Source organism: Stenotrophomonas koreensis, assembly GCF_001431525.1.
Classification (GTDB): domain Bacteria; phylum Pseudomonadota; class Gammaproteobacteria; order Xanthomonadales; family Xanthomonadaceae; genus Stenotrophomonas; species Stenotrophomonas koreensis.
Genome location: NZ_LDJH01000008.1, coordinates 112,972 through 160,169, shown reverse-complemented (window position 1 = coordinate 160,169; position 47,198 = coordinate 112,972). Strand labels below are relative to the sequence as shown.

General features: G+C 66.3%; 36 protein-coding genes, 2 pseudogenes and 1 riboswitch (1 of these 39 running past the window's edge). Of the genes and pseudogenes, 19 read left to right on the top strand and 19 right to left on the bottom strand.

The features are described from left to right. Positions 1 to 189: 189 nt before the first annotated feature. Positions 190 to 549, top strand: a pseudogene (locus ABB25_RS05820) (DnaJ C-terminal domain-containing protein); the annotation flags it as partial. A 71-nt stretch (positions 550 to 620) separates the two neighbouring features. Here the strand turns inward: ABB25_RS05820 and pilH are convergent. Beyond that, positions 621 to 986, bottom strand: a complete 366-nt coding sequence (gene pilH, locus ABB25_RS05815; protein ID WP_057664863.1) for a twitching motility response regulator PilH — start codon at positions 984 to 986, stop codon at positions 621 to 623. Between the two features lie 78 nt (positions 987 to 1,064). Continuing rightward, positions 1,065 to 2,060, bottom strand: coding sequence for an oxidoreductase (locus ABB25_RS05810; protein ID WP_057664890.1), 996 nt, complete (start codon positions 2,058 to 2,060; stop codon positions 1,065 to 1,067). A gap of 144 nt (positions 2,061 to 2,204) precedes the next feature. Between ABB25_RS05810 and hflK the strand changes: the two genes are divergently transcribed. From hflK to hdhA, 12 genes are all read left to right on the top strand, one after another. Next, a complete protein-coding gene (gene hflK, locus ABB25_RS05805) occupies positions 2,205 to 3,341 on the top strand; it encodes an FtsH protease activity modulator HflK (protein WP_057664862.1) in 1,137 nt (378 codons plus the stop codon). Further along, the gene (hflC, locus tag ABB25_RS05800) at positions 3,338 to 4,201 is read left to right on the top strand and encodes a protease modulator HflC (protein WP_057664860.1); all 864 of its coding nucleotides are present in this window, start codon (positions 3,338 to 3,340) and stop codon (positions 4,199 to 4,201) included. The genes hflK and hflC overlap by 4 nt, the downstream gene beginning before the upstream one ends. 59 nt (positions 4,202 to 4,260) lie before the next feature. Further along, positions 4,261 to 4,446 (top strand): DUF2065 domain-containing protein, encoded by a 186-nt coding sequence (locus ABB25_RS05795; protein WP_057664858.1) that lies wholly within the window; start codon positions 4,261 to 4,263, stop codon positions 4,444 to 4,446. A 218-nt stretch (positions 4,447 to 4,664) separates the two neighbouring features. Then, entirely contained in the window at positions 4,665 to 5,957 is a 1,293-nt protein-coding gene (locus ABB25_RS05790; protein WP_057664855.1) for an adenylosuccinate synthase, read from the top strand. Positions 5,958 to 6,286: 329 nt separating this feature from the next. Then, the gene (locus ABB25_RS05785) at positions 6,287 to 6,877 is read left to right on the top strand and encodes an HD-GYP domain-containing protein (protein ID WP_057664853.1); all 591 of its coding nucleotides are present in this window, start codon (positions 6,287 to 6,289) and stop codon (positions 6,875 to 6,877) included. A 438-nt stretch (positions 6,878 to 7,315) separates the two neighbouring features. Further along, on the top strand, positions 7,316 to 10,228 hold the full coding sequence (locus ABB25_RS05780) for a ligand-binding sensor domain-containing diguanylate cyclase (RefSeq protein ID WP_057664852.1): 2,913 nt from the start codon (positions 7,316 to 7,318) through the stop codon (positions 10,226 to 10,228). 140 nt (positions 10,229 to 10,368) lie between these two features. Then, positions 10,369 to 11,670: a ferredoxin reductase family protein gene (locus ABB25_RS05775; RefSeq protein WP_083488128.1), complete on the top strand. Its 1,302-nt coding sequence runs from the start codon at positions 10,369 to 10,371 to the stop codon at positions 11,668 to 11,670. 291 nt (positions 11,671 to 11,961) lie between these two features. Then, on the top strand, positions 11,962 to 14,088 hold the full coding sequence (locus ABB25_RS05770; RefSeq protein ID WP_083488127.1) for a M3 family metallopeptidase: 2,127 nt from the start codon (positions 11,962 to 11,964) through the stop codon (positions 14,086 to 14,088). Positions 14,089 to 14,220: 132 nt separating this feature from the next. Continuing rightward, positions 14,221 to 14,544, top strand: coding sequence for a thioredoxin family protein (locus tag ABB25_RS05765; protein ID WP_057664846.1), 324 nt, complete (start codon positions 14,221 to 14,223; stop codon positions 14,542 to 14,544). A 55-nt stretch (positions 14,545 to 14,599) separates the two neighbouring features. Next, positions 14,600 to 16,006 (top strand): MATE family efflux transporter, encoded by a 1,407-nt coding sequence (locus ABB25_RS05760; RefSeq protein WP_244477759.1) that lies wholly within the window; start codon positions 14,600 to 14,602, stop codon positions 16,004 to 16,006. Between the two features lie 128 nt (positions 16,007 to 16,134). Beyond that, positions 16,135 to 16,905 (top strand): AraC family transcriptional regulator, encoded by a 771-nt coding sequence (locus tag ABB25_RS05755; RefSeq protein ID WP_057664843.1) that lies wholly within the window; start codon positions 16,135 to 16,137, stop codon positions 16,903 to 16,905. 68 nt (positions 16,906 to 16,973) lie between these two features. Then, positions 16,974 to 17,780: a 7-alpha-hydroxysteroid dehydrogenase gene (hdhA, locus tag ABB25_RS05750; protein ID WP_338062031.1), complete on the top strand. Its 807-nt coding sequence runs from the start codon at positions 16,974 to 16,976 to the stop codon at positions 17,778 to 17,780. 111 nt (positions 17,781 to 17,891) lie between these two features. Here the strand turns inward: hdhA and ABB25_RS05745 are convergent. The 5 genes and pseudogenes from ABB25_RS05745 to ABB25_RS05720 all read right to left on the bottom strand — a co-directional run. Further along, positions 17,892 to 19,931 (bottom strand): annotated as a pseudogene (locus ABB25_RS05745) (catalase); the annotation flags it as partial. A gap of 521 nt (positions 19,932 to 20,452) precedes the next feature. After that, positions 20,453 to 21,217, bottom strand: a complete 765-nt coding sequence (locus ABB25_RS05740; RefSeq protein ID WP_057664841.1) for a hypothetical protein — start codon at positions 21,215 to 21,217, stop codon at positions 20,453 to 20,455. A 19-nt stretch (positions 21,218 to 21,236) separates the two neighbouring features. Then, positions 21,237 to 22,682, bottom strand: coding sequence for an XVIPCD domain-containing protein (locus ABB25_RS05735; protein ID WP_152981047.1), 1,446 nt, complete (start codon positions 22,680 to 22,682; stop codon positions 21,237 to 21,239). Between the two features lie 217 nt (positions 22,683 to 22,899). Next, the gene (gene gcvP / locus ABB25_RS05725) at positions 22,900 to 25,764 is read right to left on the bottom strand and encodes an aminomethyl-transferring glycine dehydrogenase (RefSeq protein WP_057664836.1); all 2,865 of its coding nucleotides are present in this window, start codon (positions 25,762 to 25,764) and stop codon (positions 22,900 to 22,902) included. 92 nt (positions 25,765 to 25,856) lie between these two features. Further along, a riboswitch (glycine riboswitch) is annotated at positions 25,857 to 25,954 on the bottom strand. Between the two features lie 244 nt (positions 25,955 to 26,198). After that, on the bottom strand, positions 26,199 to 27,602 hold the full coding sequence (locus tag ABB25_RS05720; protein WP_057664835.1) for a GntP family permease: 1,404 nt from the start codon (positions 27,600 to 27,602) through the stop codon (positions 26,199 to 26,201). Positions 27,603 to 27,768: 166 nt separating this feature from the next. Here ABB25_RS05720 and ABB25_RS05715 point away from each other — a divergent pair, with 166 nt between their 5' ends. Next, a complete protein-coding gene (locus tag ABB25_RS05715; protein WP_057664833.1) occupies positions 27,769 to 30,015 on the top strand; it encodes a TonB-dependent receptor in 2,247 nt (748 codons plus the stop codon). Positions 30,016 to 30,135: 120 nt separating this feature from the next. After that, entirely contained in the window at positions 30,136 to 33,495 is a 3,360-nt protein-coding gene (locus tag ABB25_RS05710; protein WP_057664831.1) for a hybrid sensor histidine kinase/response regulator, read from the top strand. 24 nt (positions 33,496 to 33,519) lie between these two features. On the opposite strand, the gene ABB25_RS05705 is transcribed toward ABB25_RS05710, so the two are convergent. The 3 genes from ABB25_RS05705 to ABB25_RS05695 all read right to left on the bottom strand — a co-directional run bounded on the left by ABB25_RS05705 (position 33,520) and on the right by ABB25_RS05695 (position 35,547). Then, positions 33,520 to 33,735: a hypothetical protein gene (locus ABB25_RS05705; protein WP_057664830.1), complete on the bottom strand. Its 216-nt coding sequence runs from the start codon at positions 33,733 to 33,735 to the stop codon at positions 33,520 to 33,522. A gap of 66 nt (positions 33,736 to 33,801) precedes the next feature. After that, positions 33,802 to 34,476, bottom strand: a complete 675-nt coding sequence (locus ABB25_RS05700) for a response regulator transcription factor (protein ID WP_057664828.1) — start codon at positions 34,474 to 34,476, stop codon at positions 33,802 to 33,804. A 270-nt stretch (positions 34,477 to 34,746) separates the two neighbouring features. Beyond that, positions 34,747 to 35,547, bottom strand: coding sequence for a 3-hydroxybutyrate dehydrogenase (locus ABB25_RS05695; protein WP_057664825.1), 801 nt, complete (start codon positions 35,545 to 35,547; stop codon positions 34,747 to 34,749). A 121-nt stretch (positions 35,548 to 35,668) separates the two neighbouring features. Between ABB25_RS05695 and ABB25_RS05690 the strand changes: the two genes are divergently transcribed. The 3 genes from ABB25_RS05690 to ABB25_RS05680 all read left to right on the top strand — a co-directional run bounded on the left by ABB25_RS05690 (position 35,669) and on the right by ABB25_RS05680 (position 39,057). After that, complete coding sequence (locus ABB25_RS05690) at positions 35,669 to 37,501, top strand: 3-hydroxybutyrate oligomer hydrolase family protein (RefSeq protein WP_083488133.1); 1,833 nt, start codon at positions 35,669 to 35,671, stop codon at positions 37,499 to 37,501. 411 nt (positions 37,502 to 37,912) lie between these two features. After that, positions 37,913 to 38,485, top strand: coding sequence for a cytochrome b (locus ABB25_RS05685; RefSeq protein WP_057664823.1), 573 nt, complete (start codon positions 37,913 to 37,915; stop codon positions 38,483 to 38,485). Then, complete coding sequence (locus ABB25_RS05680; protein ID WP_057664822.1) at positions 38,482 to 39,057, top strand: YceI family protein; 576 nt, start codon at positions 38,482 to 38,484, stop codon at positions 39,055 to 39,057. Before ABB25_RS05685 ends, ABB25_RS05680 begins: the two co-directional genes overlap by 4 nt. 145 nt (positions 39,058 to 39,202) lie before the next feature. Here ABB25_RS05680 and ABB25_RS05675 read toward each other — a convergent pair whose 3' ends face one another. After that, positions 39,203 to 39,613 carry a low affinity iron permease family protein gene (locus ABB25_RS05675; protein WP_057664818.1) on the bottom strand — a complete coding sequence of 137 codons (411 nt, stop codon included), beginning with the start codon at positions 39,611 to 39,613 and terminating at the stop codon, positions 39,203 to 39,205. A gap of 317 nt (positions 39,614 to 39,930) precedes the next feature. On the opposite strand from ABB25_RS05675, the gene ABB25_RS14515 reads away from it, so the two are divergent. Further along, positions 39,931 to 40,170: a hypothetical protein gene (locus tag ABB25_RS14515; RefSeq protein WP_152981045.1), complete on the top strand. Its 240-nt coding sequence runs from the start codon at positions 39,931 to 39,933 to the stop codon at positions 40,168 to 40,170. A 3-nt stretch (positions 40,171 to 40,173) separates the two neighbouring features. Here ABB25_RS14515 and ABB25_RS14510 read toward each other — a convergent pair whose 3' ends face one another. From ABB25_RS14510 to ABB25_RS05640, 8 genes are all read right to left on the bottom strand, one after another. Continuing rightward, a complete protein-coding gene (locus ABB25_RS14510; RefSeq protein WP_152981043.1) occupies positions 40,174 to 40,509 on the bottom strand; it encodes a hypothetical protein in 336 nt (111 codons plus the stop codon). Between the two features lie 800 nt (positions 40,510 to 41,309). Continuing rightward, complete coding sequence (locus ABB25_RS05670) at positions 41,310 to 41,927, bottom strand: 3'-5' exonuclease (protein WP_057664816.1); 618 nt, start codon at positions 41,925 to 41,927, stop codon at positions 41,310 to 41,312. A gap of 317 nt (positions 41,928 to 42,244) precedes the next feature. Beyond that, a complete protein-coding gene (locus ABB25_RS05665) occupies positions 42,245 to 43,837 on the bottom strand; it encodes a sulfite reductase subunit alpha (RefSeq protein WP_057664815.1) in 1,593 nt (530 codons plus the stop codon). Beyond that, a complete protein-coding gene (locus ABB25_RS05660; protein WP_057664813.1) occupies positions 43,834 to 44,817 on the bottom strand; it encodes an FAD:protein FMN transferase in 984 nt (327 codons plus the stop codon). The genes ABB25_RS05665 and ABB25_RS05660 overlap by 4 nt, the downstream gene beginning before the upstream one ends. A 64-nt stretch (positions 44,818 to 44,881) precedes the next feature. Continuing rightward, positions 44,882 to 45,691 (bottom strand): DUF4198 domain-containing protein, encoded by an 810-nt coding sequence (locus ABB25_RS05655; protein ID WP_057664811.1) that lies wholly within the window; start codon positions 45,689 to 45,691, stop codon positions 44,882 to 44,884. Between the two features lie 41 nt (positions 45,692 to 45,732). Beyond that, complete coding sequence (locus tag ABB25_RS05650) at positions 45,733 to 46,251, bottom strand: DUF2271 domain-containing protein (RefSeq protein ID WP_057664809.1); 519 nt, start codon at positions 46,249 to 46,251, stop codon at positions 45,733 to 45,735. Positions 46,252 to 46,269: 18 nt separating this feature from the next. Further along, positions 46,270 to 46,911: a PepSY-associated TM helix domain-containing protein gene (locus tag ABB25_RS05645; protein ID WP_057664807.1), complete on the bottom strand. Its 642-nt coding sequence runs from the start codon at positions 46,909 to 46,911 to the stop codon at positions 46,270 to 46,272. 166 nt (positions 46,912 to 47,077) lie between these two features. After that, on the bottom strand, positions 47,078 to 47,198 hold the final stretch of the coding sequence (locus ABB25_RS05640; RefSeq protein WP_057664806.1) for a TonB-dependent receptor domain-containing protein. 2,369 nt of this gene lie beyond the right edge of the window; 121 of the gene's 2,490 nt are visible here — the last part of the coding sequence; the start codon falls outside the window, past its right edge; it ends in the stop codon at positions 47,078 to 47,080.

The following is a 47,198-nucleotide window of genomic DNA, read 5'->3' as shown; positions in this document are numbered from 1 at the left end:
TTGGTGTTCTGTAGTATGTGTCTCATGTTGTTAGGGAGCAGACTGATTTGTGGGTGTTTTGTTTCTTTTTGGAAGCAGAATACGGGATACGAGATAGGAGTCCGTCTCTTGCGCTCGGAGAGGTGTAAAAGATACAGGCGGATGGTTGGCGTAATCCACTTCCAGCAGCAGGTTGCCGCCGCCCTGCCCCTGGCCGGCCAGGGGCAGGGCGGCGGCAACCTGCTGCTGGAAGTGGATTACGCCAACCATCCGCAGTTCGAGGTCGATGGCCGCAACGTGCTGCATACGCTGAGCGTGACCCCGTGGCAGGCCGCGCTGGGTGCCACCCTGACCGTGCCCACCCTGGGCGGCAGTGTCGAGCTGAAGATTCCGCCCGGCTCCGAGGCCGGGCGCCGGCTGCGCCTGCGTGGCCGTGGCCTGCCCCAGGCCGGTGGCGGGGCCAGTGGCGACCAGATCGTCGAGCTGGAAATCAGCGCGCCGGTACCGGTCAACGAGGCCCAGCGTCAGGCCTACCAGAAGCTGGCCGAGGCCTTTGCACAGACTTCCTAGGCCGTTGCCGGCCGGGAAAGGCAAAGGGCGGCCAGTGGCCGCCCTTTTTTGCCTTCCTGCGCCGGCCCGCCTCAGGCGCTGAAGACCCGCGCAATCACCTCTGACAGCTCGCTTTCGGAGAACGGCTTGGTGATGTAGGCCTTGGCCCCCTGGCGCATGCCCCACATGCGGTCGGTGTCCTGGTCCTTGGTGGTGACCAGGATCACCGGGATATGGCTGGTGCTGGCCTCGCGCTTGAGCGTGCGCGTGGCCTGGAAGCCATTGAGGTTGGGCATCACCACGTCCATCAGGACCAGGTCCGGCAGGGTGGCCATGGCCGCCTCCACCCCGGCGGCGCCATCGGTGGCGGTAAAGGTTTCGTGCCCCAGTTTTTCGACGATCCGCTGGATACCCATCAGCTGGGTCGGTGAATCGTCCACGATCAGAACGCGTGCCATGGTTTCTCCCCGTTTTGATGCCAAGTGTAGTAGCGCACCGGCATCAAAAAGAAGATCCCAGCGCACAGAAGCGGGCAATCAATCAATGCGCATCACGGTACGGCCGAAAGAACCACCGACGAGCATGCGCTCGAACACCGCCGGCAGCTCGTCCAGGCCGACCTCGGCCGTGCAGATGCGGTCCAGGTGGCGCGGCTTCCAGTCGGCGGCCAGCTTTTCCCAGACCCGGCCGCGGATGTCGCGCGCGGTGCCGGCGCTGGCGATGCCAAGCAGGCCGACGCCGCGCAGGATGAACGGCATCACCGTCATCTCCAGCGTCGGCGAGCCGGCCAGGCCGGCGCTGGCGACATTGCCATACGGCCGGGTCTGCGCCAGCAGGCTGGTCAGCATGCTGCCACCGACATTGTCCAGGCCGCCGCCGAAGCGCGCCGATTCCAGCGGTTTGCTGGTGGCCAGTACCTCGCGGCCCAGTACCTGGCTGGCGCCGATCGCCTTGAGGTAATCGGCCTGGTCGGCCTTGCCGCTGATCGCATGCACCTCGAAACCGGCCTGGCTGAAGATATCCACCGCCAGCGAGCCGACCCCGCCGGTGGCGCCGGTCACCGCCAGCGGGCCCATTTCCGGGCGCTGGCGGTTTTCGGTCAGCCGCAGCAGCGCCAGCGCGGCGGTGAAGCCGGCGGTGCCGATGATCATCGCCTCGCGCAGGCTCAGCCCGGCCGGCAGCGGGATCGCCCAGGCCGACTGCAGCCGCACGATCTGGCTGTAGCCGCCGTCGCGAACCTCGCTCATGCCGCAACCGGTGGCAATCACCGGGTCACCTTCCTTGAAGGCCGGGTCGCTGGAGGCAACCACCTCGCCGGCCACGTCGATGCCGCCGACCAACGGGAACTGGCGCAGGATCCTGCCCTTGCCGGTGCCGGCCAGCGCATCCTTGTAATTGACCGAGGACCAGCGGGCGCGGATCACCACCTCGCCGGGGCTGAGCTGGTCCAGCTGCAGGGGTTCAATGCCGCTGCGATAACCAGCGTCGTCGTTGTGGATGCGGAAGGCGGAAAAAGGGGCCGTGGGGGTCATCGGGCGGTCCTGCTGGGTGAACAAGGCGGTCAAGATAGCCGGTCAGCGCCGGGATGGGGGCAGCCATGCAGTAGAATCGGCCAACGATTGACGGCTGCGGGCACGGGAATGGCCTGGGCAGCAGCCACGACCGATGGAGCATGCATGGCCTGGAACATACCTGGCAGCGGGGGCGGCAAGCGTCCCGAAGACAATCCGCGTGGTGGTGGAAACTGGCCGCCGCGTGGCAACAACCGCGGTAATGGCGGTGGCACTGGCGGTGGATTCGGTGGCGGTCTGCCCGGTCCGATCAAGCAGCTGTTTGAGGGCGGCATCGGCCGCTGGGTCGCCCTGGCTGTGGGGCTGGGCGTGGTGCTGTCCAGCTTCCAGCTGGTCGGCGAACAGCAGCGTGGCGTGGTGCTGCGTTTTGGCCAGTTCTCGCGCGTGCTCGAGCCGGGCCCGAACTTCAAGCTGCCGTGGCCGATCGAATCGGTGACCAAGGTCAACGCCACCCAGATCAAGACCTTTTCTTCCACCGTGCCGGTGCTGACCCGCGACGAGAACATCGTTTCGGTGGCCATGAACGTGCAGTACCGGGTGCAGGATGCGCGCGAGTATCTGTTTGGCACTGTCGATGCCGACCAGGTGCTGGAGCAGATGGCGCAGTCGGCCGTGCGTGAGCAGGTCGGCCGCGCTGACCTGAACTCGGTGCTCAACAACCGCGGTCCGCTGGCCGTGGCCGCCGAGGAGCGCCTGCAGCAGCAGCTGGGCAGCTTCCGCACCGGCCTGATTGTGACCGGGCTGACCCTGCCCGATGCGCGCCCGCCGGAAGAGGTGAAGCCGGCCTTTGACGAGGTCAACGGTGCCCAGCAGGTCAAGGAACGCCTGATCAACGAAGCCCAGGCCTATGCGGCCAAGGTCGTTCCCGAAGCGCGTGGCCAGGCCACCCGCACCCGTACCGTGGCCGAAGGTTACAAGGAGTCGGTAGTCGCCCGCGCCGAGGGTGATGCCCAGCGCTTCAGCCTGCTGGCGGCCGAATATCGCAATGCGCCGGAAGTGACCCGCAAGCGCCTGTGGCTGGAAACCGTGCAGCAGGTGCTGGCCGGCAACCGCAAGGTCATCGGTGGTGACAGCCGCCAGCTGATCTACGTGCCGATGCCGGCCGATGGTGGTCGCGCTCCGGCCTCGCCGGTGGTGACCCCGGAGGTGTTGGCACCGGCCACCACGCAGACGCCGGCCGATGGCGTGCGTGATGCCGGACGCAGTGCGGTGCGTGGTGGTCGTGAGGAGGTGGTGCGATGAGAAATTCACTGGTGATCGGCATCCTGGTTGCCGTGCTGCTGGGCCTGCTCGGCTCGGTTTATGTGGTGCGTGAGGACCAGACCGCGATCGTGCTCAACCTGGGCAAGGTGGTGCGCGCCGACGTCAAGCCCGGGCTGCACTTCAAGGTGCCGCTGGTGGAAAGCGTGCGCGTGTTTGACCGGCGCTTCCAGGTGCTGGGGATGCCGCCGGCGCGCTACTTCACCGCCGAGCAGAAGGATGTCAGCGTTGACTTCTTCGCCATCGGTTACATCTCCGACACCCAGGCCTACTACCGTGCCACCGGTGGGGATGCCCGCAATGCCGATGCCCGCCTGGCGCCGATCATTACCGATTCGCTGCGCAACCAGATCAACTCGCGCACGTTGCAGCAGCTGGTTTCCGGCGACCGCAGCGAGCTGATCGCCGGCCAGCTCAAGGGCATCAATGACGCAGTCACCACCCTGGGGATGCAGATTGTCGACCTGCGCATCAAGCAGATCGACCTGCCCACTGACAGCCAGGTGATTACCGACGTGTACGAGCGCATGCGTGCCCAGCGCAAGCAGGAAGCAGCCAAGCTGCGCGCCGAAGGCGAGGAGCAGTCGCTGGCCATCCGTGCCCAGGCCGACCGTGAAAGCACGGTGCTGCTGGCACAGGCCGAGCGCGATGCGCAGCGTCTGCGCGGTGAGGGGGATGCCCTGGCGGCGGCCACCTACGGCAAGGCCGGTTCGGCTGATCCGGCGTTCTATGCCTTCTACCGTTCACTGGAGGCCTACCGCGGCTCGATGGCCGATGGCAACGGCGTGATCGTGCTGGACAAGAACGACCCGTTCCTGCAGTACATGCGCAGTGACCGCTGAGCATGTGATGTGAAGACAAGGCCGGCAGCAATGCCGGCCTTTGTTGTGGAGTACGTGCAATGAAAGACCTGTTGGCTGCCCTGTGTCTGGTGGCGGTGATTGAAGGACTGCTGTTGTTTGCCTGGCCGCTGGCGTGGCGGGCGATGGCCGCGCAGATGCTGCAGCTGCCGCCGGCCGCGCTGCGTCGCTTCGGCGGGCTGGTACTGGCGGCCGGCCTGGCTGGGCTGTGGTGGGCGCGGCACTGAACCGGGCCGTGCCAGCGCTGCTGCGCGGGACTGGTAGCGGCCGGACAAAACCCGGATAATCCAGAAAAGCCGGACGGGCAACCCTGTTCGGCTTTTTCCGTGTCTGCAGTGATGGCGGCGGCCAATCCCCCGATGGGCCTGGCAAATGACCGTCATCACCGTGCGCACGGTTCCCTTTCGTGGCCCCGATGGCCGCAAAAATTCAGGAGTCACCCGTCATGGGTCAGTCAGTTGTTGTGCTTGGTGCCCAGTGGGGCGATGAAGGCAAGGGCAAGATCGTCGATCTGCTCACCGAGGAAATCGGTGCGGTGGTGCGCTTCCAGGGCGGCCACAATGCCGGCCACACCCTGGTCATCAACGGCAAGAAGACCGTGCTGCACCTGATTCCGTCGGGCATCCTGCGCGATGGCGCGCTGTGCCTGATCGGCAATGGCGTGGTGATTTCGCCGGCCGCGCTGAAGAAGGAAATCGAGGAGCTGGAAAGCGCTGGGGTGGAAGTACGCTCGCGCCTGAAGATCTCCCCGGCCGCGCCGCTGATCATGCCTTACCACATTGCCCTGGACCAGGCGCGCGAGAAGGCCGCTGGTGGCAAGGCCATCGGCACCACCGGCCGCGGCATCGGCCCGGCCTATGAGGACAAGGTGGCCCGTCGCGGCATCCGCATCGCCGACCTGCATTACCCCGAGCAGCTGGCCGAAAAGCTCAAGGCTGCGCTGGACTACCACAACTTCGTGCTGACCCAGTACCTGGGCGTGGAGCCGGTGGACTTCGAGACCACCTACCAGGAAGCGCTGGCCTTCGGTGAGTATGTCGAGCCGATGAAGAGCGATGTGGCCGGCATCTGCCATGACCTGCGCAAGCAGGGCAAGCGCGTGTTGTTCGAAGGCGCACAGGGCGCGCTGCTGGACATCGACCACGGCACCTACCCGTACGTGACCAGCTCCAACACCACCGTTGGTGGCGCGCTGGCCGGCACCGGTGTCGGCGCCCAGGCCATCGACTACGTGCTCGGCATTGCCAAGGCCTATGCCACCCGCGTCGGCGGCGGTCCGTTCCCGACCGAGCTGGACAACGACATCGGCCAGGGCATCCGTGACCGCGGTGCCGAGTACGGCGCCTCCACCGGCCGGCCGCGCCGCTGCGGCTGGATGGACATCGTCGCGCTCAAGCGTGCGGTGGCCATCAACGGCATCTCCGGGCTGTGCATCACCAAGCTGGACGTGCTCGACGGCATGGAAAAGCTCAACGTCTGCATCGCCTACGAATACCGTGGCAAGCGCACCGAGTACGCCCCGCTCGATGCCCAGGGCTGGGAAGAGATCACCCCGGTCTACCTGGAATTTCCGGGCTGGAGCGAGAACACCCATGGCATCACCGAGTGGGACAAGCTGCCGCCGGCCGCACGTGCCTACCTGCGTGCGCTGGAGGAACTGGCCGGCTGCCCGGTGAGCATCGTCTCCACCGGCCCGGACCGTGACCACACCATGGTCCTGCGCGATCCCTGGGCCTGAGCCCGGGTAGTTGCGTGTCTGCAAGGGCCCCGCGCATGCGGGGCCTTTGTCATTGTGCCGTCGACGCGCTGGCATGGCAGCGGCAGCGCAGCCGCTGTGCTGACCGTGGTGCCGTGTCCCCCCATGCAGGGGCTCCCGGCCGGCCAGCCGGTGCGGGTGCCCGGCGCCGGACAGGCGGCGGTGCCGGCAACGTCGTCCAGGCCTTGAGCCCGGATCGGGAGCAAGGCTGTCGATGATGGCGCAACGGGAAAACCGCCGTGCTCCCGCCCGCTGGTCATTTGTGGTAATCAAGCCTTCCCGCATCAACGCCGTGCTGGCAAGGCAGCTGCATGATCCAGATCCGGATTACCCCGCGTGGGGCACTTACCACTGCGTTGTCGCTGCGCGATGCCTATACCCAGGACCACTGCGGACGGGTGGAGGCGATCTGCACGGCGCTGGGCCAACGGTGTGGCTTGGCCCCGGCCCAGTTGCCGGCGCTGCTGGATGCCGCGCGCCTGCATGACATCGGCAAGATCGGCATCCCCGACCACATCCTTTTCAAGCCCGGCCGGCTGGACCCTGATGAATGGAAAATCATGCAGTCCCATGCCGAGGCCGGTGCGCGGATCTGTGCCGAACTCGATCGCCCCGATGCCGCGCTGCTGGCCGAGATCGTGCGCCATCACCACGAGAATTTCGACGGCAGCGGCTACCCCGATGGGCTGGCCGGCGATGCCATCCCGCTGGCTTCGCGGATCATCCGGGTGGTGGACAGCTACGACGCCATGACCACCCGCCGCCCGTACCAGCCCAGCCGCAGCCACGCGCAGGCGATGGCGATCCTGCGCAGTGAGCGCGGCACCGCCAGCGATCCGCTCGTATTCGATCATTTCGCCGCCTTGCTCGAAGAAGACAGCCAGCTGCGCGCCAAGCCCTAGCAGCCAACATGCCGCCGGGTCCGGTGCCGGGTGTTGAAAACCGGCCAATGACCAGGCCCGCCCGGTGCTCTTCCGGTGCTCTTCCCGTGTCTGCCGGACGCTTGCCTGCCGGGCATGCCGCTGCGGTCTGCAGCGCGCAGCAGGTGGGGGCGTGCACGCTGGCCGGTTGTTGCAAACGGCCCGGGGCCGGTGCTGACGATGTGGCCGGTGGCAACGTCGGCGCCGTTCGCAGCGGCCCCGGCCAGTGGCAAGTGAACCTGCGCATGGCGGTGCGCGCGCTACCGGGTGATGACTGCCGGATGGATGCCGGCCTTCCCTCGGTTGCGCGGTCCGCTCGGCTGGCTGTCAATCACCGGGTGGCGCCGGCGCTGGAGCTGGAGCCCGCCGCATCGTCACCGTTGCCGGTTGCTGCTAGCATGCGCCGGGTTCGGGGGGAACATGAATATCGTGCAGCAGTTCGATGGCATCCGCCGCAGGGGTATTGCGCTGCTGTGTGGTCTGTTGGCGGGGGTGGTGGCGCTGCCGCTGCTGGCGCTGGAGCCGACGCGGCCAATCGCCCATTTCAGCTATGTCTGGTACGAAAACCAGCTGCCGCAGGGCACGGTGCTGTCCATCGCCCAGCAGGCCGATGGTGTCCTGTGGCTGGCCACCTATGGTGGTCTGGTCCGGCACAGCGGTGAAGGTTTCCAGACCATCGACCCGCGGATCGCGCCGACGCTGAAGAGCTCGGCAATCACCGCCGTGGCCGCTGACGGTGCGCACGGCCTGTGGGTCGGCACCCTCAACGGTGGCCTGTACCGCTACCGCGGCCGCGCGCTGGAGCCGGTGGCGCTGCCGGCAGGCATCGAGAGTGTTTTCGGCATCGTCAGCGACACCTCCGGGGCACTCTGGCTGACCACCAATGCCGGGGTGGTGCGGGTGGTCGATGGCCGGCCGCGTCTGCTCGGCGATGCCGATGGTTTCCCGCCGCGGGGTTTCTACCGTGCCATCGTGGCCGACCCGGCGGGCGGGGTCTGGATCGCTGCCGATGGCGTCGGCGTGCTGCGTTGGCGCAACCAGCAGGCACGGCTGTACGCGCAGCCCGATGGCCTGCCCAGCAATGCGGTCTACAGCCTGACCGTGGATGCGCAGGGGACGGCCTGGGCCGGCACCCAGGCCGGGCCGGCCTACTTCGACAACGGCCGTTTCCATCGCCAGCCGCTGGCAGCGGCGCTGGATGACAAGCGCATCTACACCCTGTACGCCGACCGTGCCGGCGCGGTCTGGTTTGCACCGCTGGGCATGGGCCTGTGCCGCCTGGCCCAGGGCCGTTTCAGCTGTGAGCAGGGCCTGCCGGGAATGCGCGGGGAAACCGTGCGCTCGATGCTGGAGGACCGCGAGGGCAACCTGTGGATCGGCACCACCTCGTCCGGCCTGCAGCGGCTGAGCCAGTCCAAGCTGGTCACCGTGGTCGGCAGCGGGGCGTCCAATGCGGTGCGTGCGGTGCACCAGCAGCCCGGTGGCCCGCTCTGGGTCGGCACCGATGGCGGCGGGCTTGCGCGTTATCGCGAGCCACGCCTGGTGCCGGCCGATGACTACAACCGCCAGCTGCCCAGCCAGCTGCTGCGCGCGATCACCTCCGATGCCCAGGGGCAGCTGTGGGTGGGAGGCACCGAGGGCGTTACCCGCTTCAGCCCTGCGGGCCGGGCGCGCAACTTCGGCCTGGCCGATGGCCTGCCGGGAACGATCGTGTTTGCGCTTGCGTCGGCCCGCGAGGGCGGGATGTGGACCGGTACCCTGCAGGGCCTGGCGCGGATCGACGGCGAACAGGTGCACATGCTGGAGCAGACCCGCGGCGATGACATCCGTGCGCTGTACCAGGGCGAGGATGGCCGGTTGTGGATCGGCCTGCGCAGTGGCCTGCGCTGCCTCAGTGGCGGTGTGCTGGACAGCTGCGGCACCGATGGCCTGGCCGGCACCAGTGTGTTCGCCTTCCATCCCGGTGCCAATGGCGAGATGTGGCTGGGCACCAGCGTGGGCATCATGCGCGTGCGTGATGGCAAGGTCAGCCGCTATCTGGCCAATGCCGGTTTCCACGGCGATGCGGTGTTTGCGCTGCTCGATGATGGTGGCGGCAATTTCTGGTTCTCTTCCAACCGTGGCATCGGCCAGATTGCCCGGGCCGACCTGCAGGCGCTGGACACCGGTGCGCTGGCCAGGGTCGAGCCGCGTTGGTATGGCACCGCCGACGGCATGCTCAATGCACAGGGCAACGGTGCCTCGCAGACCCCGGCCGGGCGGACGGAAGATGGCCGGCTGTGGTTCGGCACCGCCAAGGGGGTGGTGGTGGTGGATCCTGCGCGGATGCAGGGCAACCTGCAGCCACCTCCGGTGGCCATCGAACGCATGCTGGCCAATGGTGGCGAGGTCGACCTGCCTGAGGTGGCCGGTCTTGGCCCGGGCATCGAGCGGCTGGAGTTCCATTTTGCCGCGATGAGTTACCTGGCCCCGGCGGCGGTGCGCTACCGCTACCGGCTGGAGGGTTTTGACCGCCAGTGGCGCGAGGCCGGTGACAACCGGCGGGCCTATTACACCAACCTGCCGCCGGGCGATTACGTGTTCCGGGTGATGGCCAGCAACAACGACGGGGTCTGGAACGAAGAGGGGGCCAGCGTGGCCTTCAAGCTGCTGCCACTCTGGCACCAGACCTGGTGGGTGCGCCTGCTTGGCCTGCTGGCGGGCCTGGGCCTGCTCGGCGGTGCGGTGCGCTGGCGGCTGCGCGCCGCCGGCATACGCGAGCGCCAGCTCACCGATGAGGTCGCCCGCCGCACCGACGCCCTGCGCGAAGCCAACCAGCAGCTGGCGCTGATTGCCGCCCAGGATGCGCTGACCGGGATTGCCAACCGGCGCGAGTTCAACCGCTGCATGGTGCAGGCATGGCAGGCACACGCGCACAGTGGTGATCCGCTGTCGGTGCTGCTGGTGGATGTGGATGAATTCAAGGCCTACAACGACAACCACGGTCATCTGGCCGGGGACGCGGCGCTGGCGACGGTGGCTGCGATCCTGGCCGACCAGGTCAAGGGGGGGCAGAATCTGGCCGCGCGCTATGGCGGTGAGGAATTCGCCGCACTGCTGCCCGGTTACACCCTGGAGGCAGCCATGCAGCTGGCCAACAATGTGGTTGCCGCCATCCAGGCCCGGGGCATGCCGCACCATGCCTCGAGCGTGGCGCCGGTGGTGACGGTCAGTATCGGCGTGGCAATGGCATCGCCGACGCTGGAGGGCAGCCCGGAAGCACTGCTGCATGCGGCCGACCGTGCGCTTTATGTGGCCAAGGCCCAGGGACGCAACCGCGCCATTGCTGCCTGAGTGTCTGCGCCTGGCTGCCAATCCGGGCCGGACAAGCCGGCTGGCGCTGCTTCCCGTGGCCGGCTGCGGGCTGTTACCGTAATCACCAGTCTGTTGCCAGCCGGCCGCAGCACATCACCGGGCGATGCGGGGAAGGGGTGATGAAGAGCCATTGGTGGGCAATGCTGCTGCGTTCGCCGCGGCTGGGGCCAGGCCCGCTGGTGGGGCTGGTGGTCATCCTCAGCTTCTGTGCACTGTGGCTGAGCGTGCCGACGTCCAGCCGGCTGAGCCTGGGAACCCTCAGCCTTGGCTCGGGCATCGCTGCCGTTGCGCTGATGGCCACCGCCGCGTTGCTGGCCGCGCGCTGGCCCTGGGTGGAATCCTTCCTTGGCGGCCTGGACCGGGTGTATGCCGCGCACAAATGGCTGGGCATCTGGGCCCTGGTCCTGGCCTGTGTGCACTTTGCCTTCAAGAGCGGGCATCCGGACTGGCAGGTACTGTCGATCGTGGAGCTGCCTTCGGCAGCCACCCGGCTGCTGCGCCAGCTCAGCTTCCTTGCGCTGATGCTGATCGTGCTGCTGGCCCTGAACCGCAACATCCCGTACCGGGTCTGGCGCTGGTGGCACAAGCTGTCCGGTCCGTTGTTCCTGGTCGTGGTCGCGCACTGGCTCAGCTTCCGCTCACCGATCGTGCTGGCCAGCCCGGCCGGTGTCTGGCTGGCCGTGGTTTCCGCTCTGGGCGTGCTGGCCGCCGGCTACAAACTGCTGCTGTATCCGTTCCTGGCCCGGCATGCCGAATACCGCCTGGTGGAGGTCTCCTCCAATGGGTCGGCGGTTTACCTGCAGCTGGTGCCGGTGGCGCGGGCCATTCCCTTCGCCGCCGGCCAGTTCGCCTTTGTCTCGTTCAAACACGAGGGCCTGCGTGAGCCGCATCCGTACACGATTGCCAGTGCCGCCGGAGCGGATGGGGCGATCGCCTTCATGGTGCGCTCGCTGGGCGATTACACCGCCCGCCTGGTCCAGCAGGCCCAGCCTGGCCTGCTGGCCGAGGTGTATGCCCCGTTTGGCCGTTTCCAGCGTCAGGCCGATGGCCGGCAGGAGATCTGGATTGCCGGTGGCGTGGGGATCACTCCGTTCATTGCCTGGCTGCAGGATTGCGTCGAGCCGCCGGCCGCAGCGGTGACCCTGTTTCATTTCACTACGCCCGGACGCGAGCTGCCAGCAGGCATTGACCTGGCCGGGCTGTGCGCCCGCCGTGGCGTGAACCTGGTGGAAGTGACCAGTGGCCCGGCCACACCGGCGTTTCGCGAGCAGTTTGCGCAGTTGGTGGCGCAGGCGGGCGCCGACCGGGTGCAGATCAATTTCTGCGGGCCGCCCGGCCTGCTGGAGCAGGTGCGTGGGTTGATGCGTGCCAGTGGCGTTGGCGAGCACTGCCTGCGCCATGAGCTGTTCCAGTTCCGTTGATGAGGCAAGCGGCCGCTGCCGGCAATGGCCGCAAGGCGGCAGTGCGTTGCAGGCTGTCACGCGCGCGCGTCCAGCGCCGCGCGGCTGGGCACGCCGGCCCGGATCCGGCGCCGGCTGGCAGCGCGGGCGTCCAGGCGCGGCTGATAAGCCGACAGCCCGCCCGGTTCTGATGCTGCAAACGCACCTGGCCCCTGTCCAGGTGTGCTGCCCGGGCGAGTCCAAGACTTCTGGCACACGCAAAGATTGCCACTTGGCATACATTGAACGGTCAACTGTGTCAGGAAGCTGCTGATGATCCTCCGTACCTGTGTTCTTTCCGCCGCCATCGCGGCTACCCTGATGGGCTGCAGCCAGCCCAACGGCAACCAATCCACCCCGGTCAGCGCCGAGCAGTCGGCCAACCCGCTGATGGGTGCCTGGAATACCCCTGACGGCGTGCCGCCGTATGACCTGATCCGTGCCGAGCACTACGAGGCCGCCTTCGATCAGGCCATCGCCGCTGCCCGCGAGCAGAACCAGGCCATCGCCAACAACACCGACGAGCCGACCTTCGAGAACACCATCGAAGCGATGGAGCGTTCGGGTCGCGAACTGTCGCGCGTGGCCAGCACCTTCTTCACTGTGGCTTCGGCCGATGCCACCCCGGCCAACCAGGCCGTGCAGAAGGCCATTGCGCCGAAGCTGGCCCGCCTGTCCAACGAGACCATGCTGGACCAGGCGCTGTTCCAGCGCGTGGACACGCTTTTCAACAAGCGCGCCGAGCTGGGCCTGAACCCGGAACAGGCCCGCCTGTTGGAGCAGACCCACAAGCGTTTCGTGCGCGCCGGTGCCGCGCTGTCCGAAGAAGCCCGCACCCGCGTTGCCGCCATCAACGAAGAGATGGCCAACCTGGGCGTGCAGTTCGGGCAGAAGCTGCTGGCCGACCAGAAGGCCAACGATGTCTTCCTGACCGCTGCGGAAGTGGAAGGCCTGCCGGCAGACCAGGTCGGCGCTGCCGCTGCCGCTGCCGAAGCCGCAGGCAAAGCGGGCCAGTACCTGTTCCCGGCCACCCGTTCGGCCGCCGAACCGTTCCTGACCGCCGCGCCCAACCGCGACGCCCGCGAGAAGATCTGGCGTGCCTTCACCTTCCGTGGTGACAACGCCAACGAGAACAACACCAGCGCCGAAATCAAGCGTCTGGTCGAGCTGCGCATCGAGCGCGCCAAGCTGATGGGCGCGGCGACCCACGCCGATTTCGTCCTGTCCGACGCCATGGCCAAGACCCCGGCAGCGGCGATGGACCTGCTGATGGCCGTCTACACCCCGGCCCTGGAACGCGCCAAGGAAGAACTGGCCGACATCCAGGCGCTGGCCGCCAAGGACGGCATCACCGACGTCCAGCCGTGGGACTGGCGCTACTACGCCGAGCAGGTCCGTAGCGAGCGCTTTGCCCTGAACGAGGCCGAGGTCAAGCAGTACATGCCGATGGACGGCATGGTCGCTGCCATGTTCGAGACCACCCAGAAGCTGTTCGGCCTGACCGTGCATGAGCGCAAGGACATTCCGGTCTACGCCGACGGCGTGCGCGTGTTCGAGATCCGTGAGGCGGACGGCAGCAAGATCGGCCTGTTCTACGCCGACTGGTTCGCCCGTCCGACCAAGCGTCCGGGCGCCTGGATGAACAGCATCCGCGTGCCGAACGGCCTGCTGGGCGAAAGCCCGATCGTGGTCAACAACCAGAACATCACCCCGCCGGCTGCCGGCGAGCGTGCGCTGATCTCCCTGGACGAAGCCCAGACCCTGTTCCACGAATTCGGTCATGGCCTGCACGGCCTGCTGTCCAAGGCGCATTACCCGAGCCTGTCGGGCACCGCCGTGGCACGCGACTTCGTCGAGTTCCCGTCGCAGGTGTACGAACACTGGATCACCGAGCCGACCATCCTGCAGGCCCATGCCCGCAATGCCGCCGGCGAGCCGATGCCGACGGCCATGCTGGAGTCGCTGCTGAAGGCCCAGACCTTCAACCAGGGTTTCTCGACCATCCAGCAGCTGTCCTCGGCCATTCTGGACATGCGCCTGCACCAGCTGACCGAGCTGCCGGCCGACTTCGACGCCGGCAAGTGGGAGGCCGAGCAGCTGCGTGAGCTGGGCGTGCCCGAGCAGATCGGCATGCGCCACCGCCTGCCGCACTTCAGCCACATCTTCGATGGTGGCTATTCGGCCAGCTACTACGCCTACACCTGGGCCGAAGCGATGGACGCCGACGGCTTTGATGCGTTCAAGGAAGCCGGCAACGTGTTCGACCCGGAGCTTGCCGCCAAGCTGCGCCGCGAGGTGTACGAGGTTGGCAACACCCGCGACCCGGCCGAGAGCTACAAGGCCTTCCGCGGCCGCATGCCCAGCGCTGATGCCCTGCTGCGCAACCGCGGCCTGAAGTAATCCGGCCTGACGTGCAGTAACCCAGAAGGCGACCCGGGAAACCGGGTCGCTTTTTTTGGGGATCCGACTTTGGATTGGCCCGGTTTCCGTGCTCCACAGTTCCGCCTCTACCTGGTTTGTGGGTTCCCCTGTTTGCACGGACACTACCTGCAAACCGAACCCGCCCGCGCTGATGTTGATGCGAGCGGGCAAAGCCTGCTGCTGGAGTTCGGTGCGCCGTGGTGCGGCCACTGCCAGGCTGCGCAGCCGGCGATCCGCCCGCTGCTCGGTGACCAACCGCAGCTGGAACACCTGAAGATCGAGGACGGGCGGGGCGAGCCGCCCGGCCGCTCGTTCCGGATCACGTTGCGGCCCACACTGGTGCTGCTGCGGGGGGGGCAGCAACTGGCGCGCGTGGTGGGGCCACTGTCCGCTGCCGACCTGCTGCCGTTGCGGAAAGCACAGGCAGCCCTTTGAAGCCCACGCGTCGAGCTTGCGCTCATCTATCCCCGCAGCTTGTTTACGGCGGTGTATGACCGGGAAGCTTGCCATCGGTCATCATGACCGGATGGTTTCCCGCTCCACACCCGCCAATCCCTCGCCCTCATCGCTGCCCACGCGCACGACGCTCGCCCGCCAGGCGGTGCCGATCATCCTGGCCGGGGCGTCGGTGCCGTTGCTGGGGATGGTCGATACCGCGGTAATCGGCCACTACGGCAGTGCCGCAGAGCTGGGGGCGCTGGCGGTGGGGGCACTGCTGTTCAATTTCCTCTACTGGGCCTTTGGCTTCCTGCGCATGGCCACCACCGGGTTCGTCGCGCAGGCGGCCGGGGGCGGGCAGGCGGTGCGACTGCAGGCGGCGGTGCTGCGGCCGTTGTTGCTGGGGCTGGGGATTGGCCTGGCGCTGTGGTTGTTGCATGCCCCGCTGTCGCTGCTGTTCCATACCGCACTAGGCAGCACGCCGGCGCTGGAGGCCCGCAGCGATGACTACGTGGCCGCACGGATCTGGGGCGCGCCGGCGGCGCTGGCGCTGTATGCGCTGTGCGGCAGCCTGATCGGGCTGGGCCGTGGTGGCGCGCTGCTGGCGGTGCAGCTGCTGCTCAACGGGCTCAATGCATTGCTTGATATCTGGTTTGCCGGCTGGCTGGGGATGGGGCTGCGTGGCATTGGGCTGGGCACGGCGATTGCCGAGTGGACCAGCTGTGCACTGGCGCTGTGGCTGTTGCGGCAGGCACTGCGCGAGCACGGCGCGGGCCTGCGTCCGGCCGGCTGGCAGTGGTTGGGCGACCGCACGGCATGGCGGGCGCTGTGGTCGGCCAATGCCGACCTGCTGCTGCGCACGTTGTGCCTGCTGGCCGGGTTTGCCTGGTTCGCGCGCCAGGGTAGCCAGCTCGGCGAGGTGGTGCTGGCCGGCAACCACCTGCTGCTGCAGCTGGTGGCGTTCTGCGCGTTCTTCCTGGATGGCTTTGCCCATGTCACCGAGGCGCATGTCGGCCGTGCGATCGGCCGCGGCGACCGCAGCGGGCTGGGCCGGGTGGTGCGCCTGGGCGGCGAGCTGGCCGCAGCCACCGCGCTGGGCTTGGCGCTGCTGGTGCTGCTGTGCGGGGGCAGGATCATCGCCGTGCTTACCGACCTGGCGGCGGTGGTCGCGCATGCGCAGGCCCACCTGCCGTGGGTGGCGGCCTATGTGCTGCTGTCGGTGGCCGCGTTCCAGCTCGATGGCATGTTCATCGGCGCCACCGCCACTGCGCCGATGCGGCGCTCGGCGCTGTATGCATTGCTCGCGCTGGTGCTGTGCTCGTGGCCGGCGCAGCAGGGGTGGGGCAGCCATGGGCTGTGGCTGGCGATGCTGGTGTTTGCCGTGGTCCGGGCGCTGGTGCTGCTGCCGGCCTGGCGGCTGCTGGCCGCGCGGGTGGGGCAGGGCAGTGCTGCGATCTGAGTGGCCGGAACCGCGATGATCGTACCGGGCCTGCACCGCGGCGTGTGATCGTACACACTAGCGGGGTCACCATTGCCCGGGGGAGCTGCTGGCCCTGTGGGCGTACTGTTTCCCTGCAGGTCTGATCGATGCTTCCCAACCCAGCCTCCCCGTCGCATGCACCGTCCCTGGACCCTGCCGAGGTCGAGGCCTTGTTCGATGCCATTCCCAGCGTGCTGTTCTTTGCCAAGGATGCGCAGGGGCGTTATACCCACGTCAACCAGACCATGCTGCGCCGGCTCGGTGTGCGCTCGCGGGCCGAGGTGATCGGCAAGCGTGCCGATGAGGTGTATCCGGCCGGGATGAGCGCGACCTATGTCGAGCAGGATGCACGGGTGCTGGCCGGCGAGGTCATCGAGAACGTGATGGAGCTACACCTGTTTGCCAACCGGCAGCCGGGGTGGTGCCTGAGCTGCAAGCGGCCGATCATCCAGGACGGCCGGATTGTCGGCCTGATCGGCATTTCGCGCGATCTGGGCCAGCGCGGCGGGCTGGAGGCCGAATACGAACCGCTGCGGCTGGCGCTGGAATACCTCAACAGCCATTACAGCCACAGCGTGCGCATGCAGACGCTGCTGGACCTGACCGGCTTTTCGCTTTCCAAGCTCGAGCGCAGCTTCCGCAAGGTGTTCCAGATGACGCCGCAGCAGGTGCTGACCCGGTTGCGGATCCAGATGGCGATGCATCTGCTGCATGGCCCGGACAGCATTGCCAGCATCGGCCAGGCCTGCGGTTTTACCGATCAAAGTGCGTTTACCCGCAAATTCCGTGCCGAAACCGGGATGGCGCCGCGCCAGTACCGGCTGCAGGTCAATGCCCGGGGCGCCCGCCAGAGCGACCGCCAGCCGCCGCTGACCTGAGCCGGCGCCACCGGTCACTGTCCTGCGCAGGCAATCGATCTACACGCCGTGTCTGCGCACGGCGCAGCATTGGCGTTGTCCTGTCCTTTTCCTGCCCGGGAGGTTCTGAAGTACAAGCTGCCGATTTCCGCCTGGATGACCAGGTCGCGGTGGTAACCGGTGCCGCTGATGGCATAGGCCGGGCCATTGCCCAGACCTTTGCCGCCGCCGGTGCGGCAGTGGTGGTCAGTGACCTGAGCCTGGAGCGGGCCACGGGGGTGGTGGAGCAGATCCGGGCTGCCGGCGGTCGTGCGTGGCCGCTGCGCTGCGACGTCACCTGCGAGCAGGACCTGGAGCAGCTGGTGCAGGCGGCACTGGCGCAGTTTGGCAAGTTGAACATCGTTGTCGCCAATGCGGGCGGCGGTGGGCCCAAGCCGTTCGAGATGCCGATGGCGGATTTCCACCGCGCCTTCGAACTGAATGTGTTTTCGCTGTTCCGTCTGGCCCAGCTGGCGGCCCCGGCGATGGAACAGGCTGGTGGCGGCAGTCTGCTGGCGATCACCTCGATGGCTGCGGAAAGCCGCAACAGGCGCATGGCCTCTTACGGCGCCTCCAAGGCCGCCGCCAGCCACCTGTTGCGCAATATCGCCTTTGATCTGGGGCCGCGCGGGATCCGGGTCAACGGTATCGCCCCCGGCGCCACCCGCACCACCGCCTTGTCCGGGGTGCTGACCCCGGCAATCGAGCAGAGGATGCTGGCGCACACCCCGATCCAGCGCCTGGGCGAGCCACAGGACATGGCCAACGCCGCGCTGTTCCTGTGCGCGCCGGCAGCGTCCTGGATCAGTGGACAGGTCCTCACCGTCTCCGGTGGCGGGGTCCAGGAGCTGGACTGACCACCACGCCGGGCGATGAGGCCGGGACCCTGCCGCTGCAGGGCCACGGATTGCCGGGGCCGTCCGTGCAGGCGGTGGAAGCCATCGTGTCCGTTCTGCGGCCAGACCGCGTCAGGCCAGTGTGCGCAGCTTCGGCTCGCGTGCCCACTGCCGGGTGCGCGCGGCGGCGATGAAGTCCTTCACCGCAGCAGCCTCGACGACACCGGCATCCTTGCCGACGTTGGCCGCCTTGAGCAGCGGGGCGGCACCGGCATCGGCGGCGATCGCCTTCAGGTGGGCCCAGGCGAAGGCGGCAAAGTCCACCGCCGCCGATTCCTTGGCCAGCTGCTTGCCGGCGGCCGGGTCCAGCACGATGGCCACCGCGTCGAACAGCACCGAGGGCGTACCGGCAAGCTGGCCATCGGCGGGCAGGTGGCTGCCATCGGACAGCGTGGCGCCGCCGACCTTGGGTGCGACGATCCTGACCTGTGCACCGTCCTTCTCGGCGGCCTTGCGCACGGCCTTGATCGTGGCCGCGTCCGAGCCGTCGTCGATCAGGATGCCGATGCAGCGGCCCTGCAGCGTTTGCTGCATGCGCCCGATGATGCGTACCTCCGGGGCGGGCGGCATGTCCTGCGCTGGTACCACCACTTCCGGTGGCGGCGGCAACGCCGGCAGGCCAAGGCCGTCGGTCACGCGCCGGGCCAGTTCCTCGTGGACATGACGCAGGTTGCCGACCATGCGTTTGCGCACCGCCAGGGTTTCCACCTTGGACAGCTCGAACACCAGCGCCGAGGCCAGGTGTGCCTGCTCGGGAGCTTCGAGCGAGAGGAAGAACTGCCGCGCCTGGGTGTAGTGGTCGGCGAAGCTGGCCGGGCGCACGCGGCCCTTGCCGGCATCGTCGGCGCGCTCGGCAAAGCTCGGGAAGCCGGCGCGCTGGCTGGCGCGCGGAGTGCCGTCCTGCAGCGAGCTGGGCTCGTAATTCACCCGCCCACCGGGGTTGGCCATCTGCATGTGGCCGTCGCGCTGGTGGTTGGCAAACGGGCACCTGGGCGCATTGACCGGGATCTGGTGGAAGTTCGGCCCGCCCAGGCGGATCAACTGGGTGTCCAGGTAGGAGAACAACCGGCCCTGCAGCAGCGGGTCATTGGAGAAGTCGATGCCCGGCGGGATGTTGGCCGGGCAGAACGCGACCTGCTCGGTGTCCTGGAAGAAATTGTCCGGCCAGCGGTCCAGCACCATCCGGCCGATTTCCTGCAGCGGCACCAGGTCCTCGGGGATGATCTTGGTCGGGTCCAGGTGGTCGAACGGGAAGGACTCGGCTTCTTCCTCGGTGAACAGCTGCACGCATAGTTTCCAGGCCGGGAAGTCGCCGGCGGCGATCGCCTCGAACAGGTCACGACGGTGGAAGTCGTTGTCGGCGGCCTGCAGCTTCATCGCCTCGTCCCACACCGTGGACTGCACGCCCAGCTCCGGGCGCCAGTGGAACTTGACGAAGGTGCTGTTGCCGGCCTCATCGAGCAGGCGGTAGCTGTGCACGCCGAAGCCTTCAATCATGCGCAGCGAGCGCGGGAGGGTGCGGTCGCTCATCGCCCACATGATCATGTGGGTCGATTCGGGGGTCAGCGAGATGAAGTCTCAGAACGTGTCGTGTGCACTGGCGGCCTGCGGGAAGGCGCGGTCCGGCTCCATCTTCACCGCATGCACCAGGTCGGGGAACTTCATCGCATCCTGGATGAAGAACACCGGGATGTTGTTGCCGACCAGGTCCCAGTTGCCTTCTTCGGTGTAGAACTTGACGGCAAAGCCGCGCACATCACGCGGGGTGTCCACCGAGCCGGCGCCGCCGGCCACGGTGGAGAAGCGGGTGAATACCGGTGTCTTGACCCCGACCTCGGTCAGCACCCGCGCGCGGGTGTACCCGGCCAGCGAATGGGTCAGTTCGAAGTACCCATGGGCACCGCTGCCGCGGGCATGCACGATGCGCTCGGGAATGCGTTCATGGTCGAAGTGGGTGATCTTCTCGCGCAGGATGAAGTCTTCCAGCAGGGTCGGGCCGCGCGGGCCGGCCTTGAGCGAGTTCTGGTTGTCGGCAACCGGGATGCCCTGGTTGGTGGTCAGCTGCGGATGGCTACCACCGGCCTGCTGCTGCAGTTCATCGCCATTGCCGCGCAGGTCCTCGCTGGCCTGGGGCGATTTGGGGTTCGTCGGGACGTGCTTGGGTGCCATGTGGGAGGGCTCCTGTGGTGGGTGCAGGGCCGCCACCGTGGCCGGAAAGCGGTTAACACAACGTCGCCGGGGGCTGAATGCGCCGTATCGCCGGTCGTATGCAGGCAGCGCCCTCCCATTGCGTTCATCCCGGCAACAAGGAGCACCGACATGGCTGAATCCGGAGTCCGGCCGCGCTGCCGCTACCGGTTCCAGCGTCGCACCTCTTCAGGATGGCCGCCGCCTCCAGTGCTGCTGTTGGTGCGCTGATCACGCCCCTGGGTGCTTGCCCGCAGGCTCCTCACCAACGCTGCCCGCGCTGCAACTGGGCATGCAAGTGGTTGCCGTTGCAGCTGCAGGCCGGTCGCGGCCGGGGTATCGAGGCCGTCCCGATGTGTCCTTTGGGCGTGTGGTCGGGCAGGACGGAAAAAACAAGGCCCGGTATTGCTGCTGGGCCTGTTTTATCACCGCTTCCAGCATGCGGCTCAAGGTTGCCGGATACGGAACGCTGTACCGGTCCACACAAGGTTGCCGCCATGCACAAGGCCGGGGTACACGGGATGGGTGCCTGGCAGGTTTTCGGGCAATGGCCGTTCGGGATCTGCTTCCCGCCATACCGCCATCTCATCGCCGTCGGCCAGCATCGGGATATCGGCGAACGGCGGGCCGACACCGATGCTGTCCAGTGTGTGCTGCTGGGCTGCGGAGAGTCGCGGGAACAGCTGCCCTTGCACCTCGCCAGCTGGTAACAAGCGGCCGTCGCTTGCCAGTTTGAACAACAGCAGGCCGGTGTCGAAATCTGCATGCTCCCGTTGTGCGCAGCTGCTGGTGAGGGCGTCCAGATCCGTCCGGGACAACAGGTGTACCGGAGGCAGCCTGTTGCAGGAGCCGGCAACCTGCAAGGCAAGCCCAGCAGGCCCGCCATCCTTGCCCTCGAAACGGCGCATCCAGACGGTGACGTCGTCGCTTCGCGCGTAGAACTCCCGTTGCGCAGAGCGGGCATAGCGAAGTCGGGCCAGGGCCGTCAGCGCCGGTCGATCCAGCGGCGCAACGGATTCCGGAAGCTTGGTCAGAGCTGCTTGCAGCTCGGCGGGAAGTGTTCCCCAGGCGCCATGTTCAATGGGTGGATAGGCCCGGGTCTGCATTCCGGTCAAGGACACCGCGCCCTGTTCCGGAGAACTTGCGCGAATGGAAACGCAAGCTGCCAGCATCAGGCACGCGAAGGAAGGAACAAGGCCGAAGTCGCGCATTCTTTGAACTCCTGTGGCTTTAGCGAGCCAGGCTTTGGCTCTGGTGCTGCTCCAGCTCTCCATGCGGTTGTCCCACAGGTTCCCGCGCGTGGGCGGCGAGTTGGTCCAGGCTGCTCTCCACCGTGCTGGCCGAAAGGGTTGAGGCGAGGATGCCCAGTCTCTGGTCTGCGGGATCGTTACCGCTTTCCCTGACCAGAAAGATGGTTTCAGCTGCGGGAGCATTGGGTAATGGATGACTGGTGCGGATGCCGTCCACGGAAGTCCAGTTTTTCTCCTTGGCGGCATGCAGGATCGCCAGACTGACGGCATCACTGTTGTGTCGCAACAGCTCAACACCATCGACATGTTGCCGGATTTGCAAGTACAGCCCGTGGTCCGGATGGCCTGGTACTCTCGCATCCACTTGCCGACGGTCGATGTCGGCAATGGTGTTGCCGGTGATTTCATGCTGCCGGATCTGGGCGGGGCGGCTGCTGGTCAATACGTACTGCCATCGCTGTTGGCCCTCGGTGCCGCGCACGGCTTCCATGTAACGCTCATAAGCCTCTTCGCCAGTTGGGCTTTGGCGAGGAAGGGTCTGGCAGCCGGCCGAGTCGGTGTTGGTGCGGCTGCCCATGTGGTGTTTGAAGGTGTTGTTGAGTGGTTCAACCCCGCGGATATCGGCAGAGTCAAACCATCCGTCGCCATTGGTATCGCGCTGCACGCCTGAAGGGGTGCTTTCCACTGCCTCCGGGGATGGGCGCAGGGAGAAGTGGGTGGCGCCGCGACCGCTTGGCGTGAGATGGGTTGCTGCCTGCATCTGGATGGTGCCTTCGGCCAGGCGACCGAGGTCCGCGATCCCATCCTGGTTGCTGTCCATGCCCTCGGCTCTTCGAAATCCGGAACGTTCGAACGGACCGGGGCGAGGATTAAAGCCCGCCCGGGCATCGTATTGGGAGGTTGGTTCGGTTGTGGCCTGGAACTGGGCGAGTCCGGTTGTGGCGTCCGGATTTTTCCACAGCACCACGATGCGGTCATCGTAATCCCCACGTCCCTGGTTGACGGTGGTTCGGGTCTCGTTACGGATCCCCAGGATCACCCGATTTCCACGATCCAGGTCGTCGAGGGCCAATGCGGTGCCGCGGGTGGCCACAATGCTGGCGTAGACGTGGAATTGCTGGGTGGAATCAAGAGACTGCATTTCCGCCGACGCGGGTAATCGCGGTGGGCCGGCGCTTTGGAGCACGCGCTGCCGCGTTGCCTGCACGGAGGTTATGGCGGTATCGGTAGGGGCCTGCTCGTCTGTCTGCAGGTGTTGCTGGTTTTCCGCAGCGACATAACGATCCAGCGCTTCCTGGACAGCGAGGGGGTGTCCTTGTCGCAAATGGTCAAGTCGCTGCAGCGCCGTGGCCACGCCCGCTCCCGCAAGGAGTTGGCCGATTTCATCGGCCGATCCGCGGATATCCAATGCAATCCCTGTGTTCACTGTGACCTCCTGTCGATGTGAGTGACAAGGTGATCCTGCCCAATGTCACAGGCGTGATCCGTGTACAGGGTCACATCGCGGCGTATCCATCCACGTCCAGGCCGGCGACATGGCCTGAGCTGCATCGGCAGGCAGGACGATTGCGTGGCCGCTACCAAAACAAAGGCCCCGCGATGCGGGGCCTTTGTCATTCACATGCCGCGGGACGGGCGAGGGCTCAGCCCTGCTCGTCATCCTTGTAGGCATCGACCGGGATGCAGGCGCAGAACACGTTCTTGTCGCCGTGCACGTTGTCCACACGGGCCACCGGCGGCCAGTACTTCTGCAGCTTCAGGCTCTCAAGCGGGAAGGCCGCCAGTTCACGCGGATAGCCGTGGGTCCACTCGCTGGCCGAGACGTGGGCAGCGGTGTGCGGCGCGTTTTTCAGCGGGTTGTCCTCGCGGTCGAGCTTGCCGGCTTCGATGTCGGCGATTTCGGCACGGATCTGGATCATCGCGTCGATGAAGCGGTCCAGCTCGCCCTTCGGCTCGGACTCGGTCGGCTCGACCATCAGCGTGCCGGCCACCGGGAAGCTCAGGGTCGGGGCGTGGAAGCCGAAGTCGATCAGACGCTTGGCCACATCCTCGGCACCGATGCCGGTGGCCTTTTCCAGCGGGCGCAGGTCCAGGATGCACTCATGCGCGACCAGACCGTTGCGCCCGGTGTACAGGGTCGGGAAGTGGTCGGCCAGACGCCTGGCGACGTAGTTGGCGCTGAGCAGGGCCACCTGGGTGGCGCGCCGCAGCCCGTCACCGCCCATCATGGTGATGTACATCCAGCTGATCGGCAGGATCGAGGCGCTGCCATGGTTGGCCGCGCTGACCATGCCGACCGGGCCGTCCTGTCCCAGCTTGCCGGGCAGGAACGGGGCCAGGTGCGACTTGACCGCACACGGGCCCACGCCCGGGCCGCCGCCGCCGTGCGGGATGCAGAAGGTCTTGTGCAGGTTCAGGTGGGAAACGTCCGAGCCCCAGGCACCCGGTCCGGCCAGGCCGACCAGGGCATTCATGTTGGCGCCGTCGGTATATACCTGGCCGCCGTGGGCGTGGATGATTTCACAGATCTCCACCACGTCTTCTTCGAACACGCCGTGGGTGGAGGGGTAGGTCATCATGATCGCGGCCAGGTTGGCCGAGTGCTTTTCGGCCTGGGCACGGATGTCTTCCACATCGATGTTGCCGTTGGCATCGCACTTGGTCACCACCACCTTCATGCCGGCCATCTGCGCCGAGGCCGGGTTGGTTCCATGGGCCGATTCGGGGATCAGGCAGATGTTGCGGTGCGCCTCGCCACGGCTGGCGTGGTAGGCGGCAATGGCCAGCAGGCCGGCATATTCGCCCTGCGCGCCGGAGTTGGGCTGCAGGCTCACCGCGTCATAGCCGGTGCACTTGACCAGCATCTGCTCCAGGCCGTCGATCAGTTCCTGGTAACCGGTGGTCTGCTCGGCCGGGGCCAGCGGGTGGATGTTGGCAAATTCCGGCCAGGTGATCGGAATCATCTCGGCGGTGGCGTTGAGCTTCATCGTGCACGAGCCCAGCGGGATCATCGTGCGGTCCATCGCCAGGTCCTTGTCGGCCAGGCCGCGCAGGTAGCGCAGCAGCTCGTGCTCGGAATGGTGGCTGTTGAACACCGGGTGGTCCAGGTAGCTGCTGCTGCGCAGCAGGTCTGCCGGCAGAGCATTGCCGGTGATGGCATCCAGGGCGTCGATGTCGCACGGTGCACCGAACAGGCCGGCCAGGGTGACGACGTCGGCGCGGGTGGTGGTCTCGTCCAGGCTGATCGACAGCGAGGCGGCATCGATCCGGCGCAGGTTGATCCGTGCCGCTGCCGCCTTGGCATGGATCGCCTCGGCATCGACACCGGTGATGTGCAGGGTGTCGAAGAAGTCACCGCCGACGCTGATGCCGGCATTGCGCAGGGCAGCGGCCAGGATGGCGGCATAACGGTGGGTGCGCAGGGCGATGCGCTTGAGCCCCTGCGGGCCGTGGTAGACCGCATACATCGCGGCCATCACGGCCAGCAGCACCTGGGCGGTGCAGATGTTGGAGGTGGCCTTCTCGCGGCGGATGTGCTGCTCGCGGGTCTGCAGGGTCAGGCGGTAGGCCGGGTTGCCGTGGGCGTCGATGGAGACACCGATCAGGCGGCCGGGCATCGAGCGCTTGTAGGCATCACGGCAGGCCATGAAGCCGGCGTGCGGGCCGCCGAAGCCGAACGGTACGCCGAAACGCTGGCTGTTGCCGATGGCAATGTCCGCGCCCCATTCGCCCGGGGCGGTGAGCAGGGTCAGGGCCAGCAGGTCGGTAGCCACGGCCACCAGGCCGTTGCGCGCATGCACGGCCTCGACCAGGGCAGCATGGTCTTCGACCTTGCCGTAGGTATCCGGGTACTGGATCAGCACGCCGAAGCTGTCGTGCTCCAGCGCATCGGCCAGCGGGCCGACGTGCAGCTCGATCTCCAGCGGCCGGGCGCGGGTCTTGAGCAGTTCCAGGGTCTGCGGGTGCACCGCATCGTGGACGAAGAAGGTGTTGGACTTGTTGCGTGCCGAACGCTTGGCCAGGGTCATCGCCTCGGCCGCGGCGGTGGCTTCGTCCAGCAGCGAGGCGTTGGCGATTTCCATGCCGCACAGCTGGGCGACCATGGTCTGGAAGTTGATCAGCGCTTCCATCCGGCCCTGGGAGATTTCCGCCTGGTACGGGGTGTAGGCGGTGTACCAGGCCGGGTTTTCCAGGATGTTGCGCGCGATCACGTTCGGCGTGTGGGTGCCGTAATAGCCCTGGCCGATGAAGCTGCGGAACACCTGGTTCTTGCTGGCGATGGCGCGGATGCTGGCCAGTGCGTCGACTTCGGTCATCGCACCCGGCAGTTCCAGCGCATTGGCGGCCTTGATGCTGGCCGGCACGATGGCATCGGTGAGCGCTTCCAGCGAGGGCTGGCCGACAACGCCGAGCATCTGCTCGATTTCGCGTTCATCCGGGCCGATGTGGCGCTCGATGAAGGCGCCGGCGTGTTCAAGGGCGTGCAGCGAAGGGGTGTTCTGGGACATGGTCTGAGGGTCCAGGCAACAAGCAGGGCATGGGAACGCAAAGGCAGGCCCATCCACGCGCAGGCGCACGGACGGAAAGCCTGGCTTTCCGCAGTTGCCCCTCTGTCCTTTTGCCTGAGAGTTTGGACGCGCATGTGCGCGTGGTGCCCCTTCGGCGCCGGGTTGTACCGGTCTCTCCAGAGTTGTGCTGCAAGTGGTATCGGGCCTGAGCGATTACGGGCGTTGCGCCTTCGGCAGCGGATGGACCCCGCTTCTCCCACCGTGTTGCGGAGGCAATTATAGCCTGCCGTTGCCCTGGCCTGTGACAGCGCAGCTGGCTGAACGCAAACCGCCAGGCACAGGCCTGGCGGTAGGTGAATACGGGGCTCTCGCCCCGCCCATGCGGCAAACCCGGGCGGGGAGAGAGGCCGCCAGGGCTTGCCGCCAAAGGCGTTTCAGACCAGCCCGGTGGCGTAGTACACGCCGATGATGAAGAACACGGCCAGGGTCTTGATCACGGTGATGGCGAAGATGTCCTTGTAGGACTGGCGGTGGGTCAGGCCGGTGACGGCCAGCACGGTGATCACCGCGCCGTTGTGGGGCAGTGTGTCCATACCGCCGGAGGCCATCGCGGCGACACGGTGCAGCACGTCCATCGGGATGCCGGCGGCCTGGGCGTTGGCGATGAAGCTGTCGGCCATCGCCGCCAGCGCGATCGACATGCCGCCCGAGGCCGAGCCGGTGATGCCGGCCATTGCGGTGACCGAAATCGCCTCGTTGATCAGCGGGTTGGGGATCGAGCCCAGTGCATTGGCCACCACCAGGAAGCCAGGCAGCGCGGCAATTACTGCGCCGAAGCCGTACTCGGAAGCGGTATTCATCGAGGCCAGCATCGCCCCGCCGATCGCGCTCTTGGTGCCTTCGGCAAACGCGGCCACCACCGGTGCCCAGGCCAGCGCGATGACGGACAGGATGCCCACCAGCAGCGCGGCCTGCACCGCCCAGATCGCGCCGAGCTTGGACGTTTCCTGCACCACCGGGGCCGGGTTGCCGATCACCGCCGGGATGAATTCGGTAACCGTGCCGTACCAGCCGGGCATCCACACCGTGAACAGGTAGTTGGACACGCCCACCAATACCAGCGGCAGCAGCGCGATGGCCGGATGGGCCAGCTTTTCGCCACGGAAGGCTTCCGGCTCATTGAGCAGCGGATCGCTGCCGGCATAGCCCTCACCGGCCTTCAGCGCAGCGCGGCGGCGCCATTCCAGGTAGCTCAGGCCGAGGATCAGGATGAACACCGTACCGGCCACGCCCAGGGTCGGGGCGGCCCAGCTGGTGGTGCCGAAGAAGCTGGTCGGAATGATGTTCTGGATCTGCGGACTGCCCGGCAGCGCGTCCATGGTGAAGGTGAAGGCGCCCAGCGCAATGGTGCCGGGGATCAGCCGCTTGGGGATGTTGCTCTGGCGGAACAGCTCGGCGGCAAATGGATACACCGCAAACACCACCACGAACAGCGACACCCCGCCGTAGGTGAGCAGGCCGCAGACGATGACGATGGAGAGCATCGCGCGCTGCGCGCCGACCAGCTTGATGGTGGCGCTGACGATGGATTTGGAGAAGCCGGAGATCTCGATCAGCTTGCCAAAGATGGCGCCGAGCACGAACACCGGGAAGTACAGCTTCAAGAAGCCGACCATCTTGTCCATGAACAAGCCGGTGAACATCGGCTGCACCAGGGCCGGGTCGGTCAGTACCACCGCGGCCAGCGCCGCCACCGGCGCAAACAGGATCACGCTGTAGCCGCGATAGGCCACGAACATCAGGAAACACAGCGCGGCCAGTACGATCAGAAAGGACATTGCCGCCTCCGGGGCAAAACGAATGGCCGGCAGTATCAACAGTGCATCGGGGGCAGGGGCACTGTACCAACGGACAGTACGAATGTGACCGGCGTCTGGTTACCTTGCGCAGCATCGGCGGCATCTGTTTGCTGCCATGTCATACCCGGGAGGAGGGGAGACCTTTATGAAGCGCAAGATCCTTTGCACAGCCATCGGTGGTGTGTTGCTGGCTCCGGTCATGGCCATGGCACAGAGCACGCCGTCCAGCGAACAGGCACCAGGCAACCAGCAGGCTGTCACGCTGGACGAACTGACCGTTACCGCTCGTCGCCGTACCGAATCGATCATGGATGTGCCGGTGGCCGTCAGCGCCTTCGGCGAAGAACAGCTCAAGGACCTGCAGGCATCCAACGTGGAAGGCCTGCAGGGCGCCGTGCCCAACATGAACATCGCCCAGGGCCGTGGCTCGGCCAACTCGGTCAACGTGGCCATCCGCGGCATCGGCCAGCCCGATTCGCTGCAGACCTTCGACCCGGGCGTGGGCATGTATGTGGACGATGTCTACTACTCGCGCATCAATGGTGCGCTGTTCTCGCTGTTCGACATCGCCCAGCTGGAAGTGCTGCGTGGCCCGCAGGGCACCCTGTACGGCAAGAACTCCACTGGCGGCGCGATCAAGCTGACCACCAAGAACCCCTTCGACAACGAAGGCGGTGCGATCGAGCTGACTGCCGGCAACTACGGCCGCGCAGAAGGCCGCTTCTATGTCTCTGGCCGCTTGAGCGACACCGTGGCCGCCAGCATCGCCGGTGCCAAGATCACCAACGATGGCTATGTGCGCGACCCGGCCACGGGCCGCCGCTTCAACGACGATGACACCACCGCCGTGCGCGCCAAGCTGGCCTTCTCGCCCAGCGATGCCTTCCGCGCCACCCTGAGCATCGACCACACCGAGCAGGACGCTGCGCTGACCATGGGCCGCCCGATGGCGCCGCTGATTGCCACCAGCCTGGCACCGGCCGGCGTGGTGGTGCTGCAGCCGGGCCAGACGGGCAAGTGGAACCACACCGCGCAGACGTCCTTCGGCACCGACAAGGGCCAGGAACTGACCCATTCGGGCGCATCACTGTCGATGGAGTGGGATCTGAACGAGCACTTCCAGCTCAAGTCGATCACTTCCGTGCGCAAGTTGGAAACCGAGTCCTACATCGACATCGACGCCAGCGCCTACGAGCTGGGCGATGTGCTGGTGGCCATCGACCAGGACCAGAAGAGCCAGGAATTCCAGCTGCACTACGACAACGGCTCCAACGTGCATGCCACCTTCGGTGCGTACTACATGCAGGAGAACGTGCCGTCCTACCAGGAGGCCTACGCCGACGACCTGTTCCAGCTGCTCGGTGCCGGCCTGCCGTTCCTGCGCACCATCGAAGATGACCTGACCACCACCTCCAAGGCCGCCTTCGCCCACGTCAACTGGGAGTTCGCCCCGAGCTGGACCCTGGCCGCCGGCGTGCGCTGGACCGAAGACAGCAAGGAATACGACCGCTCCACCAGCACCTTCTGGGGCGCGCCGTACAACGTGATCAATGAAACCGTGGCATTCAGCGCGCAAGCGGACTGGAGTGCCACCACCCCGTCGATCAGCCTGCAGAAGGCCTTCAGCGACAACCTGATGGGCTACATCTCGGCCAACCGCGGCTTCAAGAGCGGTGGCTTCAACGGCCGCGCCAATACGGTTGCCGACACCCGCAATGCCAAGTTCGACCCGGAATTTGTCTGGACCTACGAGCTGGGCATCAAGGGCAGCAGCGCTGACCAGCGCTTCCGCGGCAGCGCCACGGCCTTCTACAGCAAGTACAGCGATTTCCAGGCCCGCGTGACCCAGGATGCTTCCACCTTCCCGGTGCTCAACGCCGCGGAGATGAGCATCAAGGGTCTTGAGCTGGAAGGCACCGCGCTGCTGGGCAGTGCCACCACCCTGAGCGGTCAGCTGTCGTGGATGGACGCCAGCTACGACAGTTTCGATGACTTCCGCCTGGATCCGTCCTACCCGAACTTCGATCCGACCCTGACCCACGACCATGTGCCGTTCTCGCCGGAAATCAGTGCCCGCATCGCCCTGCAGCACGTGTTCTCGCTGGGCAACGCCGGCAACCTGACCGTTGGCGGTGACATCAGCTACCGCGATGACACCTGGCTGAGCGTGGACAATCGCGATGTGCTGATGCAGAAGGCCTATACCCTGGGCGGCCTGTACGGCGTGTGGGACAGCGCGGCGATGGATTGGCAGGTGCGCGCTGGCGTGCGCAACATCACCGACAAGAGCTACATGACCGAAGGCCAGGAATTCACTTCGGTGGGCAACATCCAGACCGCCTACTACGGCCTGCCGCGCAACTACTACGTGTCGGTGCGCTACAACTTCTGATCGTCCTCGTTGTGGGGTGACGCATCAGGGACAGCGGCAGGCGCAAGCCTGCCGCTGTTTTTGTTTATCCTTGCCCCGCCCGCCGCTGCGGGGTCGTCTGCCGCCGGGGATTGATCTGCGATGCTGAGCCTGTACACCGTTGCCATCGCCGGGTTTGCCTGGTTGCTGTTGATGTTTGCCGCCGCCGTGTACGGCGAGCGGCGGCCCAATGCCCTGGCCAGCCACTGGCACCATGTGTATGCGTTGTCGCTGGCGGTGCACTGCACCTCCTGGACCTTCTACGGCACCGTGACCCAGGCGGCGCGGCATGGCTGGTGGATACCGCCCACGTTGCTGGGTGCCATCGCTTTCTATCTGCTGGCATCGCGCTTCATGGGACGGTTGGTGACCCTGGCGCGCGAATCCAATGCCACCTCGCTGGCTGACCTGATTGCCGCTCGGCTCGGGCGTGACGCCTGGCTGGCGGCCACCGTCACCGCGGTGGCGGCACTGGGCCTGATTCCCTACATCGCCCTGCAGCTCAAGGCCGTGGCGATGAGTTTTTCAATGATCACCACGCGCAGCGTCAGTGCCGAGCCGCCCCCGCTGCTGGGCGACAGTGCGCTTTACGTGGCCGGGCTGATGGCGCTGTTTGCGATCCTGTTTGGCGCACGCCGCGCCGATGTGTCCGAACAGAACCGCGGCCTGGTGCTGGCCATGGCAGTGGAATCGGTGTTCAAGCTGGTGGCCATGCTGGTGCTGGGCCTGTTTGTGCTGTGGTGGCTGCCGCGCGGTATGGATACGGCACTGCCGCTGCAACAGGCCAGCCAGGTATTGCCGGCCAGCGGCGGCTTCCTGCCGCTGTTGCTGCTGGGCGCACTGGCCATGTTCCTGCTGCCGCACCAGTTCCACATGGCGGTGGTGGAGTGCCGCGATGACCGCGGCCAGCGCACCGCGCGTTGGTTGTTCCCGCTGTACCTGCTGCTGATGTCGCTGCCGATCCTGCCGCTGGCACGTGCCGGCAGCGCGTTGCTGGGCAATGAGGTGCACAGCGACATGTACACCCTGGCGTTGCCGTTTGCCGCCGGTCAGCAGGGCGTGGCGCTGCTGGCCTTCCTGGGGGGATTGAGCGCGGCCACCGGCATGGTGGTGGTCAGTGTGCTCACCCTGAGCCTGATGATCGGCAACCACTGGTTTGCCCCCGGCTTGCTGCGCGGTGCCTGGTCACGCCGCGATGGCGGCGACCGCCGGCACGAGCTGCTGTGGCTGCGTCGCATCGTGATCTGCCTGACCATGTTGATGGCCTGGGGCTACAGCCGGGTGATCGGTCAATCCGATGTGCTGGCCGACATCGGTGCGGTGTCCTTCTCCGCGCTGGCCACCTTGCTGCCGGTGCTCGGTTTTGCCTTGTGGCGCCCGCAGACACCGCCGCGCGCGGCCGTGATCGGCGTGCTGGCCGGCTTTGCCACCTGGGCCTGGGTATTGCTGCTGCCCAACCTGCAGGCCGGCGGCATGGTTCCCGCAGCCTGGCTGCAGTCCGGGCCGTTCGGTCTGGCCTGGCTGTCGCCGTCGGGCCTGTTCGGCCTGACCGGCTGGACGCCGCTGGGCCGCGCGGTGGGCGCCAGCCTGTTTGTCGGCACCCTGGCCACCTTGCTGGCCTTGCTGTGGCGCCGCTCGGCACCATCGGGCGGCCGCCGCGGGATGGATGCGGAGGTGTTGCGTGATGCCGGCAGGCGCTTCCTGCGCATGCACCAGGTCGAACAGATCCTGGAAGGTGCGCCGCGTCAGGGCCCGGTGCCGCTGGCCATGGAAGTGGCGATGGAGCGTGAGCTGTCTGCCGTGCTGGGCAGTGCCTCGGCACGCCTGCTGCTGGATGCGGCGCGGCGCGAGCAGGGCGAGCTGGCCACGGTGGCGGCCATCGTCAGCGAGGCCAGCGCCGACCTGCGCTTCAACCAGCAGGTGCTTGAAGCGGCGCTCAACAACATGAGCCAGGGCATCAGCGTGATCGACCGCGAGCAGCGCCTGGTGGCCTGGAACCGGCGCTATGCCGACCTGTTCGGCTTCCCGCCGGCGCTGTTGCAGGTGGGCCGGCCGATTGCCGACATCACCGCCTGGGCGCTGGCGCGGATGCCAGCCCGTGGCGAAGGGCCACGCGCCACCGAGCGCCGCCTGGCCTTCATGCGCGCCGGCACCCCGCACCTGTCCGAGCGGGTGTTCCCGGATGGCAGCATTGTCGAAATCCGCGGCAATCCGATGCCCGGCGGTGGCTTCGTGGCCACCTTTACCGATGTCACCGCGTTCCGCCGCAGCGAAAGCGAGCTCAAGCGGAGTAACGAGCTCCTCGAACAGCGGGTCAGTGAGCGGACCGCCCTGCTGGAGGCGGCCAAGCGCGAGGCCGAGCGCGCCAGCGATGCCAAGAGCCGCTTCCTGGCCGCGGTCGGCCACGACCTGCTGCAGCCGCTGCATGCCGCGCACCTGTTCACCGATACCCTGGCCCAGCAGTCCACTACGCCGGAAAAGCTGGAGCTGATCGGGCAGATCAGCGGCGCACTGGATTCCACCACCGACCTGCTGACCGGGCTGTTTGACATGTCGCGGCTGGAAGCCGGCGGGCTGGTGCCGCAGCCCCGTCATTTCGCCCTGGCCGAGGTGCTCGATCCGCTGGCCGCCCAGTTTGCGGTGCTGGCCCGGGCCAACGGGCTGGCCTTCCACTACGTGCGCAGTGCCGCCTGGGTACACAGTGATCCACAACTGTTGCGCCGGGTGCTGCAGAACTTCCTGGCCAATGCGGTGCGCTATACCCGCAGCGGCGGCGTGCTGCTGGGGGTACGGCGCAGTGCTGGCCAGCTGCGCCTGGAGGTGCATGACACCGGCCCGGGAATTGCGCTTGAGCAGCAGCAGTCCATCTTCGAGGAGTTCCGCCGCGGCGAGGGCGCTGCCGGCCAGGGCCTGGGCCTGGGGCTGGCCATTGCCGAGCGCATCGCACGCCTGCTGGAGCTGCCGCTGGGCCTGCGCAGCAAGCCGGGGGTGGGGACCGTTTTCAGTGTCAGCGTGGCCGCGGCCGCACGCCCGGTGCTGCCAGCCCCGGTGCAGGGCACGCCCGGGCGTGGCACCGGCCTGGCCGGGGTGGCCGTGCTGGTGGTGGACAACGATCCGCAGGCCCTGGCCGCGCTGGCCGGGCTGCTGCGTGGCTGGGGCTGCGTGGTGCATGAGGCCAACGGCCAGGCACAGGCGCAGGCGGTGCTGGCCGACAACGAGGTGGCGCTGTGGCTGTTCGACTACAACCTGGATGATGGCGATACCGGCACCGCTTTGCGCCAGCGCCTGGCCGCCAGTGGCGAGCCACGGCCGACCCTGATCCTGAGTGCCGATGACAGCCTGGCCACCCGCCGCGAAGTGCTCGAGCAGGGCCTGACCCTGCTGCACAAGCCGGTGCGGCCGCTGGCGCTGAAATCGGTACTGGACCGGCTGCTGGCTGCGCGCCAGACCACGGTGTACTGAGCCGGCGGCCGCTGGCCGCGGCAGCTAGACCAGCATGGCCACGTCGATTGCCCCCAGCCGCTGTGCCATCCGCGCAATCCGGTTGGCGCAGTCCCTGGCGGCGAGCTCGCCTTGGTCATGTTCGCTGAGCAGGCGTTGGTAGGCATCCCAGAAAGCAGCAGTGTTGCCGTGCTGCTGCCAGGCCTGCTGCATCAGCGGCCAGGCAGAGCGGCAGCAGCTGGCCATGTCCAGATCATCCATGAGTGACTCCGGTGCGTGAGGCAAGGGTTGAACAGCCTCACCATTGAGAGCCAAACGCCAGTCGTGTCAATCCACCAAGGTGTCAATTTTGCGTGATGGATCGCTCAGTTCCAGCTCACGCAGCACCACGCTGGCCTGGGTGCGGTTGCGCACCCCCAGGCGTTCGAAGATCGCCGACAGGTGCGCCTTGACGGTGCGCTCCTGCACATCCAGGCGGTCGGCGATCTGCTTGTTGAGCAGACCCTCTGCCACCAGCACCAGTACCCGGAACTGCTGTGGCGACAGGCTGGCCAGCCGCGCGGCCAGTGCACTGTCATGCGGCGAGGACTGGGCGGTGTTGACCGCCGCCCGCAGCGAGGCCGGCAGCCACTGCTCGCAGGCCATCACCGCACGGATGGCATCACGCAGCTCATCCAGCCCCGAACTCTTGGGCAGGTAGCCGGCCGCACCATGGTCCAGCGCCCGGCGCACCACCCGCGGGTCGTCATTGGCCGAAACCACGATCACCGCCACCCCCGGGTGTTGCGCACGGATCGCCGCCAGCCCGGCCAGCCCATGGTTGCCCGGCATGTGCAGGTCCAGCAGGATCAGGTCGATATCCGGCTGTTCATCGAGCACGGCCAGCACCTGGTCCAGCGAAGCGGCCTCATGCACGGTCATGGCAGCCATCGCATCGCTGGCGGCCTGGCGCAGGGCGGCGCGGAACAGCGGGTGGTCATCGGCGATCAGCAGGGTCGGCATGGGCGGTGAGCGAGCAAAGAGTAGGAGGAAAGAGGAACGAGTGAGAGCGGCGAGGAATGAGTGCGGAGGAACGAGTAACGAGTGAGAGCGCAGAGGAGCTGGTGTGGAGTAAAGAGGAACGAGTGGCTGGAAGCGAGGAGCGAGTTCGGAGTAAAGAGGAACGAGGGCGCGCTTCTACTCGTTTCTCGCTTCTCGCTTCTCGCTCTTGCTACTCGTTACTGCATCACTGCACTCGTTCCTCTTTCCTCGCTCTTCTCACTCGTTACTCGCTCACTGCGCGGTCCAGCCACCGTCCACCGGCAGGCTGGCGCCGGTGACATTGTGCGCTTCGCGGCGGCAAAGCCAAACCACCAGCGCGGCAATGTCCTCGGGCAGGGACATGCGCAGGGAGGGCTGCTTCTCGGCCAGCAGCGCGGCTACACCGTCCTCGCGGCTGCCATCGCCGATGCGGGCCTGGATCTGCGGCTCGATCAGCGGGGTCTCCACCCAGCCCGGGCACACGCAGTTGACCGTCACCCCACCGCTGGTGCGGTTGCCCTGGGCGGCGTATTCCAGCGCGGCGACCTTGCTCAGGCCGATGATGCCGTGCTTGGAGGCCACATACGGTGCCTTGTCCTTGCTGGCCACCAGGCCGTGCACCGAGGCGATGTTGACCACCCGGCCGAAGCCGCGCGCGGCCATGCCCGGCAGCGCGGCATGCATGGTGTGGAAGGCCGAGGACAGGTTGATGGCGATGATGTCGTTCCACTTCTGCAGCGGCTGCTGCGCCAGCGGTGCGGCATGCTGGATGCCAGCGTTGTTGACCAGCACATCCAGCGGCGACCAGGCATCGATCTGCGCCATCATCTGCGCGATCTGTTCCGGCTCACGCAGGTCGGCGCCGAAATGGCGCGCCTGCTGCGCACCGGCGGCTTCGACCTGGGCGATGGCAGCGGCGATCTGCTCCTCGCTGCCCAGGCCGTTGATGGCAACGCGCGCACCGGCTGCGCCCAGCGCGCAGGCAATGGCCAGACCGATGCCGGAAGTGCTGCCGGTCACCAGGGCGGTGCGGCCGTGTAAGAACTGATCCATGGGGGAACTCCGCAAGCAGACAAAACGATGCAGGCACGCTAACAGTGATGGGCCAAATTGCCCGTGGTACGAAAGTACGATGAGCGGCAGCAGGCAGGTTTGTTAGCGTGCAGCCATGAACATGCCCAAGCTCCGCGCTGCGTGCGCCCTTTCGCTGGGTCTGGTGCTGGCCGGTTGTGCCAGCACCGACTCCAAACCCACGGTCACTGCGCCGGCCTCGCTGGCGGTGCTGCAGGAGACGGTGCACCGCCAGAATGACGACCTGCTCAGTGCTGGCCTGGGCCATGCCGGGTTGCTGACCGCCGCACCGCCGGCCTTTGCCGACCCGGCTGCGCCGACGGCTGCGGAAGTGCGCCGGCGTGCGCTGTGGAACAGCTGGCGTGGCATTGCCGACCTGATGCCCGGCGGTGGCTTCGGCCAGCTGTATGGCACCTTGCAGCCGGTGCCCGGCCGCGAATACGCCACCCTGGTCCGGCTGCCCGATGCCCGTCAGCCGCACCGGGTGGTGGTGCAGGTGCCGGACAATTTCGATGCGGACAAACGCTGCGTGGTGGTGGCACCGTCGTCGGGCTCGCGCGGGGTGTATGGCGCGGTAGCAGTGGCCGGGCCGTGGGCGCTGCCGCGCGGCTGCGCACTGGCCTACACCGACAAGGGGGCCGGCAGCGATTACTTCGACCTCGATGCCCAGGTCGGCGTCCGTGCCGATGGCAGCACCGCGGCGCTGCAGGCCGCCGATGATTTTGCCTTCCTGCCCGATGCGCCGGTCAATGCCAGTGGCGTGGCGGTCAAACACGCACATTCCCAGGACAACCCGGAAAGCGACTGGGGCCGGCATGTGCGCCAGGCCGCCGATATCGCGCTGCAGGCGCTGAACCAGGCATTGCCGGAAGCGCCTGCGTTCACCCATGCCAACACCCGGGTCATCGCGGTGGGTATCTCCAATGGCGGTGGCGCGGTGCTGCGCGCCGCCGAGCAGGGGCAGGGCTGGCTCGATGGCGTGGTGGCCGGCGAGCCCAACATCTACAGCAACGGCGCCGGCTCACGCGCGTTGTATGACTACACCACCGAGGCGGCCGAGCTGATGCCCTGCGCCCTGCTGGCCGTGGACGGCTTGCCCGGCAGCCCGCTGTCGGCCGCCGGCCGCGCCGGCGGTGCAGTGCGTTGCGCCACGCTGGCCACGCAGGGGGCCATCACCGGCACCGATACCGCGGCCCAGGCCGCCGATGCGCTGAGAAAAATGGCTGCAGCGGGTTGGACCCTGCCGGCATTGCGCGCCGGTGCCCTGAGCGTGGACTTTGACCTGTGGCGCGCGGTGGCAGTGACCTATGCCTCGGCCTATGGCCGCTATGGCGTGGGCGAGCATCCCTGCGGCTACCGCTTCTCGGCAACGAATGCGGATTTCAGCCCGCGTGCGGCCACCGCCAACGAGCGTGCGGCCTGGCTGTCCGATGGCAGCGGCGTGCCGCCGGGTGCCGGCGTCAATATCGTCGACACCAAGATGGCACTGCCCGACGCCTTCGCCCCGGGTCTGGCGTGCCTGCGCCAGCTGTGGACCGGCAACGATGCCGCGGCACAGCGCGTGCAGGCCGGAATTGCACAGACCCGCAGTGCGCCGCCGCCGCCGGGGCTGCCGGTGATGCTGGTGCACGGCAATGCCGATGGCCTGATTCCGTTTGCCTTCACCTCCGCACCGTATGCGGCTGCGGCCAGGGCCGCCGGTGCCGAGGTCAGCCTGTGGCAGGTCGACCATGTGCAGCACTTCGATGGCTTCCTCGCCTTGCCCGATTACGCCGCGCGTTACCTGCCACTGCTGCCGTATGTGTATCGCGCGCTGGATGCAATGGATGCGCGTCTGGACGGCAAGGCCGCCCTGCCAGCCGATGCGCATATTCGCAGCACGCCGCGTGGGCCGGGCCAGCCCTTGCAGGCCACCAACCTGGCGCTGCCGCAGTGAGGCCGCACAGCCACTGACCGGATCACCACAACGGGCCGCAAGGCCCGTTGTCGCAGGAGTGGGTACGCCTGAGCCATCAGCGTCCCCTCGCCAGGAAAGAGCGCACAGCAGTAAGTAACGAGTAAAAGCCCTGGCATGGCCTTATCCATCAGCGCCCCCTCTCGTTCCTCGTTGCTCGTTCCTCGTTCCCCTCACGGGGGATTGCCGGACTGCAAGGGTTGTCTTTATTTTGATGCGAATCTGCATTCTTTATTTTGATTGAGTGCATTTTTGCAACAATCCGGCGCGGCCATGGTAGTGGCAGGGGGCCGCGCCTGCAGGCAGACTGCCGTCCATCGCACCGGCCTTCGCTCTGCTGCCTCCCTCCAGGGTGACGGTGTCGATCCTGCCCTCTGTCCTGGAGTGACCTGCATGCCACTACGCAATACCGCACAGCGCTGGGGCCTGATCAGCCAGCTGCTGCACTGGCTGATCGTCGGCCTGATCGGCTGGATGGCCTGGCTGGGCCTGAGCATGGTCGACATGCCGCCGACCCCGGCCAAGATCAACACATATGCCCTGCACAAATCCCTCGGCCTGACCCTGCTGTTGCTGGTGGTGCTGCGCGTGCTCTGGCGTCTGGTGGCCGGGGCACCGCGGCCGGTGGCCGGTACCCCGGGCTGGCAGGCAGGCATTGCCAGCGTGACCCACGTGGCGCTGTATGTGCTGATGCTGGGCATTCCACTTAGCGGGTGGTTGTTCAACTCGGCCGCCGGCTATCCGTTGCAGTGGTTCAAGCAGTTCAACCTGCCGGCGCTGGCCGACAAGAGCGAATCGCTGGCCGAACTGGCGCGTGAGCTGCACGAATGGGGGTTCTGGGCACTGCTGGTACTGGTGCTGGCCCATGCCGGTGCCGCGCTGTACCACCACCTGTTCCTCGGCGATGCCACCCTGCGCCGGATGCTGCCCGGCTACCGCCCTTCATCCCCGGAGAAAACACGATGAAACTGTCTGCATTACCGTTGCGCACGCTCGGCCTTGGCACGCTGCTTGCCGCCGCCGTACTGGGCGTTCCCGTGGCATCGGCTGCCGATTATGTGCAGGCCCGTGGTGGACTGAGTTTTGTCGGTAAATACCAGGGCGAAACCTTCATCGGTACGTTCCCCGGCTTCTCCACCCGGCTGCAGTTTGACCCGACCGCGCCGCAGGCTGCACGGCTGGAGGTGGACATACCGCTGGCCGCTGCTGACACCCGCAACAGCGAGCGCGACAGCACCTTGAAAGGGGCGGATTTCTTCAACGTTGCCCGCTTTGCCACCGCCCGTTACAGCGCACAGGGCTTCACCGCGCTGGGCGATGACCGTTACCGCGCCGAGGGCACGCTGGAGCTGCGCGGCATCCGCAAGCCGGTCACGCTGACCTTCACCCTGAGTGGGGGCGACAACCCGGTGCTGGTCGGCCAGGCCGTGGTCAAGCGGCTGGACTTTGGCGTGGGTGCTGGCGATTGGGCCGATGTGTCGATCATCCCCAACGAAATCGCCGTTGCCACCCGGGTAACCTTCAAGCGCGCTCCCTGAAACAGCGTGTGCTGGCCCTTGCCGCACGTTCGGATGCGGCAGGGCAGGTAGCGCTGATGGCTCCGGTTGCGCTGGCTGTCACTGGTCAGGATGCCGGTAGGCCGGGATGGGGCAATGCCGTTGTGCTGCCAGCGGCGCTGCCCGTTCAAGGCTCGGGAGTGCCGGTGTCCTGCTCGCCCGCACTCAGGCTGGCACGGGCACCGGCAGCCAGCATCTGGTAGCGCTGCTTGAAGGCATCCAGCGATTCTTCTTCCAGCTCTTCCAGGTCCAGCAGCGCGTTGTGTGCCCCCTGCGTGGCGCGGATCAGCTCATCCAGCTTCACCTGGATGGCTTCGGTATCCCGGTTCTGGGTGTTCTGGATCAGGAACACCATCAGGAAGGTGATGATGGTGGTCCCGGTATTTATCACCAGCTGCCAGGTGTTGCTGAAATCAAACAGCGGGCCAGTGACCAGCCAGAGCAGCACCACCGCCATGGCCAGGACAAAAGTGCGCGGGCGGCCACAAAAACGTGCCGCCCCTTTGGCAAACCGCGAATATGCCACAGAATTCTGCATCTCGACTCCTTGGTTGTAGGCCTGGCTTTGACGATGACCAGCTCGGCCATGGCAGCACCGGTTTTCACCGAGTAAAGCAGACCTGCACCCCCTGTGCCCAGCGCGCGATATGCCCCTGTGCCAGGGCGAGAGCCTGGCTGACCAGCAGACACCGGCGCAGGCAATGACTGATCCTCTTCTGGCATGGGCGCTACCCGTGAACGGGTGCGGCCTTCGGGTGTGGATCACCTAGGTCTGTTTTGAAACTCCCAAACCCACTTAGCCGTTTATGGCCGGCGCTGGTCCCGTGGGGTGGTTCGCAGTCTGGCAAGGCTTGAATGAGCGAGGCCTTCGGGCGCGGTTTTTACCCTGGTCCGGTTTGGAAGCATCAAACCCACAAGACCGATTATGACCAGAGGAAATCCCCGTGGGACGGAATTGCAGTCTGGCAATGCTTGAAACCCGTCGATTCGATTGAATCAACTGCAGAAAAAACCCGGCAGATGCAAAGCCTGAAAGCGAAAGGCAAGGTCAGCGTGCTGCCGGAGTTGACGGGAAGCTCCTTGCGGAATTGTTAGCTGTCAATTGTTGCTAATCAAAGCGGCAAATTTAGGATCGGCCACGAGTTGCTTGATTAGGTCTTGTACAGCGGGTCCAAGTGCTTGGGCGGTTTGGTTGCATGCGGTAATTGCGTCGAATCCGCTTTTGAAATTGTATGTAACTTCTGTGGATGCGGATTGGCCAGAGGTTCCTTTGAGTGTTAGCGCGATGTTCCACCACCCATTCGTTAGTCCAGCTGTAGAAGAGAAGGCGATTTTTGTTATTTCCCCGTACAGTGGATTGTTCTGCTCTGAGTAGAGGCCTGCCATTTTTAGTTCGTCATTTATTGCTTTCTGAACAAATTGAGGGATGGTCATTCCATCAGATGCTTGAATTGGTCCTGCCATCCGGCAACTTGCGCTGTAGTCAGCACTCGACGAAATCTGCACGACGTGTGCAGACCCGTTGGAAATTGACCGTAGCGCAACCTGGTTGTCTGCTGATGGCGAGTACCTGGCGGGTGTCATGGTGGAGCATGCGGACAGAGACGCTATGGCCGCAACCGCAATAACAAAATTTCTCATTTCCTATCTCCCCGAGTGATACATGGTTGGTTGACAGCTAACACCTGAGTTAAGCCGCGCCGCGAAACGGCGTCGGCTTGGACGAGTAAAAAAGAGACTTCCCGCTCTGGCGGCCGGGCCGTCCGGCATCAAAGTGCCATGATTGAGTTGGGCACACAATCAGATTGAGGAGAAGTCTCCAATGACTGATTCAACCACAAAAACGGTCGGCGTGGATCTGGCAAATCAGGTCTTTGCCATCTGCGAAACCAACCACGGCGGGCAGGCCGCCTCGAAGAGAGCCTGACTAACAAGTTGGCGCCATGACATGCGAAGGCTGATCCCCCTTGCATGGGCGAAACCGTTGGATGAGCGAGGCCTGGGCGTCATTTTTACCCTGGTCCGGTTTGGATGCATCAAACCCACAAGACCGATTATGACCAGAGGAAATCCCCGTGGGACGGGGTGCAGTCTGGCAATGCTTGAAGCCCGTCGCATCAATTGAATCAACTGAATTAAAAGCCCGGCAGACGCAAAGCCAGAAAGCGAAAGGCAAGGTCAGCGTGCTGCCGGAGTTGACGGGAAACTCCTTGCGGAATTGTTAGGTCTGCGCTTTAAACAGCCCTAAGCTTTGATGCGGCCGCAATGTAAACGTGGAGAGCCCGCTCACAGTCTCCCAAAGCACGATGCTGATTTGACATGGAGAGCTTGCCATCCCTGGCGAGATCTATAAGCCGGAAGCTGCCGCGCTTTGGCCAGGCGCGTCTCGCCATTTTGAGCGCACAGGATGTTGGATTCCGAAACTCAATGCCGTGTTGGGCGGCTGCGCTGTGGAGAAAAGCGAGGTCAAAGTCTGCATTGAACGAGATGAGGCGAAGTTCTCCGACAAAAGTAGAGAATTCTTTGAGCGCTTCATCTAGAGCGACGCCGTCTGATTTCAGCAGGTCATCAGTGATGCCGGTGAGCTCGACGATCTTTTTTGGAAGCTTGCGCTTGGCCTTGATCAAGTTTTGGTACGTGTCATGCCGGTCTGAACTACGGTTTACGCGGATCGCTCCAATCTCAATGATCTGGTGTTTGGAGGGGTCTAGCCCTGTTGTTTCTAGATCGAAGACTACGAACTGCTCTGGCAGATGAGAAATGTTTATTTCCGGGGCACCGGACGTCCGGGATCGCCTGTAGAGCCAATACGTAATGGCACCCAGAACAAGCAGGATGAGCAAAGTTGTCATGGCAGACCTAACACCTATTCGACCGCCTGATTGCGGCCTGTTTGCCGAGTGTGGCGGAAAGTCGGGTCAATGTGTACAGGCTGCATGCCTTGTGGATCAAGCACTTCTTTTCGCCTGACTCCGTCTGATCAGCCAGGACGGTTGTGGTATCAGGCCGCAAAACAGCGGTGTGGGTGGATTACACCCGGCAAACTGCGGTGTAACGGCGGCCAGGTGGCCAGATACAACCACGCCCGCGCAAGGCGGGCGTGATTGATCACAGTGACGTACTCAGGCGATCTCGCAGTACAGCGGTGCGCTGGCAGGCTGGCGCACTGTCAGTAGACATCGCGCCGGTAACGGCCTTCGGCCAGCAGGCGGTCGTGGCCGTCCTGGCCAAGCAGCTGCACGATCACCGCATCCACATCCGGGGCCATGCCCTTGAGCGAGCCGCAGACCATGACCACCGCGCCTGCGTCGAGCCAGCGCTTGAGTTCGTCGGCCTGGGCGGCGAGGGCATGCTGGACGTGGCGGTGTTGTCCGCCATCGCGGCTGAAGGTGGTGTCCAGCTTCTGCAGCAGGCCCTGGGCATGCCAGGCATCCAGCTCGTCGCCAAAGTGGTAATCGCAGGCGCGGCTGCGCTCGCCAAACAGCAGCCAGTTGCGGTTGGCGCCGGCGTCGATGCGTGCGCGCAGCTGGCAGCGCAGGCCGGCAATGCCGGTGCCGTTGCCGATCAGCACCAGTGGGGTGTCGTTGCCGGGCGGGTGGAAGCCGGGGTTGGCGCGGATACGCAGCTGGGTTGTCTGCTGCGGGGCCAGGGTGTCGCACAGCCAGCCGCTGCCCAGGCCGGGGTTGCCGTCCGGGCCGGTGAGGCGGCGCAGCAGCACGGACAGGTGGCCGTCGCTGGGCATGGAGGCAATGGAATACTCGCGCGGCTTCAGCGGCGGCAGCTGCAGTGCCCAGTCGGCCGGATTGCCGGCCGGCAAGGCCGGGGGCAGTTCGACGGTGGCCAGGTGCTCGGCCAGGCGGCGGCCATCGGCCAAGGGTTGTTCGCCGTCCAGGCCGAAGATCGCCATCCATTGCGCCAGCCGTTGCGGGCTGTGCTGCGGGGTGATCAGGGCGATATCCCCGGCCTGCCACTGCGGCAGGCTGCCGTGGGCCGGAACCAGCTGCAGGTGATAGACCGGCCCGCCCTGGCTGCCGGGGTTGAGCTGGCGGCGTTGTTGCAGCCGCCAGGGCGTTGCGGCCACCGGTTGCGGCGCCGGTGCCGGCGCGGCCTGGCCAAGTTCAACCGATACGGCTTGTTGCCACTGGGATAGAGCGATGGAATCAGCGTTGTTCATGTCAATCCGCGGCCACAGGGCAGTGGCCTGGTTGGCCTGCAGCCAACGATCAAGCTGGCGGCCGAAGGCGCAAAAGTGGGTGTAGCTGCGATCACCCAGGGCGAGCACGGCACTACGCAAGTGTGACAGATCCGGTGAGTTGGCCATCGGCCCGCGCAGGAAACGGTGCGCATGATCCGGGGCATCCCCCTCGCCGGTGGTGGAGACGATAAACAGTGCCTGCTGAGCCTGCGCCAACACGCGGGCATCCACCTGTTCCAACGGGCGCAGCAGCACGGCCTGGCCGGCGCTGCGCAGCTGCGTGGCGGTGAGTTCGGCCAGCTCGCGCGCATAACCGGTCTGGCTGGCCCAGGCCACCAGCCAGGCTGCCTCGCCCTCGCGCAGCGGGCCGGAACGGGCGGGGCGGCGCCGCCACCACAGGCCCAGGCAGGCAGCGGCATAGGCCAGCACCACCAGCCCGGCCCACGTCCAGCGGCGTGACAGCGGCGGCGCCTGCCACCAGTCACCGCTGTGCCACAGCCCCAGGCCGATCGCGCCGAGCAGCAGCAGCGCAATCACCGCGGCGTTGCCGAAAGCCGCGCGGCTCATGCCGGGTTCTCCGTTGCGCTGTCTTCCAGCAGGGCGGCGAAGGCCGTGCTCAGGTGTTCGTGCGGGCCGTCGTGGTGGCGGCTGACAAAGCGCGCGGCCAGGCCGTGGGCATTGGCCAGGGCCAGCCCCTGCTGCGGACCGAGCACGGTCAGGGCGGTAGCCCAGGCGTCGGCGAGCATCGCGCTGGCGGCGGCCACGCTGACCGCGGCGGTGGTCATGGCGACCGGCTGGCCGCTGCGCGGATCCAGGCTGTGGCTGACCAGCCCCTGCGCGTCGGCATAGTGGTGGAAGTGGTCGCCGGAGGTGGCGATGGCCAGGTTGTCCAGGCGCAGCACGCGGGCCGGCCAGCTGCCGGCGGCATCTTCTTCCGGGCCGGTTTCCACCAGAACCCGCCACGACGAGCCATCGGGCTTGAGCCCATAGCCGTGCAGTTCGCCGCCCACTTCAACCAGAGCCGCGGTGATACCGCAGTGGCGCAGCCAGGCGCTGAGGTGGTCCACCGCATAGCCTTTGGCGATTGCCGAAAAATCCAGTGCCAGCCCGCCGGGCTGGAGCAGCGGCTGGCCGGGTTGCCACTGCAGCCGTTGCCAGCCGCAACGGGCGCGGGTGGCCTGCAGCTGGTCGGCATTGGGGCGCTGCTGCCGGCCGGCATCGGCACCGAAGCCCCAAAGCGCGACCAGCGGGCCGATGGTCGGATCAAAGGCTCCGTCGCTGCTGGCAGCCACCTGCAGGGCACAGGCCAGTACATCGGCAAACTCTGCTGGCAGTGCGAACGCGGCACCGGCATCGGCGCGGTTGAAACGGCTGATCAGCGAATCGGCCTGCCAGGTGCTCATCTGCACGATGATTTCGTTCAACCGGGCGTGGATGCCGTCATGCAGGGCGCGCAGGTCGCGGCCTGGTGCCACGCGCAAGCGCACGCTCCACGTCGTGCCCATGCTGTGCCCCCCGAGGGTGGCAATGGTCTGCGCCTGATCCATCTATCTATCCAGAACACCGGCTAAAAACGCCGGCAGCAACCGCTGCCGGCGTGCGCACAACCGCTTACTGCGGCAGCACTTCCAGGGTGGCGACATAGCTCAGGCGGCGCTGGGCGGCCTGCGGCACCGAGGTCCTGGCATCGCTGCTGGTGGTTTCCAGCCAGTACATGCCGGCGCTGGGCCAGGTCACGTTGATCTGGCCATTGGCATCGGAGGTAGCGGTGATCTCTTCCTGCGCGTTGCGGTAACGGGTATCGCCGCGGATGATTTCAAACGTCAGGCCGGCGGCCGGGGTGCCGTCGATGAACACCTGGAAGGTGCTGGTTTCGCCGGCAAACAGGTCATTGAAGTGACCGCCCACCGCCTGCAGCTCGATGCCCTTGCCGGTCAGGGCCAGCGCGGTGTCATTCGGGTTGCCGTTGGTGATGAAGGTTTCCACCCGTCCCACGGTTTCGGACACGCGCAGGTCGGCCTTGTGGGTGTCCACTTCCTTGGCAAAGGTCTCGGCATTGCCGCGCCAGCGCCGGGGCTTGCCGTCTTCGGTCCAGGTGGCCATCAACCCGGCGTTGACCGAGGCCACGCGCCAGGTGCCCGGCTTGTTCAGTTCAATGTCGAAGACGCTGCGCAGCTTGCCGGTATGGGCATTGGCAATGGTCACGTTGCTGCCGTCCGGCGCGGTGACCACGATGTTGTCGGTACGCATGGCGACGTGGTCGAAATAGAACAGGTTGTTGGACACCGCGGCATCGACGCTGATCCACGGGGCAGCACCGGCAACCACGGTGGCCGAGGGTTGCAGCCACTGCTTGTGGGCGTTGGCGCTGAGCGGGAGCAGGGCGGCCAGCAGGGTGGCCAGGGCAAGGGTACGCTTCATTGGATTCACTCTCGGACGGGGTGAAAAACGGAAAAGGGCAATCAGCGGCGGACGTTCAGGCGCACTTCGCCCAGCTCGACATCGCCCTTGGCGCTGCCGCTGGTGGTGCCGGCGGTTTTCCAGCTGAAGGGGATGCGCAGCAGTTCGCGCCCGCCCACCTCGCGCACGGCCTCGGCCACCAGCACGTACTGGCCGGCGGCCAGGTTGCGCAGGGCCGGCTGGGCGTCGCTGAAGGACAGTGCGTGCTTGCCGGCCGGCCGGGTCGGGCCGGTGATGCCATCCACCGGCACGGTGAGGGTGCGCCCGCTCTTGCGCCACCACTGGCGCAGGTCCGGCAGCCACTTGGTGCCATGGCCCTCGGCGTTGCTGGTCTGCTGGTACCACACCGACAGGTTGGCCTGGTGCTTGCCGCTGGCGTCTTCGACCCACAGCGCCACATACGGACGGTGGTACTCGGCCACGTTCAGGCGTGGGATCTCGACATTGACTTCCAGGCTGGCGGCAACTGCCGGTGCGCTGGCGGCAAGGCCGGCCAGGGCGAGGGTAAAGGTCGTGCGCATGGGGGGCTCCAAAGGGGTTCAGTGGATCAGCAACAGGGCAATCAGCAGCGGGATGACCAGGCCCAGGCCCACCAGCGGCCAGGTCATCGCACGCTGGCGTGCATGCAGGTGCAGCAACAACAGGCCGGTGAGGCAGAACACCACGCAGGCAACGGCAAACACATCCAGGAACCAGCCCCAGGCCGGGCCGGTGTTGCGTCCTTTGTGCAGGTCGTTGAGGTAGGCGATCGCGCCGCGGCGGGTCTGCTCGAATTCCACCTGCCCATCGTCGGTGTTGATCGCGATCCAGGCATCGCTGCCGGGGCCGGGCAGCGAGAGGTAGACCTCGCCAGCGGAGAACTCGGCCTCGCGGCGGCCAATTGATACCCCCAGTTCGCGCCCCAGCCAGGCGGCGGTGGCGGCCGGCAGCGGCGCCTTGTCGGCATCAATGCCGGCCAGGCGCTGCAACTGGTCATCGGGCAGCTGCAGTTGCCGCTGGGTGAGCCGGGCGTTGCCCTCGATCTGGCTGGCATGGTTCAAGGTGATGCCGGTAAAGGCGAACAACAACATGCCCACCAGGCACACCGCCGAGCTGATCCAGTGCCACTGGTGCAGGGTGCGCAACCAGAAGCCGCGGTTGGCTGCATTGAGGTTGCTGGAAGGGGAAGAAGTGGCAGGCACGCAGCAATGATCGGTTGGGTTGGCAGAAGTGCCTAGTTAACCATGAATGAGAATGATTCGCAATTTGTATCTGCATCATTCCCGCCACCTCCGGCCGCTCCCGGCAGGCAGGGATCCACCGACAGACCCGCCACCGGCGGGCTGTCGGCAGGGCCGGATGGCCGGGTCAGAAGCGCGCGTTGACGCTGACCCACAGGCTGCGTGCCTTGTCCTTGTTGTTGTAGTGGTCGCGGTAGATGACCTCGTCGCTGCCGTCCTCGTAGACGCCGTCGCCATTGAGGTCGGTG

Bases quoted from the DNA above. Each gene is read 5' to 3' on its own strand.
- pilH (WP_057664863.1), bottom strand. From the start codon at position 986: ATGGCACGCGTTCTGATCGTGGACGATTCACCGACCCAGCTGATGGGT.
- ABB25_RS05810 (WP_057664890.1), bottom strand. From the start codon at position 2,060: ATGACCCCCACGGCCCCTTTTTCCGCCTTCCGCATCCACAACGACGAC.
- hflK (WP_057664862.1), top strand. From the start codon at position 2,205: ATGGCCTGGAACATACCTGGCAGCGGGGGCGGCAAGCGTCCCGAAGAC.
- hflC (WP_057664860.1), top strand. From the start codon at position 3,338: ATGAGAAATTCACTGGTGATCGGCATCCTGGTTGCCGTGCTGCTGGGC.
- ABB25_RS05795 (WP_057664858.1), top strand. From the start codon at position 4,261: ATGAAAGACCTGTTGGCTGCCCTGTGTCTGGTGGCGGTGATTGAAGGA.
- ABB25_RS05790 (WP_057664855.1), top strand. From the start codon at position 4,665: ATGGGTCAGTCAGTTGTTGTGCTTGGTGCCCAGTGGGGCGATGAAGGC.
- ABB25_RS05785 (WP_057664853.1), top strand. From the start codon at position 6,287: ATGATCCAGATCCGGATTACCCCGCGTGGGGCACTTACCACTGCGTTG.
- ABB25_RS05780 (WP_057664852.1), top strand. From the start codon at position 7,316: ATGAATATCGTGCAGCAGTTCGATGGCATCCGCCGCAGGGGTATTGCG.
- ABB25_RS05775 (WP_083488128.1), top strand. From the start codon at position 10,369: ATGAAGAGCCATTGGTGGGCAATGCTGCTGCGTTCGCCGCGGCTGGGG.
- ABB25_RS05770 (WP_083488127.1), top strand. From the start codon at position 11,962: ATGATCCTCCGTACCTGTGTTCTTTCCGCCGCCATCGCGGCTACCCTG.
- ABB25_RS05760 (WP_244477759.1), top strand. From the start codon at position 14,600: ATGACCGGGAAGCTTGCCATCGGTCATCATGACCGGATGGTTTCCCGC.
- ABB25_RS05755 (WP_057664843.1), top strand. From the start codon at position 16,135: ATGCTTCCCAACCCAGCCTCCCCGTCGCATGCACCGTCCCTGGACCCT.
- ABB25_RS05740 (WP_057664841.1), bottom strand. From the start codon at position 21,217: ATGCGCGACTTCGGCCTTGTTCCTTCCTTCGCGTGCCTGATGCTGGCA.
- gcvP (WP_057664836.1), bottom strand. From the start codon at position 25,764: ATGTCCCAGAACACCCCTTCGCTGCACGCCCTTGAACACGCCGGCGCC.
- ABB25_RS05720 (WP_057664835.1), bottom strand. From the start codon at position 27,602: ATGTCCTTTCTGATCGTACTGGCCGCGCTGTGTTTCCTGATGTTCGTG.
- ABB25_RS05715 (WP_057664833.1), top strand. From the start codon at position 27,769: ATGAAGCGCAAGATCCTTTGCACAGCCATCGGTGGTGTGTTGCTGGCT.
- ABB25_RS05710 (WP_057664831.1), top strand. From the start codon at position 30,136: ATGCTGAGCCTGTACACCGTTGCCATCGCCGGGTTTGCCTGGTTGCTG.
- ABB25_RS05705 (WP_057664830.1), bottom strand. From the start codon at position 33,735: ATGGATGATCTGGACATGGCCAGCTGCTGCCGCTCTGCCTGGCCGCTG.
- ABB25_RS05700 (WP_057664828.1), bottom strand. From the start codon at position 34,476: ATGCCGACCCTGCTGATCGCCGATGACCACCCGCTGTTCCGCGCCGCC.
- ABB25_RS05695 (WP_057664825.1), bottom strand. From the start codon at position 35,547: ATGGATCAGTTCTTACACGGCCGCACCGCCCTGGTGACCGGCAGCACT.
- ABB25_RS05690 (WP_083488133.1), top strand. From the start codon at position 35,669: ATGCCCAAGCTCCGCGCTGCGTGCGCCCTTTCGCTGGGTCTGGTGCTG.
- ABB25_RS05685 (WP_057664823.1), top strand. From the start codon at position 37,913: ATGCCACTACGCAATACCGCACAGCGCTGGGGCCTGATCAGCCAGCTG.
- ABB25_RS05680 (WP_057664822.1), top strand. From the start codon at position 38,482: ATGAAACTGTCTGCATTACCGTTGCGCACGCTCGGCCTTGGCACGCTG.
- ABB25_RS05675 (WP_057664818.1), bottom strand. From the start codon at position 39,613: ATGCAGAATTCTGTGGCATATTCGCGGTTTGCCAAAGGGGCGGCACGT.
- ABB25_RS14515 (WP_152981045.1), top strand. From the start codon at position 39,931: ATGAGCGAGGCCTTCGGGCGCGGTTTTTACCCTGGTCCGGTTTGGAAG.
- ABB25_RS14510 (WP_152981043.1), bottom strand. From the start codon at position 40,509: ATGACCATCCCTCAATTTGTTCAGAAAGCAATAAATGACGAACTAAAA.
- ABB25_RS05670 (WP_057664816.1), bottom strand. From the start codon at position 41,927: ATGACAACTTTGCTCATCCTGCTTGTTCTGGGTGCCATTACGTATTGG.
- ABB25_RS05665 (WP_057664815.1), bottom strand. From the start codon at position 43,837: ATGAGCCGCGCGGCTTTCGGCAACGCCGCGGTGATTGCGCTGCTGCTG.
- ABB25_RS05660 (WP_057664813.1), bottom strand. From the start codon at position 44,817: ATGGATCAGGCGCAGACCATTGCCACCCTCGGGGGGCACAGCATGGGC.
- ABB25_RS05655 (WP_057664811.1), bottom strand. From the start codon at position 45,691: ATGAAGCGTACCCTTGCCCTGGCCACCCTGCTGGCCGCCCTGCTCCCG.
- ABB25_RS05650 (WP_057664809.1), bottom strand. From the start codon at position 46,251: ATGCGCACGACCTTTACCCTCGCCCTGGCCGGCCTTGCCGCCAGCGCA.